Consider the following 57671-nt stretch of genomic DNA (forward strand, 5'->3'; position numbering starts at 1 on the left):
CCACCTGGTAAAAGAAGTGGATGCCTTGGGTGGTGTCATGGCAACCGCCATCGATAAAGGCGGGATCCAATTCCGGACCCTGAACTCTTCCAAAGGTCCGGCCGTACGCGCCACCCGTGCGCAGGCTGACCGCGCGCTGTATAAAGCCGCCGTCCGTGAAACGCTGGAGAATCAACCCAATCTGATGCTGTTTCAGCAGGCGGTCAACGATCTGATCGTCGAGCAGGATCGTGCTGTGGGTGTGATCACTGAAATGGGCCTGAAATTCCGTGCCCGTGCTGTAGTTCTGACGGTGGGGACTTTCCTGGGCGGCAAGATCCATATTGGCCTGGAAAATTACAACGGCGGTCGCGCCGGGGATCCACCATCGATCGCGCTGGCGGATCGTCTGCGTGCGCTGCCGTTTCGGGTGGATCGCCTGAAAACCGGTACGCCACCACGCATTGATGCCCGCACGGTTGATTTCAGTCAGCTCGAAGCGCAACACGGTGATAACCCGACGCCTGTATTTTCGTTTATGGGCAAACCATCGGATCATCCGCGTCAGATCCCTTGTTTTATCACCCATACCAATGAGCAGACCCATGATGTGATCCGCAATAATCTGGATCGCAGCCCAATGTACTCGGGTGTGATCGAAGGGATTGGCCCACGTTATTGTCCGTCGATTGAAGACAAGGTCATGCGCTTTGCGGATAAAAACAGCCATCAGATCTTCATTGAGCCGGAAGGCCTGACGACCCATGAGCTGTATCCGAACGGAATTTCCACCAGCTTGCCGTTTGATGTGCAGATGCAGATCGTCCATTCGATGAAAGGCTTTGAAAATGCCAGCATCATTCGTCCGGGTTACGCGATTGAATATGATTTCTTCGACCCGCGTGATCTGAAACCGACGCTGGAAACGAAATTTATTGCCGGTCTGTTCTTCGCCGGACAGATCAACGGCACCACAGGCTACGAAGAAGCGGCCGCTCAGGGACTGCTCGCCGGGATGAATGCCGCATTGCTGTCTCAGGACAAAGACGGCTGGAGCCCGCGTCGTGATCAGGCGTATCTGGGCGTGCTGATTGACGACCTGTCAACCATGGGCACCAAAGAACCATACCGCATGTTCACCTCACGTGCGGAATACCGTTTGCTGCTGCGGGAAGACAATGCAGACATCCGTCTGACAGAAATTGGTCGTCAGTTCGGTCTGGTGGATGATGCACGCTGGGCGCGTTTCAATACCAAGATGGAGCATATTGAGCAGGAACGTCAGCGTCTGAAGTCGATCTGGATCCACCCGACTTCCGAAGAAGCGGCATCGATCAATGACATGTTGAAAACCCCGCTGATGCGTGAAGCCAATGGTGAAGATCTGCTGCGCCGACCGGAAGTAACCTATACGCAACTGACGACACAGACATCGTTTGGTCCGGCCCATGAGGATGTGCAGGCCAGTGAGCAGGTCGAAATTCAGGTTAAATACCAGGGCTATATCGACCGCCAGAAAGAAGAGGTGGAAAAATCCCTGCGTCATGAGCAGAGTAAACTGCCGGCCGATCTGGATTACAGTCTGGTGAAAGGTTTGTCCAATGAAGTGGTGGCCAAGCTGACGGAAGCACGCCCGGCCACGATTGGCATGGCGTCCCGGATTTCCGGTGTAACACCGGCGGCGATTTCACTGTTGCTGGTTTACCTGAAAAAGCACGGGTTGCTGAAAAAAGGTGACCCGGAGGTGGCCGCGTGAAAGCACGTCTGACGCAGTTAATTGCAAAAACTGAACTCAAGGTCACAGAACAGCAACTTGAGCAACTGGTGGGCTACGTTAGTCTGCTGCACAAGTGGAACAAAGCGTATAATCTGACGTCTGTACGTGATCCCAATGAAATGCTGGTGAAGCATATTATGGATAGCCTGGCGGTGAGTCCGTATCTGGCATCAGGGACACGCTTTATTGATGTCGGGACCGGCCCTGGTCTGCCCGGCATCCCGCTGGCCATCATGCATCCGGACAAACAGTTCACATTGCTGGACAGTCTGGGGAAGCGGATCCGATTTATCCGCCAGGTGCTTCATGAACTCAACATCGACAATGTCACACCGGTCCAGAGCCGGGTGGAAGAATTTCAACCAGAACAGGGCTTTGATGCCGTTCTGAGCCGGGCATTTGCGTCGATGTCTGACATGGTGCACTGGTGCCGTCACCTGCCAACCCAAGAGGGCTATTTCATGGCGCTCAAAGGTCAGGTTGCGGAAGAGGAGCTTGCTGAGCTACCATCCTGGTGTTCTGTGAGTGAGGTCAAATCTTTGCATGTCCCCGAATTGGAGGGGGCGCGTCATTTAGTACTCTTGACGGCAAAGGAATGAATGAACGAGGGTGATTCGTGGGAAAAGTCATAGCTGTTGCCAACCAAAAAGGTGGCGTGGGTAAAACCACGACCTGTGTCAATTTGGCTGCCTCACTGGCCGCAACGCAGCGCAAGGTGCTGGTGATTGATCTGGATCCCCAGGGCAATGCCACGATGGCCAGCGGTGTGGACAAATATCAGGTTGATGCCACGGCCTATGAACTTCTGGTCGAAGAAACCCCATTCTCTGAGGTGGTGATCACTGAAAATGCCGGTGGTTATCATCTGGTGGCAGCGAACGGAGACGTGACCGCTGCCGAAATTAAACTCATGGAAGTGTTTGCCCGCGAAGTCCGGCTGCGCACGGCCCTGGCATCGGTCAGAGAATCCTATGATTTCATCTTTATCGATTGCCCACCGTCGCTGAACCTGCTGACGATCAACGCCATGACTGCCGCCGATTCTGTATTGGTGCCGATGCAGTGTGAATACTTTGCACTGGAAGGCCTGACGGCGCTGATGGATACCATCAGTAAACTGGCTGCAGTGGTGAATCCTGATCTGAGGATAGAAGGCTTGCTTCGCACCATGTATGATCCACGCAACCGACTGGCGAACGAAGTGTCCCAGCAGTTGAAGAAGCATTTTGGCGACAAGGTTTACCGCACCGTGATCCCACGTAATGTCCGTCTGGCTGAGGCGCCGAGTCACGGCTGTCCGGCGATGTACTATGATAAGACCTCCAGTGGTGCCAAGGCTTACCTGGCCCTGGCCGGAGAGATTATCCGTCGTGAGGAAACTGCGGGTGAATCTGCTCAGGTAGAGGCATAAGCAAACATGACCATGAATAAACGAGGCCTGGGAAAAGGCCTTGATGCACTGCTGGCCACCAGTTCGGTGGCTCGTGAACGACAACAGGCCGCAGAGGCCGTCAGCAAGGAAGAAACGGTACCGGCCGAAGGCGCATTGCGCGATTTGCCGGTCAGTCAGCTGCAACCGGGTCAGTACCAGCCTCGTCAGGATATGTCGGACGAAGCGCTGGCTGAATTAACTGACTCCATCCGTGCGCAGGGGGTGATCCAACCGATCGTGGTTCGCCAACTCGCACCGCAACAGTATGAAATCATTGCCGGCGAACGTCGCTGGCGGGCATCGCGTCAGGCAGGACTGCAAGTCGTTCCCTGTCTGGTGAAAAACGTGGACGACCGTGCCACCGTGGCGATTGCTCTGATTGAAAACATCCAGCGTGAAGACCTCAATGCCATTGAGGAAGCTCAGGCGCTGGAGCGATTGCAGAATGAATTCTCCCTCACCCATCAGCAAATTGCCGAAGCTGTCGGCAAGTCCCGTGCTGCGGTATCCAACCTGCTTCGTTTGAATCAGTTGGAACCTCAGGTCAAACGGTTGCTGGCCCAGCGTCAGCTGGAAATGGGTCACGCCCGTGCTTTGCTGTCTCTGGTTGCTGAACAGCAACTGGAAGCGGCCCACACCGTCGTGGCTAAATCTCTGACTGTCCGGGATACCGAGCGTTTGGTGAAAAAAATGCTTGCCCCGGCGCCAGAAGTGGCCCCTGCCCCTGTTGATCCCAAAGTTGAAGCGATTGAAAACCGTCTGAGTGAGCATTTCGGCACTCAGGTTGCGATAAATCAAAGCAAGAATGGTAAAGGCAAAATTATTATAAATTTTGACGAACCGCAGAAGTTAGAGCAACTACTGGCAATGTTCAGTTCGGAAGTGTGACGAGTTTCGTACTATTTTTGCCGTAAAAGTAACCACCGCGTGATCGGGATAATGTGTTATAAAATCTAACTGTTTTTTTGCTGTGATTAGATTGCATTCAATTTATTGACCCGTATAATTTTCGCAGTTTTCCCAGCACGACGTATGTGTAGTGGAACGGACTCGAGGAATGAATACATGGTTTCGGCGCTGGTCAGACCGGGACGCCAATTGGCGAAGCGGTTGTTGTTGTTACAATCTGGCGTCGTTTTGACAACGGCAATCATGGCAGTGTTTGCTGTCAATGTTGACTGGGGAATCTCTGCACTGATCGGTGGTGGCATCTTTGTAATTGCTAACGCCGCTTTTTCTGTGTGCGCTTTTCTTTATGGCGGGGCGAGTAAGGCCCGTCTGGTGATGGCGTCCATCTACAGTGGAGAAGTGCTGAAAATCCTCATTACAGTCATCTTGTTTTCCCTTGTCTACTTGTATGTCGAGGTGGAACTTGTTCCCCTCAAACTGACCTATTTGCTGGCTCTGGGTATTAATATCTGTGCGCCGGTTTTATTCATTAACAACAACAAATAGGATGAGTTATGGCTGCGCCAGGTGAAGCGCTTACTCCATCCAGTTACATCACTCACCACCTGACTAACTTATCAACCGATAAGCTGGGCCTGGTGGCGGAAGGAAGTTTCTGGGCGGTACACATCGACAGCCTGTTCTTCTCTGTGTTGACGGGGGCAATCTTTCTGGGATTGTTCCGTCTGGCAGCGAAGCAGGCAACCTCAGGGGTGCCGGGGAAGCTACAGTGTTTTGTGGAAATCATGGTGGAATTCGTTGACAACAGTGTCAAAGAAACCTTTCATGGCCGCAACCCGCTGATAGCTCCGCTAGCTCTGACGATCTTCTGTTGGATTTTCCTGATGAACGTCATGGACTTGGTTCCAATCGACTTTCTTCCGTATCCGGCAGAGCATTGGTTGGGTATTCCTTATCTGAAGGTCGTACCATCAGCTGATGTTAACATCACCATGGCAATGGCGCTGGGTGTCTTTGCATTGATGATCTATTACAGCATCAAGATCAAAGGCCTGGGCGGTTTTGCCAAAGAACTGGCATTACACCCGTTCAATCACCCGGTAATGATTCCGTTCAACCTGCTACTGGAAGTAGTTTCGCTGCTGGCGAAGCCTATTTCTCTGGGTATGCGTCTGTTCGGTAACATGTTCGCCGGTGAGGTGGTGTTTATCCTTATCGCGGCACTGATGCCGTGGTGGGCTCAATGGCTGGGCTCGGTTCCGTGGGCAATTTTCCACATCCTGGTCATTACGATTCAATCTTTCGTCTTTATGATGCTGACGATTGTGTACCTGTCTCAGGCACACGAAGACAATCATTAAGACGTAAACAATTTTTAAATTTTTCTTTACTGGCGTTTAGGCCGACAACAATAAACTGGAGATAGTGATGGAAACTTTACTAAGCTTTTCTGCAATTGCCGTGGGCATCATTGTAGGTCTTGCTGCCCTGGGTACTGCGATTGGTTTCGCCCTGCTGGGTGGTAAGTTCCTGGAAGGCGCAGCTCGTCAACCAGAAATGGCGCCAATGCTGCAAGTTAAGATGTTCATCATCGCAGGTCTGCTGGATGCGGTTCCAATGATCGGTATCGTTATCGCTCTGCTATTCACATTCGCAAACCCATTCGTTGGACAACTGGCTGGTTAATCAACGGACGTAAACGGACCCATAGCAACCCTGTTTAAGGAGATGCCGTTGTGAATATGAATGCAACATTGCTGGGTCAGGCTATCGCGTTTTTCCTGTTCGTGGTCTTCTGCATGAAATATGTGTGGCCACCGATCATGGCAGCGATTGAAGAACGTCAGAAGAAAATTGCTGACGGTTTGGCAGCAGCGGATCGCGCTGCCAAAGATCTGAACCTGGCGCAGGCAAATGCTTCTGATCAACTGAAAGAAGCAAAACGCACTGCAACTGATCTGATTGAGCAAGCCAATAAGCGCAAAGCTCAAATCATCGAAGAGGCCAAAGCGGAAGCGACGGCTGAGCGTGAAAAAATTCTGACTCAAGGTCGTGCTGAAATTGATGCAGAACGAAATCGCGCGCGCGATGAACTACGCAAACAAGTTGCAACTCTGGCTGTGATTGGTGCTGAGAAAATCATCGAGCGTTCTATTGATAAAGACGCTCATGCTGATCTTCTTAACAAAGTCACTGCAGATCTGTAATAGAAGGGGCAAGCAACATGTCTGAACTGACTACTATCGCACGCCCCTACGCTAAAGCAGCCTTTGATTATGCGGTTGAGAAAGGTGAGTTGACCCAGTGGTCTGAAATGCTCACCTTTGCTGCGGAAGTCGCAAACAACGACACCATTCAGGATATCCTGGATGGGGGTTATGCGGCCGACAAGCTGGTGGAAGTATTTATTTCCGTCTGCGGCGAGCAACTCAACGAAGCCGGCCAGAACCTGATCAAGGTGATGGCTGAAAACGGACGTCTGAAAGCACTTCCTGCTGTCTGTACTCAGTTCCTGTTCCTGAAAGACGAACTGGAAAAAACCATCGATGCCACTGTGACCTCTGCGGTTGCGTTGGACGAGGGTCAACTGAGTGCGATCAGCAAGAAGCTGGAAGAGCGTCTGGCGCGTAAGGTTAAGCTGAACTGCAGTGTAGACGAGACCCTGATTGCCGGGGTTGTAATTAGAGCCGGAGACTTAGTCATCGATCAATCAGTGCGCGGCAAACTAGCCCGTCTGAACGATACGTTGCAGTCTTGATTTGGGGAATTGGAGCATGCAACTTAATTCCACGGAAATTAGCGAACTGATCAAGCAGCGAATTGAGAAATTCAGCGTTGCAAGTGAAGCGCGTAACGAAGGTACGATCGTTTCTGTCAGCGATGGTATCATTCGTATCCACGGCCTTGCAGATGTCATGCAAGGTGAAATGATTGAACTACCAGGCGGCCGTTACGCACTGGCACTGAACCTTGAGCGTGACTCGGTTGGTGCGGTTGTGATGGGCCCATATGCTGACCTGCAGGAAGGCATGAAAGTGACCGCGACCGGTCGTATCCTGGAAGTTCCAGTCGGCCCTGCTCTGCTGGGTCGTGTTGTTAACACCCTGGGTGAGCCAATTGATGGTAAAGGCCCAATCGAGAGCGACATCACCTCACCTGTAGAAGTGATCGCACCGGGTGTAATCGACCGTAAATCTGTTGATCAGCCTGTTCAGACTGGTTACAAAGCGGTTGACTCGATGATTCCAATCGGCCGTGGCCAGCGTGAGCTGATCATCGGTGACCGTCAGATCGGTAAAACCGCACTGGCGATCGATGCCATCATCAACCAGAAGAACTCTGGTATCTACTCTATCTATGTCGCGATTGGTCAGAAAGCTTCAACCATTGCAAACGTGGTTCGTAAGCTGGAAGAGCACGGCGCACTGAAAAACACCATCGTTGTTGTGGCATCTGCTTCTGAAGCAGCGGCGCTGCAATACCTGGCACCTTATGCTGGTTGTGCCATGGGTGAATACTTCCGTGACCGCGGTGAAGATGCACTGATCGTATACGATGACCTGTCTAAGCAGGCTGTTGCTTACCGTCAGATCTCTCTGCTGCTGCGTCGTCCACCAGGTCGTGAAGCATTCCCAGGTGACGTTTTCTACCTCCACTCCCGTCTGCTGGAGCGTGCGGCTCGCGTAAGCGAAGAGTACGTAGAAAAGTTCACCAACGGTGAAGTGAAAGGCAAAACCGGTTCTCTGACCGCACTGCCAATCATCGAAACTCAGGCGGGCGACGTTTCTGCGTTCGTACCGACCAACGTGATTTCGATCACCGATGGCCAGATCTTCCTGCAAACTGAGCTGTTCAACGCCGGTATCCGTCCTGCGGTTGACCCAGGTATTTCGGTATCCCGTGTTGGTGGTGCTGCGCAGACCAAGATCATCAAGAAACTGTCTGGTGGTATCCGTACCGCACTGGCTCAGTATCGTGAACTGGCTGCATTCGCACAGTTCTCTTCTGACCTGGATGACGCCACCAAGCGTCAGCTGGACCACGGCCAGAAAGTAACCGAGCTGATGAAGCAGAAGCAGTACTCGCCAATGTCTGTATTTGAGCAGGCGCTGGTGATTTTCTCTGCTGAGAAAGGTTACCTGAAAGATGTTGAGCTGAATAAGCTGGCAGATTTCGAAGCTGCGTTACTGTCTTACGCCAAGAGTCAATTCGCTGAGCTGGTTGCTCAGATTGATGAAACGGGTGCGTGGAACAACGAAGTTGAAGCCCAGTTCGTGAAACTGGTTGAAGATTTCAAAGCGACCCAGACTTGGTAATTGGTTGGTGATCGCAAGCGATCACCAGCTCAAGGAGAGTAACGATGGCCGGCGCAAAAGAGATACGTAACAAGATCGGCAGTGTGAAGAACACTCAGAAGATCACCAAAGCGATGGAGATGGTTGCTGCGTCTAAAATGCGTAAATCGCAAGACGCGATGGAATCATCACGCCCATACGCACAAACAATGCGCAAAGTGATCGGTCATATCGCCCTTGGTAGCCTCGAGTATAAGCATCCTTATCTTGAGGAGTGTGAGGCCAAGCGCGTAGGTTACATCATTGTTTCAACTGACCGTGGTCTGTGTGGTGGCTTGAACGTCAACATGTTCAAACAAGCCATCAACGGCATGAAGTCCTGGTCAGATAAAGGCGCTGAGGTTGAGCTGGCCCTGATTGGGGCTAAAGCGACAGCTTTCTTTAACAACTACGGTGGCCGTGTTGCGGCTCAGGTGACAGGTCTGGGTGACAAGCCTTCTGTCGATGAGCTGATCGGTACTGTGGGTGTGATGCTGAAGAAATATGATGAAGGCCAACTGGATCGTCTGTACCTGGTGTACAACAAGTTTGTGAACACCATGGTACAAGCGCCAGTGATCGATCAATTGCTGCCTTTGCCTAAGTCAGAAGACGAAGAAATGAAACGCAACCACGCTTGGGACTACATTTATGAGCCTGAGCCAAAACCTCTGCTGGACACCCTGCTGGTTCGCTATGTCGAATCTCAGGTCTATCAGGGTGTGGTCGAGAACCTTGCCTGTGAGCAAGCGGCCCGGATGGTTGCGATGAAAGCAGCAACAGATAATGCAGGTAACTTGATTGACGAACTGCAACTTGTGTACAACAAAGCCCGTCAGGCTGCGATCACACAAGAGCTGTCGGAAATCGTTTCTGGTGCCTCCGCTGTTTAAGGCAAAGAATTAATAAGTTTAGAGGATTAACGATGGCTACAGGTAAGATCGTACAGATCATCGGTGCGGTAGTCGACGTAGAGTTTCCACAGGATTCTGTACCCCAGGTATATGATGCCCTGCACGTTGATGCCAAAGAAAAAGGTACCTTGGTACTGGAAGTTCAGCAGCAGCTGGGCGGTGGCGTAGTTCGTGGTATCGCTATGGGTAGTTCTGATGGCCTGCGTCGTGGTCTGACTGTTGAAAACACAGGTCGACCAATTGAAGTACCAGTCGGTACAGCGACTCTGGGACGTATCATGAACGTTCTGGGTCAGCCAATTGACGAGTGTGGTGAGATCGGTGAACAAGAGCGTTACTCAATTCACCGTGCAGCACCAAGCTACGAAGATCAGTCCAACGCAGTTGAACTGCTGGAAACCGGCGTAAAAGTGATTGACCTGGTTTGCCCATTCGCGAAGGGTGGTAAAATCGGTCTGTTCGGTGGTGCGGGTGTTGGTAAGACCGTCAACATGATGGAACTGATCAACAACATCGCCCTGAAACACTCTGGTCTGTCTGTTTTCGCCGGTGTTGGTGAGCGGACGCGTGAGGGTAACGACTTCTACTACGAGATGCAGGAAGCCGGGGTTGTAAACCTGGAAAAACCTGAAGAATCGAAAGTAGCAATGGTTTACGGTCAGATGAACGAGCCACCGGGTAACCGTCTGCGTGTTGCTCTGACTGGCCTGACGATGGCTGAGAAGTTCCGTGATGAAGGCCGTGACGTACTGCTGTTCATCGATAACATCTATCGTTACACCCTGGCTGGTACAGAAGTATCTGCACTGCTGGGTCGTATGCCTTCTGCAGTAGGTTATCAGCCGACACTGGCAGAAGAGATGGGTGTGCTTCAGGAGCGTATCACCTCGACGAAGACTGGTTCTATCACTTCCGTACAGGCCGTTTACGTTCCTGCGGATGACTTGACTGACCCATCTCCGGCGACCACGTTTGCCCACTTGGATGCGACTGTTGTACTGTCTCGTCAGATTGCTTCTCTGGGTCTGTACCCAGCGATCGACCCACTGGATTCTACATCTCGTATGCTGGATCCGCTGGTGGTTGGTCAGGAGCACTATGAAATCGCGCGTGGTGTTCAAAGCACCCTGCAGCGTTACAAAGAGCTGAAAGACATCATCGCTATCCTGGGTATGGACGAGCTGTCTGAAGATGACAAGCAAGCGGTTGCCCGTGCACGTAAGATTGAGCGTTTCCTGACTCAGCCTTACCACGTTGCACAGGTATTTACTGGCGACCCGGGTATCTATGTACCTCTGAAAGATACTCTGCGCAGCTTCAAAGGCCTGCTGGCCGGCGAATACGACGACATTCCAGAGCAGGCATTCATGTACTGCGGCGCGATCGAAGACGCACTGGAAAACGCGAAGAAGCTGTAAGCTGAACAGGAGGCGACATGGCAGCGATAACCTTCCATCTGGACGTAGTAAGCGCAGAGAAACGTTTGTTCTCTGGTCGTGCTGAAAATATCCAGGTGACCGGTAGCGAAGGTGAACTGGGTATTCACGCAGGTCACACCCCGCTGCTGACCGCTATCACGCCAGGAATGGTCCGGATCGTTAAACAAAACGGTGAGGAAGAAGTTATCTACCTCTCCGGCGGTATGCTGGAAGTTCAGCCTGGGGCAGTGACTGTCCTGGCGGATACAGCAATCCGTGGCGTTGATCTGGACGCAGCCAAGGCTGAAGAAGCGAAACGTCAGGCTGAGGAGCGTATCCATAATCAGCACGGCGACATCGACTTCGCGCAAGCGGCCAGTGATCTGGCTAAAGCAATCGCGCAGCTTCGAGTCATCGAGCTGACCAAGCGGAAGCGTTAATCAGGCATCTGAGCAAAAAGCGACCCATCGGGTCGCTTTTTTTATGGCTGCGATTTAGGGAAATCGAAGAAAGACCCGGATAAGCTCACAAAGCGCGCGCCTGCCTGTATGCATTGTGTCAATAATATGCGGCAAAGGCTTATATCCGTCGCAGTGAGCCGATACAATGCTCCAAACTTTTTCCGACATTCATTAGAAGGGACACTGATTCATGAGCTTCAGCGCTGTGATCCTGGCCGCGGGCAAAGGCACCCGCATGTATTCCGCCCTGCCGAAAGTACTCCATACACTGGCAGGCAAGCCAATGGTGAAGCATGTCATTGATACCTGCAGTGATGCAGGGGCGGCTAACCTCCATCTGGTCTATGGGCATGGCGGCGATGTCATGCAGGCTCGCCTGGCAGAAGAGCCTGTGAATTGGGTCCTTCAGGCCGAGCAACTGGGAACGGGACATGCTGTCAATCAGGCTGCCCCTCATTTTGCGGATGATGAGCAGGTGCTGGTGCTGTACGGGGATGTACCGCTGATCACCGGCGAAACGCTGGAAAACCTACTGGATGCACAGCCGGTTGGTGGTATCGGCCTGCTGACCGTGGTACTGGATGATCCGACGGGGTATGGCCGGATTGTGCGGGAAAACGATGCTGTTGTTGCGATTGTTGAGCAGAAAGATGCGACGGAAGCGCAGAAAGCGATTTGTGAAATTAATACCGGCGTGCTGGTCGCCAATGGTGGCGATCTGAAGCGCTGGCTTGGCCAACTAAAGAATGAGAACGCGCAGGGTGAATATTACCTGACTGATATCATTGCTATGGCACACAGTGAAGGCCGTCAGATCCAGGCAGTACATCCGGCGATGGCGGTAGAAGTCGAAGGCGTCAATAATCGTGTTCAGCTGGCGCGTCTGGAGCGGGCTTATCAGTTGATGCAGGCTGAGCGGCTGCTGGAGCAAGGCGTGATGTTGCGTGATCCGGCGCGCTTTGATCTGCGTGGGACGCTGCAGTGCGGTCAGGATGTTGAAATTGACGTTAATGTCGTGATCGAAGGCAATGTAACCCTGGGCAATCATGTCGTGATTGGTGCAGGTTCTGTACTGATTGACTGTGAAATTGACGACAACAGTCTGGTGCGTCCGTACAGCATTATCGAAGGCGCGACCGTCGGTGAAGATTGCTCTGTGGGGCCGTTTACCCGCCTGCGTCCGGGCGCGGAGCTGGTTGGCGATTCTCATGTCGGTAACTTTGTTGAGATGAAACAGGCCCGTCTGGGTCAGGGTTCTAAGGCTGGTCATCTGACGTATCTGGGCGATGCAGAAATTGGTGCTCGGGTGAATATTGGTGCGGGTACGATTACCTGTAACTACGACGGTGCCAATAAGTTCCGAACCGAAATCGAAGATGATGTATTTGTCGGATCGGATACACAACTGATTGCGCCTGTGAAAATCGGCAAGGGTGCAACCATTGGTGCCGGTGCCACGATAAACCGGGATGTCGGTGATGGCGAGTTAGTCATTACTCGCGTGCCAGCCCGCACAATTAAAGGCTGGAAACGGCCGGAAAAGAAAAAATAACGATTCTTGGAATCTGAAAAAGCAGCGCTGATGCGCTGCTTTTTTTATCACTGTATCCCGCTGCCCTGTCAGATCTCTGTGAAACTTTGCTGGTAATTTCTTGATCTCCATTCTTTTGTTTTGCTATATTTAGTTTCAGTTCGAAACTTAAATTGCAAAATAAACTTACATGTCGAAACGAAACACACAGCAGCGGCGCCACAGTATTGTTGCTCTGGTCAATGAACAGGGCGAAGTCAGTGTCGATGCACTGGCACAACAATTTACCACCTCTGAAGTCACCATCCGTAAAGACTTAGCCGCGCTTGAAAAAGCGGGGTTGCTGCTGCGCCGGTATGGCGGTGCGATTGCGATGCCGTCTGAAATTGTGGCGGCAGGCCACGAACCGGAAGTTTCGATTCGAAAGCTGGCGATTGCCCAGGCTGCTGCCGCCCGGATCCGTGACCATAACCGCATCATCATTGACAGCGGAAGCACGACGGCGGCGCTGATCAGCCTGCTGGGTGACAAGCAGGGTCTGATTGTGATGACGAATTCTCTCAATGTCGCCAATGCGCTCAACGAGCTTGAAAACGAGCCGACGCTGCTGATGACCGGCGGGACCTGGGACCCCCACTCCGAGGCTTTTCAGGGACAGGTCGCTGAGTCGGTCTTGCGTTCTTATGATTTTGACCAACTGTTTATCGGTGCGGATGGCATCGACATCAGTCGCGGAACCACCACTTTCAACGAACTGATTGGTCTGAGCCGGGTCATGGCTGAGGTGTCTCGTGAAGTGGTGGTGATGGTGGAATCCAGCAAGGTCGGTCGTCGGATCCCCAATCTGGAACTGCCGTGGCAGAGCATCAGTACCCTGATCACCGATGACGGTCTGGATCCGGCCGCAAAAGCAGAAATCGAACAACAAGGGGTGCAGGTGATCTGCGCTGCCGTCAACTGATAACAATCTTGAAGTTTGCAGGAGTAAGATATGTGTGGAATCGTTGGTGCTGTCGCGCAGCGTGATGTGGCAGGCATTCTGATTGAGGGCCTGCGCCGTCTGGAATACCGGGGATATGATTCAGCCGGTGTCGCGGTTGTGGATTCTGCGAATGCGCTGAGCCGGGTGCGTCGTCTGGGTAAAGTCCAGGAGTTGTCCGATGCTGTGGCTGCCAGTCCGATTGCTGGTGGGACTGGTATTGCCCACACCCGCTGGGCAACCCATGGTGAGCCGTCTGAAATCAATGCTCACCCGCACATGTCCGGCGACGACATCGCCATTGTGCACAATGGCATCATCGAGAACCACGAGCCGCTGCGTGCATTACTGACAGAGCGGGGCTACACCTTTGTGTCGCAAACCGATACCGAAGTGATCGCTCACCTGGTGGATTGGGAGTTGCGTCGCGCTGAAACGCTGCTGGAAGCGGTTCAGAAAACCGTGACACAACTGGAAGGTGCTTACGGGACTGTGGTCATGGACCGTCGTGATCCGAGCCGCATTGTCGTCGCCCGCTCTGGTAGCCCGCTGGTGATCGGCTATGGGGTCGATGAGCATTTTGTCGCCTCTGATCAACTGGCTCTGCTGCCAGTGACCCGTCGCTTTGCATTCCTTGAAGAAGGCGATGTGGCTGAGGTGACTCGTTTCGAAGTGACTATTTTCGACAAAAACGGCGAAGCCGTTGAACGCGAAATAAAAGAATCTGAAGTTTCCCATGACGCCGGTGACAAGGGCCAGTACCGCCATTACATGCTCAAAGAAATCTACGAGCAGCCGATTGCCCTGCAACGCACCATGGAAGGCCGTTTGCAGAACGGTAAAGTGCTGGCATCCGCCTTTGGTGAAGGTGCGGAAGCCCTGCTTCAGAAAGTGAAACATGTTCAGATCATTGCCTGCGGGACCAGCTACCATGCCGGTCTGGTGGCGCGTTACTGGCTGGAGCAGTGGGCGGGTGTGTCCTGTAATGTGGAAATCGCCTCTGAATTCCGCTATCGCAAGTCTCATGTGTTCGACAACAGCCTGCTGGTCACGCTGTCTCAGTCCGGCGAAACCGCGGATACGCTGGCGGCACTGCGTCTGGCGAAAGAAATGGGTTACATGGCCAGCCTGACGATCTGTAACGTGCCGGGCTCGTCGCTGGTGCGTGAATCCGATCTGGCTTACATGATGAAAGCCGGTGCAGAAATCGGTGTTGCTTCGACGAAAGCCTTTACTGTTCAATTGGCTGGCTTGCTGATGCTGGTGGGGGCAATTGGCCGTGGCAATCAGACAATGGATGCGGCTCAGGAAACTCAGCTGGTTTCGGCGCTGCAAAGTCTGCCATCTAAAATTGAGCAGACGCTGGCGATGGCCGATGACATTGAAGCCCTGGCGGAAGATTTTGCCGATAAGCATCATGCCCTGTTTCTGGGCCGGGGTGAGCAATCACCAATCGCTATGGAAGGTGCGCTGAAGCTGAAAGAAATCTCTTACATTCACGCGGAAGCTTATGCTGCGGGTGAACTCAAGCACGGTCCGCTGGCACTGATCGATGCGGATATGCCGGTCATCGTGGTTGCGCCGAATAACGAGCTGTTGGAGAAACTCAAGTCGAACGTGGAAGAAGTACGCGCCCGTGGCGGCCTGATGTATGTCTTTGCAGATGTGAATGCCCACTTCGCCAGTGACGACACCATGACTGTACTCAACGTACCGCACTGTGACGAATTCATCGCACCGATCCTCTACACCCTGCCGTTGCAACTGCTGTCTTATTATGTAGCTCTGATCAAAGGCACAGATGTTGACCAGCCGCGTAACCTGGCCAAGTCAGTGACTGTCGAGTAAGTGTATGAGCAGAATAAATTTTCATACTAAGTATTAAAGTATCATACTAAAAAGCAGCGTTCTCTAATCGGTACGCTGCCTTCTCTAAACTGCTTATGCCCCTTTAATCATAGGTATCTACACAGATTGAGCAAAAAATGAACTAGCCAACTCTTTCATCCTGTTGATTTCCTCTGTCGTGTAAGTGTTGAATACTGTCCACTTCCCCTTTAGCGAGACAATTCAAAGCTAGAGGTTTCCAGTTGCCTCCGGTATTCAGCCGGAGGAATATTGCCTAAGCTCTCGTGGGTGCGCTCTTCGTTGTAATCGCACATCCATACCCAAGCCATGCTCGAGTGACTCATTCAAGAACTCGCGGTGAAATGACCCATTAAAACGTTCTACAAAGCCATTTTGTGGCTGGATATAAACCATCTCAATGACACCAGTCAGTTAGCTGGGACGATAACAGCTCTGGCCCATTATCCATTCGAAGCTGTTTTGGCAGACCTCGCTCCTGTTTTAAATGCTCTAAGGCACGCACTACGCCTCCTGCAGGCAAACTCTTATCCACTGCTATCACCAGACATTCTCGGGTGGATTCATCAAGAATGTTCAGTGTCCAAAAACGCTTGCCGCAGTATAGGCTGTCATGCATAAAATCGAGTGCCCATTGATAGTTCGTTTTATTCACCACATCTAATGGCGTAGCGATGCGAGCCGGTAATACGCGTTTTTGTCGCATTCGCTTGAAGCATTTCCAGAATCCTGCATTGGGTGACTTCTCAAGTACTGCATTCAGGGCATCGATGACATCGCTGTCGGCAATGCGCCAATCCTTGGGACTTCTGTAGTAGTTGGCCCGTCCCAAAAGCGTGAGTCGACACGCACGGGTGACACTAAGACCTGCAGCCACCAACATACATGCACAATCGCGCCTGCTGCTGACTACCAACCCTTTTTTCGAACAGCTCCTTCATGGCCTGGTTTTCTTAACTGACGTCTGCGAACATCTTTTTGAGCTTGGCATTTTCTGCTTCAAGCTCTTTGATTCGCTTGAGCTCAGAGGCGTCCAACCCGCCATATTTGGCTTTCCAGTTATAGTAGGTGGCGCTGCTAATCCCGTGCTAACGGCAAATATCATCGACCTTCAGGCCAGCATCCGCTTCTTTGATAATTGCGACAATCTGAGACTCAGTGAACCGTGACTTCTTCATGGTGATCTCGTGCTGTTATGTGGCAGAAATCTCCAGTTTAGACTGTCTCAGCATAGGAGAAGCGGACAAAACCTCAATGGTCTTCAGCTAACGAAATCATTTCCAACTACAAGTCTGAAAATTTTGCCAATAGTATTAATCCAACATTTAGCCAATAGTCCGTCACCCCAGTCAAATTAACACTCTGTAACGGACTTAAATATTAAATTGCCTTATCCAGTAACCCTAAGTTTTCGCTCGGACAGTCGGAATAGATTGAGTCCTGCTCATACTGCTGTCTGTTGGAAAGTACAAGTGTAGTTAGACTCGTTTTCATATCATCAACATCACCATTAGTGAGAAAATCTCCACCCCTTATATGGATAATACTTTCAGTTTCCATTCCATAGTCAGATACTACATAGCCATAAACGTCGATATACTTACCGATCATGCCTACTAACTCCTCTATATCGAAGCATGAGCCTTCAACTAATGTCAGCACAATACCTTGTTTAATCATATTTGCAATCTGTTGTACCTTGTCAATAATTTCCGTTGACCTATAGTCACTACCAGAAAGATAGACGATATTTTTTTCACAAGAGTCCTTATAAAGTGATGCAAGTATTATTAACCCTACTGGGGTAGCAGAGAAAAAGGACACTTGATATAGGTTAGTATCAATACCAGCGTCCAAGTCGTATATTAAAGGCGAACCGTCACATAATACTACAGCACGTTTCTTGCTGTCATCATTTGAAAAATCCCTTAGAATATTACTTACACAGATAATATTTTCGTTGAAATCTTTTCCATTATATTTAAAGGTTTCAATATACTTGTTATCCAAGCCTATCTCGGATAAGAAACTAGCGAAGCGATCATAGGCAATTATAACATCAGACTTCACTATCTCACTATGTGCCTCTTGTGTAATACCAGATTTAGGTGTAATCCCAACAAAAGATAGTTTTTTTATCTTACCAAAGTGTGCATTGTCACGTTTAAGTCCTTTGTATGATTCTGATTGGTATCGAATGCTACTGTATGGTATCCATACTGTAATAGGCTCATGTAAAGGTAAACTGTCGAAATTAATTACGTAGTATTCTTTCATCTCATCACAATCTATATAATTGTATGATATAAAAGTTACTTCTCTAAATGTTCTTTGAATTAGCTTCATACTAAAATAATCATTTACGATAGCGAAGCCACAAAATATTGGAGATAAGTGCTTCCCATTATAATCTAGACCTAGCCGATAGTTTTCCTTGATTGAATCAAGTGTCTTGAAGATATTATTTAATTTGTTCATAACTTCTTTTTAACTTTTTTATGTAATATTCATTGTTTTTGTTTCAATGCAGACACTTAAGTCAACGAGTACGAATGTTTTCAGCCAATAAGGATGTCTGGGAAGCTTTTTATCGATTGGAAGTGATAGACATACTTTGTTAGATACTATATCGCTTTTCACAAAATGATTTCTCACTCCAAACCTACCAACATCAGATAATAAAACTACAACTAGACTATTTTCTTTTAAGTTAGATATATTTGCAGTTAACTCTTCTCTATTAACTGAAATATTTGTTGAAAAACTGGAGTGTTCATTTGAATTTTCATTCTGTAATGAACAATTCCCGCAATAAGAAAAAACTCTATTGTTTTCGTAAACCACTTTATTAACTGAGGATGAGCATTCATTACAAATGTCATCAAAGCTATGAGTCAATTTAAAAGAGTGAAACATATTCTCATTTATTGAAACAACACCTTTGGAAGACTTCTTAATTAATTTATCAACCATTTCGTTCTGAATTTTTCTCACACGTTTTTCAAACAAAGACTGTATATTAAATAATGTATAGTCGAGATCATCTCTTATACAGCTTAACGCTTGCTTCTTGAGGTTTTTTATCTCATCAATGTAGCGACTCATTTCGTATACATCATTTTTTATAGTGCTGATACTAATACCTGCCACTGATTTCGTTTCAACGAGAGTTTGTAGTCCTCTAGATACTCTCTCTTCAAGTTTTCCAAGCTTTATCAGAATATCCTCATTCTTGTTTAAGTGCTCGACCAACTTTGGTGGATTAGAAATTCGAGTAAGAGGATCACCTACTATAAGCATTGACCTTTGCTCATGAGAACGGAGAGAAAACTCAGTATCATCCAGTGCTTTGTAAATCGGGTTTCCATTAATAAAACTGTTTACGAAAATTAGAGTTTGATATTCTGTACTATTATGGACTACTGGTGAGCCTATAAATGCCCTACATTTGGTATTACGCGAAAAATCTATTGCAGTATTAAAACCTGTCCCATGAGAATTTATAGAGTTACATGTATTTAAAAATAGCACCTCACTATTAATACTAGAACTATTTAATACAGTTCGAGGTGCGTAATAACACTGGCTAGAATTTTCGCAACTTAATGTAAGTTCTTCATTAGAGTCAAAACACGATGATTTAGAACATAAAACAACATTAGGAAGATATGTAGCATCAACTCTTCCATGTGATGTAATAGCTATGAGGTTATAGTTTCTTTTAAATAGTTCTAATGTTTCTATCTCCGATAACTTTTTCTCTTCGGAAACATACTTAAAATTTTCTGAAGTAACTTTTCGGTTTGAAAGCCTATCTATAACAAGGTTATCCTCATTAGCAGAATAACTTGGATCTGATATAATAAACTTAGAACAACTTTCTATAAACTTATATCCAATTGACTTATCGAGTTTTCTACTTAATTGTAAAATATCATATGCAGTGCACTGTCCTTCTTCTGCGATTATATACAGAGTATCAAATATCAGATCTATAGACTCTAACTCTTTAATTGATTTATAATAGACAATTGTTCTATCAGTCATATCCTCTACGACTGTACTGCTGGTCAGATTTACCACTAAACAGTTTAAAGTGCTATGACAATTCATTGAAACACCCAATAGCATTTTCTAGTTTACTTCTATAAAGAGTACTGTTCTGTGAACAAATACTTTTATAAAACAATGTTAGCATCAAATAAACATCTATAAGATATATATATATTCTACCTAATTCGTTTTTATTAGGTTTCCTGGTTAGATACTTATCTATTATTGATAGGTTTTCCTCAAAAGATATCAATCGAGCGATATCCATAAGTGGGTCTCCGACCAACGAATTACACCAGTCTATTACACCAACAATCCTAGAATTCTTACATAAAATATTTTCGTTTCTAAAATCGAGATGAAGTAAACTATCATCTTCACATCTAGAATTTAGGCAAGACAAAAGCTCTTGATAAATTGTAGCTATAGGATCTAAAGATGGACTATAGAGTTTGGATGCTCTGTCCATAAGTCGGTTTATAATATATTCATTAAATGTTGCTGTTGACCCTCTCGAGATCGATGCTACAACGCCACTAACCGGCAGAGCGTGTAACTTTATTAAATAGCTAATTTTTTCATCTATACTGCACGTCGAACCATCGCTCTCTATGTATTCCATTTCCAACATGAGTTTTCCTAGATTAGTTACTAATCTAGGTTGACTCGGCGAGAGTAAGCCTTTGCCCTCAAGAAAGTTCAAAATGTCATACTCTTGATTGTAGAGGTCTATATCCGTTACAAAGTCATCATTGCCATCCTTAACTTGTGCTGTTTTATGAACCTTGATAATCGTATGTTTCTCTTCGGAGAAGAATACATCAGCTTCGTAACCAGAAGACAAATACTTATAATCTTCATAAATTAATTCCATCATACCGTAACCTCACTATTAATTAGATGAGATACATCACCAACTTTCTTAATTGTAAAAAACACATCACCGAATTCATCATCATCGTGTGTATTGTGGATGATCATTTCCGTTATGGAAGCATTTGGTATCTCAGTAACACAGTTCACATTACAGCAACTACTTTTCCCATTAATAAAGTTAAGTAGCATGTTAATCCAAGAAAAATGACCAAAAATAGCGATCGTTTTACCATAGTTACTGTAGTCACTTGATATATGTTTTAAGAACGCTTCACACCTTCCCTGAACATCTTTTGGTGACTCTCCTTTTTCGGGTCTCTCTTCTGCTTTAATAATTCTACGTAATATATTTTTTTCTAATGTATCTTTAGTAAGTATCCGCCAATCCTTAAAGGTATGAGCTTCATTTAATAGACAGTCAATTTTCACTTTTAGACCAAGGTTTTTTAATAATAGTAAGGCCGTATTTTGAGTCCGAGATAGCTCCGAACAAAACACATCATCTACCTCATAGTGTTTTATGATATGCTGACATACTTCTATAGACTGATTCTCTCCAATATCTGTAAGTGAGGAATCAGCTGCAATCTCTTTGCCATAGTGTTCAGCATTTCCATGCCTAACAAAAACAAGTCTAATCGAAGATTTTGGTAGTTTATTGTGACCAATAACTAAGTCAGTCCTCATAGACAGGATCTTTAGCTCTAACCCCATATTTTAGATAGAAAAAAGGCTTCACTTATGATCTGATAATCGTCGCCAAACAAATAACCAGAATCAACCGTGAAGCCGATGACGATTATCTCTTTAAAAAAGCAACTGGTGCAATTCTTCGATGCCAGTTTTCTCGAAAAAACTGCAAGAAAGTGTGGTTTTACTCAGCGGGCCAGAGCAATTCAGCCTCAACAATTGGTACTCAGCCTTCTCGCGGCTTTGAGCAAGGGCAATTGCCACGCCATTGCCGACCTTCATCGCCAGTTCAACGGGATGTGTCTGAGTGAAAAGCAAAATGTGGCTTATAAGCCTTTTCATAACCAGTTGCGAAAAGATAGTTTTGCCGACTTTATGAAAGAGCTGGTCAAATTTGCAATAGTTCAGCTGTTCCAGAAGAGTTCGCGTTCAATGCCAGCAAATTTATCTCATTTCGACGATGTTATTCTGCAGGATGGCAGTTCTTTTCGAGTTCACGACGGACTTCGTGAGGTTTTTCCAAGCCGCTTCAAAAACTATCCTGCTGCGATTGAATGTCATATGACCATGTCGCTGTTTGACCAGTCACCAAAAACGATGACAGTAACGGCAGATACAGCATCTGAGCGGACGTACTTGCCCACACCTGGCAACCTAGAGAAAAAATTGCTTTTAGCCGATGCTGGCTATGTGGATTTTAGCTATTTCGAGCAACTTTCTCGTCATAACGGCCATTTTATCGTCCGTGGCGGTAAATCACTGAACCCAACAATTGTTAGTGCCCACAATGGCAATGGTCGGCGTTTACCAAGATTAATAGATATGAAACTCAAGGATATTAGCCGAAAAACTAACCGCTCCGAAGTTCTTGACCTGAGATGCAAGCGAGGAAAGTACGAGTTCCGGGTGGTGCGTCGATGGTTCGCTGAAGAAAAGCGTTTTTGTCTGTGGTTGACAAACTTGCCGACATCACAATTTTCAGCAGACGATATCATGGCGCTCTATCGGTGCCGATGGCAAATTGAGTTGCTATTCAAGGAGTTAAAGTCGCATACGAATTGGCGTCGTTTTGTAACGGCACAAAAAGCCATTGCTGAGGGGCTGATTTGGGCCAGTTTGCTAGCGCTGATTGTTCGGCGAAGTATTGCCATAACCAGCCTGCCGTCAGTATCTGTATTAAAAGCGGCAAAAAATGTTGATGTTTGGCTACTTCCAATATTGGAAAGCTTGATGCACCAAGCAAGGTCTGAAATATCAGGGCGACTGGAATGGGCTATGGTATATATATCAATGAATGCTCGCAAAGCAGCTCAGAGAAAATCCAAGAAAGACAGAACCTTAGATGGAATTTATGAAAAGCTTAATGCTTAAGGTCCTGTCTATGAGTCAGTCCTAGCCATTATTATAATCCCTTTATTTTTTGTCTGTTTATAATGTATTGTTTTAACTGAGTGTTTATTTCACTGCTAGCAGTTGAAAAGTCTAAGTTTACGGCATATGACTTGAAACCAAATTTTTTTTTGAATTGGCTTATTCCTCGCCCGAAATCTAGTACACCAACTTTTCTTGAAACTGATTCTTTGATTAGATGATCGTATAGCACATACGATGTCTTGTTCGTTCTCAATGTGTCCTGTTCAAAAGCTGCAAGCCATAAACAAATATAGTTATCATTTTCTAGAGTAATGCCTATACCAACTAAATCGCCTTCATGATCTGTACAGCATACCTTTTTAAATTTTTTACTCGATAAGATGTACCTCAATAGATTATCTGGAAGCATTTGTTCAGGCATACCTTTGCTACTCAAGTTTTGTTTAAGAAGCTGAACTATTTTTTGATCATATGCTGTTTCATAAGGCGATATGCGTACATAACTTTCCTTTACTGATTTTTTTATGTCATATCTTTGTTTTTTTTGACGAAAGAGTAGTTAGCGTCAGGGTTGATCAATATTGCTGTTTCATAAAAAGGAAGACCTCTTTCAGGCTCCAATGTTAAGTTTACAAAGATACGATCACTGTTACGTTCATCAGTCAGTTTTAATGTGGGTCCTGACCATAATAGAAATGGTGTGTTAACCAATAGTTTGTCAGCAAACTCAAAACCTTTAAATGCATACTCCGTATAGGGGCATCCATTTATCTTATAAAAACCACAATTTTGTTTTTCGCTCATTCTGTAGAAAGACATTATGTCCGACACAACATTCTCATCCATAAACGGATGATTCTTCGGTAACCTCACCACTTTCTTCCTTATAATTTTTAAAAAATATGATGCCAACTACCATTTCAAAAATGAAAAGCAGGGTATAAATATCAAAAGTATCGAACGTGGTGTATTTGAGTATCATTCCACTAAATACCGCACCGGATGAGAAAGCGATGGTCTCATACATTCTGAATTTGGCATTGAGAACATTAAGGTCCTCAATTTTGCAGAGATTTTGCTTTATATAGGATTCATTTACCATCCATCTCACAAAACCTATCCCCGCCAGTAACTGTGCGAACCCCAGCATTACATACAGTTCTGAGACTGACGTTATCAAAGTGCCCACAAATATCAGACATATTGAAATGAACATATCAAGCTTGGGAGTAAAAGTTAGATACTTAGAAAGAACAAAGTGATTTAGAATTACACCCATGGAGAAGAAGACCATTAAGAAGCCAAAGTCGATTTTGCTGAAGTTTAAACCACTTAATATATGTATCACATAAACTGAGGTGAACGCCCCGGTAAACATACTAATAGTGCAGCAGTACGTGAGGAGTGACTTGGCCTTAGAAGGTATCTTAAATCTTTCTGTTGTTTCATTGTTGGTTAGAGAACTTTTTTTCGGTGTTTCTATTGAATCCAAGGTTCTTCTAACTGGTGAGGAGAATAGAAATGAAACAACTACTAAGGCAAGAATAAGACCACTTAAGGTATTATCACTTGTGATTGTTAATATTAAAGCGGCTAAAGGTGGTCCGATGAAATCATTGCTAAGCGTCGTGGATACTTGAAGTTTCGAGTATCCTTGCTTTATTTCATCTTCGGACTTACACACTATCTTTGGTAGTGTACTAAATGTCGAATCGTAAATCAGTTCCATAAAGCTAAATAGAAAAACGATAGCACCGAAGACAAAGACGTTTACCATATCCATGAGAGATAAGAATAGCAAAACAAATAACACGAGAATTCTACAAATAGAGCTAATATATAAGCTATCGCTTAAGTTCTTTGTTAGATGTTCAATTTTGTATCCACATATTATAATCGATACCGGCCTCACTATTGATAAAAGTGTTATAATTAAGGGATCACTTGTGATCATATAAGAAATTAAAGGAATGGCGCCCATGAAAAGGCCATCGCCTAAATTGCTCAGCACAACTGGCGTTAATAATTTATTATTCATTTTTATTTCTTCATATAAATAGAAAAGTAAGTTTACTATTCACACTATCTACACGCAATTAAACATACTAGTTTAAAGTACTGTTTTTAAAGCAAATTTCTCTAATTTATAAAATTACTCACTAAGGTTGCTTATAAGATAATCAATCTGGTATTTGTTCGTATTAGCCATTGGTTTTGTCCGCTTCTCCTATGCTGAGACAGTCTAAACTGGAGATTTCTGCCACATAACAGCACGAGATCACCATGAAGAAGTCACGGTTCACTGAGTCTCAGATTGTCGCAATTATCAAAGAAGCGGATGCTGGCCTGAAGGTCGATGATATTTGCCGTTAGCACGGGATTAGCAGCGCCACCTACTATAACTGGAAAGCCAAATATGGCGGGTTGGACGCCTCTGAGCTCAAGCGAATCAAAGAGCTTGAAGCAGAAAATGCCAAGCTCAAAAAGATGTTCGCAGACGTCAGTTAAGAAAACCAGGCCATGAAGGAGCTGTTCGAAAAAAAGGGTTGGTAGTCAGCAGCAGGCGCGATTGTGCATGTATGTTGGTGGCTGCAGGTCTTAGTGTCACCCGTGCGTGTCAACTCACGCTTTTGGGACGGGCCAACTACTACAGAAGTCCCAAGGATTGGCGCATTGCCGACAGCGATGTCATCGATGCCCTGAATGCAGTACTTGAGAAGTCACCCAATGCAGGATTCTGGAAATGCTTCAAGCGAATGCGACAAAAACGCGTATTACCGGCTCGCATCGCTACGCCATTAGATGTGGTGAATAAAACGAACTATCAATGGGCACTCGATTTTATGCATGACAGCCTATACTGCGGCAAGCGTTTTTGGACACTGAACATTCTTGATGAATCCACCCGAGAATGTCTGGTGATAGCAGTGGATAAGAGTTTGCCTGCAGGAGGCGTAGTGCGTGCCTTAGAGCATTTAAAACAGGAGCGAGGTCTGCCAAAACAGCTTCGAATGGATAATGGGCCAGAGCTGTTATCGTCCCAGCTAACTGACTGGTGTCATTGAGATGGTTTATATCCAGCCACAAAATGGCTTTGTAGAACGTTTTAATGGGTCATTTCGCCGCGAGTTCTTGAATGAGTCACTCGAGCATGGCTTGGGTATGGATGTGCGATTACAACGAAGAGCGCACCCACGAGAGCTTAGGCAATATTCCTCCGGCTGAATACCGGAGGCAACTGGAAACCTCTTACAAAATGAGGCTCTACAAGAGTGTTAGTATGAAACTTTAGTACTCTCTCACAGTAAGACGGACACCCTTGTCTTAGCCCTAAGAATCAGGCGTCATTTATGGCGCCTGGATTCGTTTTCCGCTCCGCCCCGATCCCCAACGTCTATGATTGACTACAGAAGTGACGTTTTTATTTGCGAAATCAGACGTTTCGCTGCGCCCCTTCCGGTTTTGCATTGCACTTTGCAAAGCAAGATCCAGCGTTGCTGTTAAAGCGCTGAAAATCAGATAAAAAATAAAAACGCCAGAGTTGGCTGAAATTATGCTGGCCTAGAGTCAGTTTTGATTGCAGTTCTATTTGCAGTTCTGTTGCAGTGGTGGTGGAGGTATTGATGACAGATCCGAAATCGAAAATTGCCTCGCGGATTAAGGAAGCGCGGGAGTGGAAGGGACTGACACAGGTTCATATGGCCCAGCAGCTGGGGGTGGCACGACAAACCTATCTGGATTTGGAAACGGGAAAAACTGAACCCAAAGTGCGTTTGCTCTCAGCGATTTCAGAAATTACAGAGCGGCCGCTCACCTGGTTTGTTTACGGGGATGAGGGGCTGGAGATCCTGGAAAGCGAATACAAAGAAGAAATCGACCGGTTATTGCAGTATTTCAGTCGCCTGCCACATTCGGCCCGCAACGTGATTTTGCAGCAGAGTATTAATCTGGCCGGATTCATGGCGGAGTATACCCGGGCTTTGACGCAGAAGGATAAGCATTAGCACAAGTGAGTGCCTTGATGATATCGCGCATCAGCATGAGCCTTGAAGGTACTCTTGTTTAACTTTTGTTTATTAATTGTTTTGTTATCGTTTGGAATTGATTAAGATGTTTCTTGCTGTGCAATTTGTATCGTATGGAGGAAACATGAAATCAATTAAGTTGAAAATTTACAATTCATCTGAGCGTAAGAAGAATGTTGTGAACAAATTAGCTGGCACTGCAGGCCGTTGTTGCTGTGCTTGTATCATGCCACAGGGTTAAGCTGAGGCTATGGTTCATTCAATACCTGGATAAATGCATGTTTATTCAGGTATTTTTTATTTAACAAACAGATGAATGACATTTGACGTATGTATACAGACAGTTATTTTCTATCCCCCTCAGTTGTCATTACAAAAGTATCAGACAATAAAGTACAAATTGCTGATCATATCAATGAGTTTACGATTGAAGATCAAAATGCAGCATTTGATGAACTGATTCATCTGATACGCACAACAGGGTTTACGCTGACTGATTTGGAACAATCAGCACAACATGAAGTGATTCATGAAATTTTTTCATTCATGCTGTCATTTGGGTTCATTCAGCAGGGAAAAATCTTGAGTAAAGAAGCGCTGCATGCGGATATAAAGACGATACAGCTGATGAATACTCCAGATGACTTAAAATTAACTGCTTTGAATAAAAAATCTGTCAATCTATATGGCTCAGGTTATCTGTTTGAACGGGTTTATGATGAGTTGAATCGTATGGCGTATTCTATTCAGGATAATCCGAGTTCGGATAGATTGGAATCGTCTTTAATTGTCGTTTGCTCTGACAGTGATAATGTTTCATATTTTTCTGAATTAAATCAGCTTTCATTTGAAAAGGCGCTACCCGTATTATTCGCATCAATAGATAAATCTGATGTTAGGATTGGGCCTTTAGTCATTCCTGAACAATCAAGTTGTTATCAATGTCTTTTGAATAGAATGCTACCAAATATAAAGTATAAGCAAGAGTTTGATGGGAAGTTTAGCCAGAAAAATGTCATGTTGAAAAGGCAGGCGGAACCACAAATGTATGCTATGTATGCCGCTTTTCATGTGATCTCTCAAATCGTTAAATTCAATCATGGTGTGTTTGATTTGTGTTTATTGAATGAAGTTTTGGATGTAAATCTGATTGATTATGATTTGGATGTCAGACCTGTTCTTAGAGATCCTAAGTGTCAATGTTGTTACCAAAAACAACATCAATCTCCCAAAAAGGCCGCACGCGCATTAATTTAGTGATGATATTCATACATTATCCAGGGTATTAATCATAATATGAATTATCAACTTTCAAATCAGATCAAGCATGTCCTGAATCGCTTGGTTGATCAGAAAACCGGAGTCATCACGACATTAATTGAAGTTCCTTTACAGGCAACTGAGTCAGGAATATTTATTTTTTCTGCTCAGTGTACAGATATTAATGTGGTGAACGGCCATGAAAACTGGGTTGCACAGGAAACAATTTTAGCTTCTGGTGCCTCATTTGATCGGGAGCAGGCATTGTGGTCAACACTTGGTGAAGCTTGTGAACGGTATATGGGTTTTCAGTTTGATTTGACTGCACTGACTTGGGCCAACCAGGAACAACTTGGCAGGGATGCAGTGCCGCTGAACCATTTTGTTGGCTTTAGTGATTTACAGTATGCGCGTGATGACTTTCATTTTCGAAGCCCGGAAGAAAAAAAACATTTATTTTGGGTGAAGGGTCAATCACTGACGAACCCAGAGGAAAAATATTTACCTGCACAAAAAGTCTATCTTGGTTTTCCCAGTCATCAATACCATGAAGTGTTTTTTCCTCAAGTCAGTACGGGTCTTGCGGCTGGGAAAGAGATGACACATGCTGTTTTGGGGGGAGTGAAAGAAGTGATTGAGCGAGATGCTTTTAGCTGTCATTGGTTATTGCGCCGCTCACCCGAGCAAATTCCGTTGCAGCGAGTCTTTCAGAAAATCCCTGCGATTGAGCGTCTTATCGCTCATCGGGATTGTGATATCTTTTTACTCTCGATGTCCACTGAGATTTCTATCCCCTGTGTATTATGCGCAATCGTTCTTCCAGGAAAATCGGGCTTAGCTTTGGGTATGGCATGCAATGTAAACGGATTCGCTGCGATCGAAAAGGCGGTCGTTGAAGCATGTCACACGCTGAACTGGGTATTAGAGATGAAGCGAGATGGTTTAACAAGCGATGATCGGGAATCCGTGACGAATTTTGAGCAGCATGTGCGGTTTTATTTTGAACCAAAACACCATGAGAATCTCAGTTTTTTATTTTCTGGACCTGAGGTTTCCCCAGGCTGGTTTGAGGAACACGATCGTTCTTTTTCCGGTGAACGTGCAGAGCTGAATTACATTACTGACAAGCTCATATCCAATCAGGTGGATGCTTATTATGTTGATATAACGCAACCTGATTTTGCAGCATTAAATATACATACAGTTCGTGTCATTGCACCACAACTACAGCCTTTGCATGTTGGGTTCGGTATGGAATATTTGGATGAGAAAAGGCTGAGGCAATTTGCTGAATTTCACCGAATGGACTTTCCAAACGATATCAACTGTGAGCCTCATCCATTTCCTTAAGGAATGTTATGTCCCAGCTTAAGAGAAAATCAAAAATAATATTTCATGAATCGCACTGGGCTGATTCCTATGCGGCTTATTTTCACGAAAATACAAAATATACGCCAGCAGTACTCGCTAAAACACGGGCTCGTGTGAGTGAATATTTATCAGAACCTAGGTTTTTATTGGAAACAACGAGAAATCATAAGGAATATCTGAAAGAACGGGCGATTCAACTGCAGAGTTCAGAACCAAAACATCTGGATTTAAAGGCATTGATGGCGACTCGTCGATCGACTCGTACCTTTTCCGGCCAGTCAATATTATTGGATGAGGTTGTGAATCTGTTGGGGTGGTCTGCTGGCAGCTCTGGGATTCAATCTTTTCAAGGCATGGATCAACAAGACGTTGTTCATTTACGAAGTTATCCATCCGGAGGCGGTCTTTATCCCTGTGAAATTTATTTCATTGCCCTGAATGTTCAGGGGCTGGCGAAGGGTATTTATCATTATCAGACACAGACTCATGTACTTAATCCGGTGGCACATTTACCTGCTCCGACTGTATTGTCGGATGCATTTATGGCGCAAGATATGATTGATCAGATAGCAGGGATTGTCGTCATCACTTCTATTTTTGAGCGATGTTGTACCAAATATGGAGAGCGGGGGTACAGGCTGGCTTTGCTTGAGGCGGGACACATCATGCAGAATATCTTGCTGTCCGCAGAGGCACAGGATCTTGGCGCTCTAAGTTGGGGCGGCTTTATAGATAATGCTGTCAGTGAAATGCTTCATGTATCGGCCTTGGAAGAGCCACCTATTCATTGTGCTTTTCTGGGAGGTAAAGCCGTTGAAATTTAGTGGTATCACTCCCCAGCACATGTCACAAGCGTGGCTGGGGAGTGTTGTTATTGCGCCAGGAAAAACTTGTAGGCCGGATTTTCGGTTTCGTCTTTCCACTGGTAGCCCAGCTCACGCAGATGGCTGGTGAAGGACAGCAAATCGTGTTCTTCCAGTTCAAAGCCACATAACACGCGGCCATAATCAGCGCCATGGTTGCGGTAATTGAACAGGCTGATGTTCCAGTGCGTGCCCAGCGTGGTCAGGAATTTCAGCAGTGCCCCCGGATATTCCGGAAACTCGAAGCTGTACAGGCGTTCCTGAAGTGGCTTGGAAGGCCGTCCGCCGATCATGTAACGCACATGGACTTTCGCCATTTCATCATCAGACAGATCGACCACTGGATAGCCGCCCTTACGCAGATCCGTAATGATATTGTCCAGCTCTTCCTGACCTTGCAGTAACCGGACCCCGACAAACACATTGGCCAGCGTATCGTCGTTATAACGATAGTTGAACTCCGTGACGGCCCGTCCGCCCAGCAGGTGACAGAAATCGAGGAAAGCCCCCGGCCGCTCAGGTACAGTGACCGCCAGCAGCCCTTCCCGCTTCTCACCCAGCTCGCAACGCTCCGACACATAACGCAGGCCATGAAAGTTCAGGTTGGCACCAGACAGAATCGAGGCCAGTTGCTTGTCTTTGAGGCGGTACTGCTCGCTGTATTTTTTCAGGCCAGCCAGCGACAGCGCGCCGGACGGTTCGGCAATGGCTCGGGTATCTTCAAAGATATCTTTCACCGCTGCGCAAATCTCATCACTGCTGACGGTGATCACATCATCCAGATACTGCTGGCACAGCCGGAAGGTTTCATCCCCGATCCGCTTCACGGCGACACCATCGGCAAACTGCCCGACCTGATCCAGCGTTACCGGCTCGCCGGCATCCAGCGCCGCCCGCAGACAGGCGGAATCTTCGGCTTCCACGCCAATGATTTTAATTTCCGGCATCAGTTGTTTCAGGAGGACGGAAACGCCTGCCGCCAGACCGCCGCCACCGACCGGCACGAAGACATAGTCGAGATGGCCGTTTTGCTGCACCAGTTCAATGCCGATGGTGCCCTGCCCGGCAATGACGGCCGGGTGGTCAAACGGCGGAATGAAGGTATAGCCGTGCTGCTCAGCGAGCGCAATGGCGTGGCCTTTGGCTTCGTCAAAGTTACTGCCATGCAGAACGACCTGGCCGCCAAAACTTCTGACGGCATCGACCTTGATATCCGGCGTGGTTCGCGGCATCACGATAATGGCCTGGACGCCCAGTTGCTGGCCTGACAGCGCCAGCCCCTGTGCATGGTTGCCAGCCGAAGCGGCAATCACCCCGGCCTGACGCTGGGCTGCAGTCAGCTGGGCCATCATGTTGTAGGCCCCGCGCAGTTTGAATGAGTGCACCGGCTGACGGTCTTCGCGTTTGATCTGGATTCGGTTGCCAAATCGTTTGGAGAGCCGTTCCATGTCCTGTAACGGGGTGACCTGCGCCACCTCGTAAACCGGCGCACGCAGCGTCTCCCTCAGATAGTCAGCGCCGCTGAGAAAGGCCGCGGCACTGCCCTGTGTCACCTCACTCATCATCTTATCCTTCCAGTTTGGATTTATCCCGGACTGCACCTTTGTCTGCGCTGGTGGCCAGATTGGCATAAGCACGCAGGGCAAATGACACAGTACGCTGGCGATCCACGGGCTTCCAGCCGCGTGCATCGGCCGCTTCACGGCGCTTGGCCAGTGTGGCCTCATCGACTTTCAGGTCGATACTGCGATTCGGAATGTCGATGGCCACGCGGTCCCCGTCTTCAATCAGACCAATGGTGCCGCCGTTGGCTGCTTCCGGAGAGACGTGACCAATCGACAGGCCGCTGGTGCCGCCCGAGAAACGACCATCGGTGATCAGGGCGCAGTCCTTGCCCAGTCCCATCGACTTGAGATAGGTGGTTGGATACAGCATTTCCTGCATGCCCGGACCGCCTTTCGGACCTTCGTAGCGGATAATGACCACATCGCCCGCTTTGACTTTGCCGCCCAGAATGCCTTCTACGGCAGTTTCCTGGCTTTCAAACACCACAGCCGGACCTTCGAAAGTCAGGCAGCTTTCATCCACACCGGCGGTTTTGACGATACAGCCATCCAGCGCCATATTGCCGGACAGCACTGCCAGACCACCATCCTGACTGAAGGCGTGTTCTTGATTGCGGATACAGCCGTTGTCGCGGTCGTCATCCAGGGTGTCCCAGCGACAGTCCTGTGAGAAGGCCTGCGTGGTACGGATCCCGGCGGGACCGGCGCGGAAAAAGGAGCGTACAGCATCGGAATCGGTCTGTTTGATATCGTATTGTGTCAGCGCCTGAGCCAGCGTCATGCCCAGCACGTTCGGGACATCATTGTGCAGCAGTCCGGCCCGATCCAGTTCACCCAGAATGCCGTACACACCGCCTGCGCGGTGAACGTCTTCCATGTGATATTTCTGGGTTGAGGGGGCGACTTTACACAGGTGGGGCACCTTGCGTGACATCCGGTCGATATCATCCATGGTGAAATCAATCTCACCTTCCTGCGCGGCTGCCAGCAGGTGCAGTACCGTATTGGTTGAGCCGCCCATGGCGATATCCAGTGCCATTGCATTCTCAAAGGCTTTTTTGCTGGCGATATTTCGCGGCAGGACACTGGCATCGTCCTGTTCATAGTAGCGCTTGGTCAGACCGACAATGCGCTGACCTGCGGTAATAAACAGCTCTTTTCGATCGGCATGGGTGGCCAGACAAGAACCGTTCCCCGGCTGACTCAGGCCCAGCGCTTCTGTCAGGCAGTTCATGGAGTTGGCGGTGAACATCCCGGAACAGGATCCGCAGGTCGGACAGGCCGAGCGTTCGATCTGCTCGCTTTGCTCGTCTGACACTTTGGGATCTGCGCCCTGGATCATGGCATCGACCAGATCCAGTTTGAGGATCTGATCCGACAGTTTGGTCTTGCCGGCTTCCATCGGGCCGCCGGACACAAAGATCACCGGAATATTGAGGCGCATGGAGGCCATCAGCATCCCCGGCGTGATTTTGTCACAGTTGGAGATACATACCATGGCATCAGCACAGTGTGCGTTGACCATGTATTCCACGGAATCGGCGATCAGTTCACGGGACGGCAGGGAATAAAGCATGCCGCCATGGCCCATGGCGATGCCGTCATCCACGGCAATGGTGTTGAATTCTTTGGCAATCCCACCGGACTTTTCAATTTCGGCTGCCACCAGCTGACCAAGATCTTTCAGGTGGACGTGGCCCGGTACAAACTGGGTGAAGGAGTTCACAACGGCGATGATGGGTTTGCCAAAATCTTCATCTTTGACTCCGGTGGCACGCCACAGGGCGCGGGCACCGGCCATGTTGCGGCCGTGGGTGGTGGTGGCGGAACGATACTTAGGCATAACGTGAAATTCCTTTTTGAGCCGCCGGTTGCTGTTGGAGAAACCGGCGGGACATTGCTGTGTTTGCGTTCTTATAGTGTGGCTTATTTTTCGGCTGGGTAGACTGGATCCAGCCAGCCCCATTTGTCTTCGGTCTGGCCGTTGAACAGTCCGAAGAATGCAGCCTGAACTTTTTCGGTAATTGGGCCGCGTTTGCCCTCACCCACGGTGATCTGATCCACGCTGCGTACCGGCACGATTTCTGCGGCTGTGCCGGTCATGAAGATTTCATCAGCCAGATACAGCGCTTCACGGGCGATGTTTTCTTCGCGGATTGTATAGCCCATTTCGGTCGCCAGCGTCACGATCGCATCGCGGGTGATGCCCGGCAGAATGGCGCTGGTGGCGGGTGGTGTGGAAATCACGCCATTGCGGATCACAAAGATGTTTTCACCGGCCCCTTCGGAGAGGTAACCCCGTACATCGAGGGCGATGCCTTCGGCGTAACCGTGACGGCGGGCTTCACCGCCCACCAGCAGCGAAGACAGGTAATTTCCGCCTGCTTTGGCCGCGGTCGGAATCGTGTTCGGTGCAGCGCGGTTCCAGCTGGAAACCATGGCATCCACACCGCTGGCCAGTGCTTCCTCACCCAGATAAGCGCCCCAGGAGAAGGCCGCAATGATGAGATCCATTTCCGTTCCGTTTGGCGGACAAACCCCCAGACCGACGTTCGGGACATAACCCAGCGGACGGATATAAGCCGAGCTTAACTTGTTGGCGCGCAGGGTTTCGCGGCAGGCTTCCATCAGTTCGTCTACGGTGTATGGGATCGGGAAGCGATAGATTTTGGCGGAATCTTTCAGGCGCTCCATGTGCTCGCGGTGGCGGAAAACCACAGGGCCATTCGGTGTATCGTAGCAGCGGATCCCTTCAAAAACAGAAGTACCATAATGCAGAGCGTGGGTCAGGACGTGGACTTTCGCGTCCTGCCAGGGAACCATTTCACCGTTGAACCAAATGTAGTCTGCTGTGTTAGCCATTGTGTAATCCTTTCGTTATGCGCTGATTTGTTGTTTTTGTTGCTGCTCTAAAATGGTGACGCCAGTGACATCCCACAGCTTGTCCAACTGATTGTAGAGGGCAAGAATCGGACGCTCACTGTCGACCGTGACTTCAATGTCGACGGACGTACAGTCTTCACTATGCGCCATAGAAAACTGTTTTACCATGAAACCGCGATGGCGTGTGATCCGCAGAACACGTTCCAGCAGTTCAGGTCGGCTGGCGGCTTGGATCGTCAAAGTGTGCTGGGTCATACAGGTTCCTCCATCATGTCGTGGTTGGCACCACCGGGTGGAACCAGTGGCCAGACGTTATCAGCTTCAGAAATGGCAACGTGCAGCAGGTAGGCTGTGTCGCTTGCCAGCAGGGTGTCCAGCGCGGGACCAACTTCTTCCTTGCGCGTAATGGTTTGACCCGGAATGCCGAAGGCACTGGCCAGAGTCACAAAATCGGGGTTATCGGTCAGCGTGGTTTCGCTGTAGCGGCCGTCGAAAAAGAGTTCCTGCCACTGGCGAACCATGCCCAGCCGCTGATTGTCCAGCAGCACGATTTTCACCGGCAGGCCCAGACGGCGGATGGTGCCCAGTTCCTGCACGTTCATCATGAAAGAGCCATCACCGGAAACCAGAACCACCTGATCGTCCGGGCGGGACAGCTTGGCACCGATGGCTGCCGGGAGGCCGAAGCCCATGGTGCCCAGGCCAGCTGAAGTCAGCAGATTGTGTGGCTGACGATGCTGCATGTGCTGCGCCACCCACATCTGGTGCTGACCGACATCGGTGCTGATGACGGTTTGATCGTCCATTTTTTCGGACAGCTGTTTCAGCAGCAGCGGCGCATAAATCCGCTCGCCCGGATGATCGTAACGCCAGCCGTTCCCGGCGATCAGATCGGTGATGTGCTGTTGCCAGGGGCCAGCGACATCGGGCGGGCCAGTTGTGGCAGTACTGTTTTCAGATCGCAACGCAAGGCTGCATGAGCGCGGCGCAGTTTACCCAGCTCGGCCGGATCGATATCCAGATGAATGACTTTGGCATGCGGGGCGAATGTATCCAGTTTCCCGGTGACCCGGTCATCAAAGCGGGCGCCGACGGCGATCAGCAAATCGGATTCCTGGACGGCCAGATTGGCTGCTTTGGTGCCGTGCATCCCCAGCATCCCCAGATGATACGGATAGGCCGGATCGACAGCACCCAGTCCTTTCAGGGTGGAGACGGCAGGCATTTGGGTGGTCTGCAGGAAGTCTCTGACGCTGCTGACTGCATCTGCCAGCTGGACACCACCACCGACATAAAGGATTGGGCGCTGGCTGTCGGCAAGTAACTGCTGTGCCAGCGCAAAGTGTTCAGGATCGGTTGCGGGTAAATCGGGTGCGGCGTGCAGCGGGGCCAGCGGATGGTCGATGGTTGCGATCTGAACATCCTTGGCGATATCTACCAGAACCGGGCCCGGTCGGCCGCTCTGGGCGATTTCAAAGGCTTCGGCCAGCACGCCGGGTAATTCGTTCGGGTCCGTGACCAGAAAACTGTGCTTGGTGCAGGACAGTGACATCCCCAGAACATCGACCTCCTGAAAGGCATCGGTGCCGATCATCGGGCTGGCGACCTGGCCGGTCACCGCCACCAGCGGGACGGAGTCGAGCATGGCATCGGCCAGACCGGTGATCAGGTTGGTCGCTCCCGGTCCGGACGTTGCCAGACAAACGCCCACGGTATTGCTGGCTCTGGCAAAACCGATCGCAGCGATGGCTGCGCCCTGTTCATGGCGGCACAGCACGTGCCGGAGACCGCCGTCGTACAAGGCATCATAGATGGGCATGATTGCGCCGCCCGGATACCCGAAGACGGTGTTCACCCCTTGTTGCTTCAAGGCTTCTACTACTAACTCTGCGCCTGTCATCATGGCTCCCTGTTTTTGATGACCTTGGCCGGTTGCTGCGATTTTTGGTTTTGTGCAGTCTTTTCCCGGCTCAGGTATGAAAAAAGCCCCCGGACCTTTCGGTGCGGGGGCTTTTTCTGCGTGTGTTTGCGTTTTTGCTATTTTACGCCTGCCAGCCCCCGTCGCGGTGAAATAATCACCACGATGACGTTGATAATGAGGACCAGTAGGTTGACGTTTAATAGCATTGACTTGTCTGTCCGAAATTCTTGTATAGTTGTTGTGCGCCTTTAGTCTTATCACAGACTTTCGTCGCATGACAAGAAATTTGTTGTGGTTATTTTCGATTCGCTTTGGATATCTTGCAAACATTATGCTGCCTAAGTGCGGCTACCTAGTGATAACACACACAATTTAGATATTCAGGGGAAGAAAATGACACTGGCGATCGTTCATAGCAGGGCTTGTGTCGGTGTTGATGCACCGGCTGTTACCGTTGAAGTTCACCTCAGTAACGGCCTGCCAGCCGTCAATCTGGTCGGATTACCGGAGACCACCGTCAAGGAAGCAAGAGACCGGGTCAGAAGCGCGATTGTGAATGCCAATTTCGAATTTCCGGCCCGGCGGATCACGGTCAATCTGGCTCCGGCGGATCTGCCGAAAGAAGGGGGGCGGTTTGATCTGCCGATTGCTTTGGGGATTCTCGCAGCTTCCGGGCAAATTCCAGACAGTAAGCTGCACAATCATGAATTTTTAGGGGAACTGGCTTTGTCGGGCGAATTGCGTCCTGTCAAAGGTGCCCTGCCCGCTGCGCTGGCAGCCAAAGAGGCCAACCGCTGTCTGGTGCTGCCGGACGCCAATGGCGATCAGGCGGCGCTGGTGGGCCGCGACAAACACAAATCAGCCGCCAGTTTGCTGGCTGTCTGCGGGTACCTGTGTGGTCAGGAAGCATTGTCACTGCATTGCCGGGAACCGGGCCACCGAGAGGCGGTGAATCACGGACGGGACATGCAGGACATTATCGGTCAGCAGCAAGGGAAACGGGCGCTGGAGATTGCTGCCGCTGGGGGGCACAATCTGTTGTTTGTCGGGCCGCCCGGTACCGGCAAGACGATGCTGGCCTCACGCCTGCGCGATCTGCTGCCTGAAATGGCCGTGGAGGAAGCACTGGAAACTGCGGCAATCACTTCGCTGACGGCTCAGTCACTTCACGCGGGCAACTGGCGCAATCGCCCGTTTCGCGCTCCCCATCATTCCAGTTCCATGGCAGCGCTGGTCGGCGGCGGCTCCATTCCCCGCCCTGGTGAAATCTCACTGGCCCACAACGGTATTCTGTTTCTGGACGAAATGCCGGAGTTTGAGCGCAAAGTGCTGGATTCGTTACGGGAACCGCTGGAATCTGGCGAGATCGTGATTTCCCGAGCGACCAGCAAAACCACCTTTCCGGCCCGATTTCAGCTCATTGGAGCCCTCAATCCCAGCCCGACCGGCTACTACGAAGGCAGCCAGACCCGCACCAACCCACAGGCGATTTTACGCTATCTGGGGCGGCTCTCCGGCCCGTTGCTCGACCGCTTCGACATGTCGATTGAAATTCCGGCGCTGCCCCGTGGCACTTTGTCCCAAGGCGGCGATCGTGGTGAAACCACCGCGGTGATCACGGAACGCGTGGCTGACGCCAGAAACCGGATGCGACATCGCAGCGGTAAAATCAATGCCCTGCTGGGCACCCGCGAACTGGACGAGCACTGCGCGCTGGCCAAACCCGACGCAGAATTTCTCGAAGCCGCCCTGCACCAGCTCGGCCTGTCGATCCGTGCTTATCACCGGATTATCAAAGTGGCTCGCACCATCGCCGATCTGGCCGGAAAACCTGAGATTGAACGCGCCCATCTGGCCGAAGCCCTCGGCTACCGCGCCATGGATCGCCTGCTGAAGCAGCTCACGAGTCAGGTGGTGTGATTGTTGTGATTGGTCATGTTGGCAGTTGAAGTGCTGTGAGCGTTCAGCAAACTCTAGACAAAAAAAGAAGAGAGCTGATCGCTCTCTTCTTTGTCTTTTCAACAGACTTTATCTTAGTAGCAGGAGGGGGCCGCCATTATCGCCACCACAGGTCTGGAAGTTTCTTGATTTGTAACGGTGCTTAAAGCGGACTTCGATATCATCTAAAGCATCGATATCAATGATATCTCCAGTTCTGTCAGCGACTTTTACCGAGAGTCGCCATCCACTCGCAGCAACACTGCGTTCTTTAAATGAGAAAGTCGGATTTCGCATTTCATGCGTGTCAGGGCTATCTGTCTGTGTGATGTTCGCACTCATCTGTTGTCTGAAGCTGTCTGTAAATGTTAACTGGCCATTGGCATGATCCCAGAATCGAGTTGAGTAAGTGATGATTTCATCATCAATGCCAAACTCATCCATGGAAATTGAGCCAGTTTCTTTACTGCGCAGATAACTATTCCCGCCATAGGTCAGAAATGCCTGCGTTTTATCTTCATTTGAGACGACATAAGCGGTCGGAAGGTTAATTGAAATGGATTCAATTTTATCCAGATAGGTTCCCGCATCTGCCAGGCACAGAACATCCTTGTTTGAGGCAACAATCGGGCCTTGGAAGAAATTACTTCGCGGTAATTCCTTCATGGTACTGAATTCGACCGTCAGCCAGCTATCTGAACCGAAGCGCCGTGTCAGGCTGCGTAACTTCGTTTTGAAGGCCTCTTCGGCTGTCAGCATTTCACCTGTTCCGGCCGGCGATGGATACCATTGTGTGGTGCCCCGGATCGTATCAACGTAGCCAAAGGCATGTTCTTTCAGGGAGAAAGTATCAATGGCCTGTTGTGTACTGAGTATGCTGCGTTGGTTGTCAAAATCGATCAGACTCTGGTAAAAGCGGGTTAAGTCGTCGATCGTGTAGAGATGAAACAACGATGCTTTATTGAAACCATGGCTACGATCAATAAAGGGTTCCTGCCATTTATACTCAAGTGCGCCGACGGCATAGAACAGCCATTCCTGTAGTTTTGAAAAAGCTTTCTCTGCTTGCTCTGCTTCTGCGGTGAGGCGCGTGTAGTGGAGTGGATCAGCATAGTAGCGATCGAGCTGTTCGGCTTGATGCGCATTGAGCTGGGCTTTGACATGTTTTGCCTGATTCAGCAGGCCTGTCAGTCGGTCTGTCTCTTGCTGTAGTGCTGTCATCGAACGGGCAATATCCAGCTCGGCCGTTTTTTTCTCAAGCAAGAAACTTTTGATGCGAGCGTTTGAAGTGTTATCGAGCAGTGCTGCTTCCTGACTCATTAACGTCGCCCGTTCCAGGCCAGCGAGCGCAGATGCATAATTCTTCGCATCTTGTGTTTTCATTGATTTAATTTTGGATTCAAAATTTTCAGATGCTGCTAAGACATCATCCAGTTTGACGAAGCCATTGCCATCGATGAAATCAGACAGTATTTTGAGTTGCGCTTCCAGATCTTTACCCGTGGGATCTGGAGAATCTTTTTTATTCAGTAACAACTGCCGCAGTTTGAGTTGTTGTTGGCCAAATTGAACCACAATTTTTTCGAGTGCCTGAGTAATCCCCTTCTCTGTTGCCAATCGCTCTTCCTCAATGGCAACTGCAGCGTCGATATTTTGTAATTGTTGTTGTGCCCGGGCAATGTTCTGCTTTGCGCCTGTGATCAATAAGTATTGCTGGGCAATCTGGCTGCCAGCACGCTGGTTGTTGTTCAGCGTGCAGTGATCTACAGTTTTAGGATCGTAGGTGCAGCCGAGGAGCTGGAAGAGCTGATCATTGAGCTGGCGCTGTGTGACCTGATAGTTGGTTTTGAACTGGTCGCGATTGTGATTGTAAGTTGTATATTGGTTTGCCGCTGTGAGGCGTGCTTCTTTGGCCCGGGTCAGTGCACCTGAAGTCGGGTCTGCAATCATGGCTTTCAGCGCGTCAAAAGAGTCAAACACCGTATTGCCGTCAATCCCATACCCTTGCACCAGCAAAATGCTGTCCTCAGGAAGTCCAAGCAGGTTGGTTTCGCCGGTTAACCAGCTTGCTGCTGAGCCTAACGCACTGAGGTGGGTTTCCAGTGTCGCGATGGACTCTGGCAGACCAGAGGTCGTGGTGGCATTCTTGAGTACCTGCTCGCCAAACAATGTCTTCAGGGTCTGATCTTTTGCTTCGAGGGATTGGGTAAATGACTCCAGCTCTGCCTGAAGATCCGTAATGACAGTGGGATTGGTTTCGCCACTTTGTAGCGTCAGTTTGGCGACTGCCAGCTTTTGCTCTGCCAGCGTATTCATCAGGGTATACAGCATGGCGGTGTCTTTATAGCCTGTAAACAGTAACTCATTGCTGGCCACGGGGACGAACTGGCCACTACTGTCTACATAGCGCGGGCTGTTTAAACCACGTTGCGGCGTGAATTGCTTGAGAACCTCAGGATGGGTTTCAACCAGTTGCCAGTAATCATTGAGGGCGGTTTCCAGACGTTGTACGGCTGCCTTGCGGTATGTGAGATGATTGTCAGCCGAGGCATGATCATCTCTGACCCACTCAATTCGAGCCTGCTCGATATCCTGTCTGGCAAGAATGGCTTCCGCGACGGCACGATCATAATACACATCAAGCAGTAACAGCTTGAGACCGTCTAAATCATTGCGTTGTACAATTTTTTCGTTGAGGGTATGAATCGCTTCTTGAACGCGGTTCTGTTCGCTGCTTCCCCAAAAGAAATCGAACTGATTGTTTTTGAGGCGGTCGCTGACCGTGTTTTGGGTGTACATCAGATCCAGATAGCGAAAAGCGGCATCTTGCTGTTTTGCTTGATTGTAATAGAGCGATTCCACTACCTCTCCGATGGGATCAATGAATGTTGCGGGAAACTTATGTCCGGAAGGCTCCTTAGCAACTTTTCTAAAGCATGGCGGTAAGTGACGACTTATCATGTTACCAATGTCACAGATAGGTTTGGCTGGGATGCCAGTGTGTCTTATCACTTCATAATAAGTGCCATCATTTACTTGTAGCTTTTCTTTACCTTTTGTGTACTTGAACTCCCCCTTAAATCCACTGTTAAAAACCAGCCTTTCATTATAAACGGTATCATTATCCCATTTTATTGTTGGTGTGCGTGGTTGTTTGTGTTTAACAAAATAAAATGTATTGCTTATATCGTATTTTGTTGTTTTGTTTTTTGGATTATAACAATACCCTATATTGCCGTAGGTATATCCGCTTGGGCAAGAAAGATAGCCTGGTATCGTTATCTCTTTAGCGCATGTACCTATGGGGTATGCAGCACGCTCTTCAGTCTCTAGTTTAAATGAGTTTCCTGAATAAGAGTAGTCCGTTGGACTTTCACAACAATTGGTTTCTTTGTTCAGAGTATAGTTTTTGGGGCAAGAATGAGTCATGAACTCATTTCTTAAGTTCTCAATGTTTATTCCAAATTTTTGAGATTGAAATACGGTCTGCGCTTGAGCGTCCATCATGAATATCCCGGGTAAGGATATGATGGCAATTTTGAAGGTTAATTTCAGTGTTTTATTCATAAAGTTGACAGCCAGTGAAGATAAGGGGCGATGAAATAAAAAATAGGGGCAATTTTTTGCTTTATTTCTTTTTGTTGTCAATCTGGATATTGGATATTTCTTGATGTTTCATAACATATGCGATCGGGAACAATGTTATTGATTTTTATTTTTTATTATCAACTCCTTGGTGATAGTGTTGTCACCAGTTTTTTCTGACGAATTTTTGACGCATGAACCCTGCTCGCTTTTTGGCCATCTTTGCGCTGCTCACATGGGCGCCCCCTCTTTTTCTGGAGAAATCAGTGCTGTATCGCCCACTGTCATCAACTTGCCTTCCGGTCCCGGAACTATTCAGGGGTTAGGTGAAGGGTTTTCGACGGAATTAAATACCGGTACCAGCCAGGATCAAATCGTTCTGTCTTTTCCGAAAGGCCGAAATGATTTTACGCCAACGGTGGCGGTTGATTATGACAGTGGGTATGGCAATGGCGTCGTTGGTATTGGTCGTCGGATCAGCTTACCTTCAATTAAGCGCCAGACGGTAAAGGGATTACCTCAGTATAATGAAGTATCCCCCGATATTTTTGTGAATGAGTCTGGTAAAGAACTGGTTCATGTTGGGAATCAATTATACAGAGCGGAAGTTGAAGGCCAGTTTATTCAGTATCAACGATTAAAAAATGGCTGGACGGTACAGTTACCGAATGGAACAACATGGACATTAGGGACTAAATTATCGTCAGTGATTACGAGCCCTGGTGGTGAGAAAGTCTATCAGTGGAACATTGATTCAGCACAGGATAGTCAAGGCAACGTGATTCAATATCACTATACCCAACTGGATCAAACGCAAGCGGTTTACCTGTCTGATATTAAATATAACGACGATCAATCACTCATTCATTTTGAATATGAGCACAGGGCGGATCCGATAGTTAATTATCGACCCGGTTTCGAACTGACTCAGTTATCCCGACTCAAAAAGATCGCTGTACGTAATCAGGGGAAACCGGTTTACGCCTATGAATTCGGGTATGAAGCTATTCATGATTGGCAAATGTTATCGCGTTTGTCGTCTGTCGAGAAAGTCGCCTCGAATGGTGTGGATCGTTCGCCGAAGACATCCTATCAGTACACTGAATTTTCGGCGGCTGATTTCACAACGCACTACATACCCAGTGGCCAGTATTTACCGGTGGCCAGCAAAGATGCCGACTTTGTCGATATCAATGCGGATGGCTTGCCAGACTTTATCAATACTGGTTTTTCCCCAAATCAATATTGGATTAACCAAGGGAAGGACGATCAGGGCACCGTCAAATTTTCTGATCAGCAGAAAATGACCACCCACTCACTCAGTAAATTATCCGCTTCGGGCGTGAAGTGGGCTGATGTGAATGGCGATGGCAAAATCAACATCGTGAATGCGACATCTCAGAAAACCAATGTTTTTTCGCTCGACAGCAATCATGACTGGCAGTTTGATAACGATTACGGCCGCCCTCAGCTTAGGTTGCAAAACAGCAATGCGCGCCTGATTGATATGAATCATGACCGGCTGGCAGATATCTTGATGACCGTCACTAATTCTAGCGGGGGTGTGATTTCACATTCAGTCGCGCTCAATCATGGTGCTGGCTGGGATGATGCGATCAGCTTACCTGTCCCTCATCTTGCTGAGCGTACGGTGCTGGGAACGCCAAATACTTTGATGGCAGATATGAATGGAGACGGGCTGCCTGATTTAGTATCGCTGGGTAAATCCCGCCTGATGTTTTTCCCGAATCGTGGTCTTGAAGGGTTCGGGGATGCGGTTGATTTTAGGAACTTCGGTACTATTGGCCGTGAACTGTTCTCAATCAAGAATGTCCGTTTTGCAGATGTGAATCATGACGGACTGTCTGATCTGATTTATCTCAACGGGATTCGGGTGGTGATATGGCCGAACAAAGGATTATCCGGTGAACAGGGGCAATTTTCTTTTGGTAAACCCCTGCGGCTGACGCATCCGGATCGGATTGCGGCATCGAAAGTGTCGATGGCGGATGTCGATGGCAATGGTGTCACGGACATTGTTTGGTTTCGCGCAGGCAAGCGTGATAAGTCGATGTCTTATATGACACTGGTTCCCGGAGATTTACCGAATCAGCTGAAAAGCGTCAGTAACGGGATCGGGAAAACATCACAGATTCGATATGGCACCATCGCTGAAGAAATGCAGCGGGATACCGAACAAGGTCGGCACTGGCCGCATACTGTGCCTTTGGCAATGCAAATCGTGAAGGAAGTGATTCATCGTGATGCGAGTCGTCCTGCGGTTTCCGACATCAAGCAATATCACTACCACAATGGGTACTATTCCGCGAAGGAACGCCAGTTTGTTGGGTTTGAGCATGCTGAAGAAATCGAACCCCCGAGTGAAGCGGCTCCGGGCGTGAGTACATTTTTCTCATTTCTGCTGGGACTCGATGATAAATCGTTACGTGGCAAGATAGCGTCTGTCATTAAGAAAGATCAGTTGGGCAAAACTTACTGGGCAGAAACGTCGACCTGGCACAGCCGAAAGTTGTTTGACAGTGTTGATGATCAACGCCAGGTGACTTTTGCCACTGTGATTAAGAAGCAGCGCGATGTCATTGAGCTGGGGCAAGGTGTGCCTGTCACGCTGACCTGGGAGTATGATTTTGACGACTTCGGGAATATGACGCGTTTACTGGAAAAAGGCAGTCAGAGTGGGCAATGGCAGGAACAGCGTGAAACCCTGTGGCGATATAGTGCTGAGAACCAGACTTCATTGGATCATGGGCTGTTAAACAAGCCGATAGAAAAAATTGTCAAAGACGGCACAGGCAGAATTGCGACGAAAGAACAGTGGTATTACGACGATGAGAGCTTTGGGTTGGGTCAGTTTGGTGAGGTAACTCAGGGAAATCTCACCGCTCACCGACGTTGGGTGAATCCTGATATTTCATCGGCCACGGTTCTGGCCAAGCGCTTTCGTTATGATCAATATGGGAATGTGATCGCGATTTATGGTCCGTTGCATGGTCAACAGCCCGGTCACTGGACAACCATTGCCTATGAAAATGGCTTGTACCCTGTTGCTGAAAACACACATTTAGGCGGGGCAACGCTGAATGCAGCTGCGCGATATGATCAGCATCTGGGCTTGATGGTGTCTTTCACGGATTATAATGCCAGCGAAACATCTTTTGCTTATGACGGCCTTGGCCGGGTCAAATCCATCGTGAAGCCCGGTGATAGCCTGAGTGCTCCTACACAAACCTTTGAATACCACTATCAGCAAGATTTTGGCGGAAGTTCGGTGAATTGGGTAGGGATCCACCAGCGCTTGGAGTCTGGTGGTCGGGCAATCGCGTCGCGCCAGTATTTTGATGGGTCTGGGCGAAGGTTAATGACAACTGCTGAAAGTGAGCAAGGGGTTGTTGTGCGTCAACAACATCGATATGACGCAAGAGGCCATCAGCATAAAGTATACCTGCCGTATTTCGCATCGACGCTGGGCTATCAGTCTGCGCCGACGTCAGTATACACGAGCAGTGAATACGATGGGCTAGGCCGGCTGGTTCGCAAACAGATTCCTTCAACATCAAGCCACGGTGCAACCTACACCGAGGCTATATATCACCCTCAGCAAGTCTGGATACAGGATTCAGAACAAACATTGGCAGGCGGGCGCCACGCTGGTGCTGGGAAATGGCTTGTTTACGACGGCTTTGGCCAGCTCAGAGAAGTACGAGAAAATGTCGGCGTAGGCCGTGATGGTGAGCAGGGATCATTACAGGAATGGGTGACCCGGTACGATTTTGATGTGGTCGGTAACTTTACCCGCCTGACTGATGCTTTTGGAAATCAGCGCGTAATGGCTTACGACGGCCTTGGACGAAATACGTTTATCAATGATCCGAACCGGGGACTGCGCTGGCATCAGTATGATGCTGCCAATAACCGGACCGCTTCTGTCAACGGGCGTGGTGTCGTTGAGGTGTATTCGTACGATGGCATGAACCGACTGGTTGAGGAAAGCAGTTATCTGGACAAAAGTTTAGTGAGCCCAATGAATCGTGCTTTTCCCCAGATTGTCAGAACCAATGCAAAACGCCGGGTCCATTACCGCTACGATGGCAGTGGCGATGCGGCACTGAAATATCTGAAAGGCCGACTGAGTGAAGTGACGGATGAGTCTGGCCATCATTGGTATGGCTATGATGCCAACGGTCGCCGGGTGCTGGAGAAACGGCAAATGATTGCATTGGGTGAGCGGACACCGATTTTTACCACCCAACGTGAATACAACAGTGCCGGTAAGCTGACTCAGCAGGTTTATCCGGATAATACATCGGTGCATTATGAATACGGAGCGGGCGGCGAGTTAACATCAATTCCCGGTGTGATTGATGCAGTGTCATTCAGCGCTGCTGGCCGTTTCAGTCAGGTGGGTTTATCGAATGGCGTGACCAGTACATACGAGTACGATGCTTTAACACGGCTGCGCAATGTCCAGACAACGCGTGCGAATGACCATCTTTCGTTGCAATCATTGCAGTATGAATATGATGCGGTTTCAAATTTGCTCGCTATTGAAGATGGCCGTTCTGTGGCGGATAAACAGACGATAGCGACGGAGCTGGGCCAGTCTGAGAAAGCGTATGATCTGGATCAGTCACGGGCATACACCTATGACGACTGGTACCGGCTGGCAACAGAGCAAAATAAGCTGACCCTGACAGAGTACCGGTTTGACCCGATTGGCAACTTGATCACTAAAAATTCGTCAAACCCACTTCAGTCGGGGAACACCTTGTCGTTGCGTTATGGCGGTAGCCATGATGCATCAAATACACAGCGTTTTGGTCATGTGGGACAAAGAGATTCAGCGCTGCCGGGACCAAATGCGGTCACATTGGGGCAGGCTGCAATCACATATGATGAGGTCGGAAACCGGATCCGCGAGGGGGCGCAGTCTTATTCCTGGGATCACCAAAATCGTTTGGCCAGTGTGAAAAACACTACGCATCAGGCAACTTACGCATACGACTACAATAACCAACGTCGTGTGAAACAAGTTAAAGCGACACAAGGGAAAACGAGTACAGTCTTTTACATCAGTCAGGATGTAGAAATTCGTGATGGCCAGATGGTTAAGTTTGTGCGCTTAGGGAACCACCGGATCGCCAAATCAGATCAGACTGGTGGCCCGTTCCGCCCCGGCTTATTTTATGTCAAGCAGCACCTGGGTTCGACAGAGCTCTCGCTTGACGATAATGCAAAGGTTATTAATGCCTTCAATTATGAGCCGTTTGGCGAGCTTGAGGAAAAACTGGGTCAAACAGAGAAAACGCATTACCGCTTTACGGACAAAGAACAAGACCGTGAATCCGGATTAGGTTATTTTTCACAACGTTATATGGATCATGGGCTGGGTCAGTTCATCACGCCAGATCCCGTGTTTGCAACCAATGAACGTTTCATCGATCCGCAACAGTGGTCACCGTATGCATATGGGCGGGGAAATCCTTTAAAGTATTCGGACCCAGAAGGTGAGTCGATTTACACGGATTTTGATTCTTATTATAGCTATGGCGCGACTGCGGAAATTAATCATAAAATTAAAACTATGTCAGATAGGATACGTAAAGATACCATTCAAAAACTGAAAAATATAACTAGTGATTGTGCAAATACTTTCGGAGGGGTTGCAGTAACTGCTGGAACAGTAACAGCATTTGCTCCCAACCCCGGGACTGCTGCTACTGCTACAGGATCTGGTTTCATTTCTGCTGGGTGTGGGATCACGAATGTCGCAATTGATGCACTTGATGGAGATAGTTTTGATACAGTTGGAGCTGTACTTACTGCTACAGGGGTTGCACAAGTTGGGGCAGTTGGTACGATGGCTAAAGCTTTGCCATCAAAGCTGAAACCTGCATTGGATGTTGTGGATACACTTTCAGGTGCAGCAATAACAGGTGCTTCTATTCAAAATAGTACTTCGGGAAATACAGCCTCTGATAGCGGAAAAATTAGTAAAAGTAAATCTGGTAATAAAAACGATGGCCCCGGAAAATCGAATGATTCATCTGTTGATGGAAGCTCTAAAACAGATCAGGAAAATAATCATGAAAGTTCATCTGATACTAATGGAACTTCGGAAGATAATTGATATTTTTCTTTGGGAATGATTGTAACTATATGGTAGGTAGTACTATGAAGCTAATGTTTTATTTTTCTATGAGAGTCTGTGATTGGATTTGCAGGCTATTGCGTATTTAGATTTCAGTATGTTGTGATCGACAGGAAAAACAATTGGTCGATTAGGTAATGACGAATGGTGTGTGGGTGTTTGATATGATGAAAAAATTAATTTTAATTATTGTGACTGTTTTTTCTTTTTCAGTATTAGCGGATGCTCACACTGAATCTGCTGAAAATCTCCTTGAAGCTTTGAAGATAGATGAATCTCTAGAGGTCACGGTTGAAGGTTTTAGGCCTGCTATGTTAAGTCAATATGCACAGTTTGTTGATCCCAACAATGGCGATGAAGCAACACTTGCCGTGAGCTATAGCTATATCCAAAGAAAAATACTGATTGATTTTTATCAGTCAGAAAAAGTGAGAGGTGCGATCATTTCAGTCTATATGGATTCATTTACTCAAGAAGAACTCGATAATTTGGTTCGGTTCTATCAGACACCGCTCGGGCAAAAAATGGTGAAAGAATCAACGGTGATACAGCAGAAAATGCAACCTATCATGATGAATGAAGCGAAAAGCATACAACCTTTGGTTCAGGAACTCATCTCTGACTTCAAAAAAGAGATACAAAGAATGCGAGACAGTAACCGTTAATAGAGTGATAACCCTGACGGCGTTCGAAAAGGATATTCTCGGGGATGATTGAAAGAGGCAACGGCCGACAATGAAAGATCACCCATTTTCCATCGCAGAAGGCCGTACTAAATTCCATCGTTTTCTTCGAACAATGTTGGTTATTATTGTATTATCGTTCGATGTGTCTTTGGCTACGATTTATATCAATATGGTCCCTATTCAATTTGGGGTTGATATCAATCAGCCTGCTCCGGAAATGGAAAATAAATGGCTAATCATTACTTCTACTTTTCTGGAAGGTGTGGCCTTTGTTATTTTTATGTATTACTCATTAAGAATCTGTGACTGGATTTGCAAGCTATTGCGTATTTAGATTTCAGTATGTTGTGATCGACAGGAAAAATAATTGGTCGATTAGGTGATGACGAATGGTGTGTGGGTGCTTGATATGATGAAAAAATTAATTTTAATTATTGTGACCGTTTTTTCTTTTTCAGTATTAGCGGATGCTCATACTGAATCTGCTGAAAACCTCATTGAGGCTTTGAAGATAGATGAATCTCTAGAGGTCACGGCTAAAGGTTTTAGGCCTGCTATGTTAAGTCAATATGCACAGTTTATTGATCCCAACAATGGCGATGAAGCAACACTTGCCGTGAGCTATAGCTATATCCAAAGAAAAATACTGATTGATTTTTATCAGTCAGAAAAAGTGAGAGGTGCGATCATTTCACTCTATATGGATTCATTTACTCAAGAAGAACTCGATAATTTGGTTCGGTTCTATCAGACACCGCTCGGGCAAAAAATGGTGAAAGAATCAACGGTGATACAGCAGAAAATTCAACCTATCTTGATGAATGAAGCGAAAAGCATTCAACCTTTAGTTCAGGAACTCATCTCTGACTTCAAAAAAGAGATACAAAGAATGCGAGACAGTAACCGTTAATCGAGTGATAACCCTGACGGCGTTCGAAAAGGATATTGTCGGGGATGATTGAAAGAGGCAACGGCCGACAATGAAAGATCACCCATTTTCAATCGCAGCGGGTCGGACGAAATTTCATCGTTTACTGCGTATTATTGTTGTGAATATAGTAATTGCCATTGATGTTGCTTTGATTACGTTAATGAAACATATCATCCCAAATTTGTTAGGCGTAGATATTCATGAACCGATAAGGGCTATGGATAATCAATGGTTGCCATTGAGTCTGATTGCTTTGATTGGTGTGATATTTATATTGTTGTTTTATTTTTCTATGAGAGCCTGCGACTGGCTCTGCAAACAACTCAGGATCTAGGGAGCACTCGCCTGATGATGCATTCAGACACAAAAAAGGGCCTTTCGGCCCTTTTTACAATGAAAACAAACTTACTGCTTGAGCAGGAAGTTGATGAGCTCGAAGTATTCTTCGGCGGATTTCACTTTGTCGGTTTTCACCAGGTATTTGTTGTTTACTACAACCGCTGGCACGCCGGTCAGGCCACTTTCACGGAAGCCTTTGTTGTAACGGTTCACCATGGAGTTAACCGCGAAGCTGTTGAAAGCGCCGTCAAAGTCTTCGGCTGAAACACCCTGATCGATGAAGATCTGGCGCAGGGCTTCGTCGTTGCGTGGTGGCTTGTTCAGCTGGTGAATCTGCTGAAACAGAACCGGGATCATTTTATCTTCAACTCCCAGCACCACAGAAGTCGCGAACGCTTTGCTCATCGAAGTGCCCATGTTGCCGCCCATAAAGGACACATGGTTTTTCTGCAGCTTGGCGTTGTCCGGGATTTCAGTCTTCAGTTGCTGGATCAGCGGCTCGAAGTTGTAGCAGTGCGGGCAGTAGAATGAAAAATACTCGGTAACGACCGGTGCGGACGATTTTGGCAGTTCCAGTTCCTGATAATAATCACCTTCGCTGAAGGTGGCTGCTTGCGCAGACATAGACAGCAACGCAGCCGTTGCCAGGGCAAAAAGTTTTTTCAACATGTGTCGGGTCTCCCTGAGAAATCAATGCAATACCTTTTATCAGGCACTGCCCTGTGGTTCAAGTCAGTCTGATTACCATTGTGGCATCAGCTGTAAAGGCGGCTCTTCAAGGGCTGCCAGTTGTTCTTTAATGGCCAGCACCTGCCCTTCCCAGTATTTTGCATCTGCAAACCAGGGAAATGCACGCGGAAACGCCGGATCTTGCCAGCGTTTTGCTAACCATGCCATGTAATGCACCATCCTAAGACCACGTAATGGTTCAATAAGTTGCAATTCACGGGCATCAAAATCGGAAAACTCGCTGTAGGCTTCCAGCAGGATATCCAGCTGCGCCAATTGATCGGCACGGCTGCCGTTGAGCAGCATCCACAAATCCTGCACGGCCGGGCCATTGCGGGCATCATCTAAATCGACAAACAGCGGGCCGTCGCGCCATAAAATATTGCCCGGATGGCAGTCGCCGTGAATGCGTTGCGTGTGCCAGTCGTTGTGCCAGCGTTCGCTCAGGGCTTTAATCAGACGATCTAAATCCTGAAAGAAAGCATTTTCCAGATGTGTCGGAATGAAAGTTGACTGTTCCAGCAGTGCTCTGGGCTGATGCAGGTATTCATCCAACCCTAAGGTTGGCCGGTGTGCGAAGGCCTTGTGTTGACCGACTTTGTGGATCCGGCCCAGAAAGCGACCGACCTGCTCCAGCTGATCAAAGTTATCGACTTCGAATTCCCTGCCGCCGACGCTGGGAAACAGCGCAAACCGGTGTTGCTCGAAGTGGTGCAGTGTATGGCCCCCGATTGCGATGGGCGCGGCCAGCGGGATATCCTGCCCGGCCAGCTCGGCGGCAAAGTCATGCTCTTCCTGAATCTGCGTATCTGTCCAGCGCTGCGGACGATAAAACTTGGTGACGAACCGTTGTCCTTCGTCGCTGGTAAACTGATAAACGCGGTTTTCGTAGCTGTTGAGTGGCAACAGCCCGGAAGCGGCGTAGATACCGATACTTTCCAGTGCATTGAGCAGCTGATCCGGCGTCAGATCAGCAAAGCTGAAATCATCGTGTGCTGTCATGGTGTTACAGCCATCTTGAAAAAGGTTGCATCAGTATACAGCATAATGAAAAAGGGCCGTAACCGGCCCTTAATTTACTGAACTTTGCACCCAAACCTGGGTTATCGCAGTTCCCCGATAAAACGGCTGTCTGTGATCAGACGCTCTGTCTCTTCGTCTTGCTGGAGTTCCATAACGAACTGGATATCCACAATCGGCTTGTCCAGTTCATACGGGTCAACGCCCAGACTGATCGGCAGGTTATAGATCTCACCGGCGTTGACTTCCACCTGTTTCGGACCATACCACTGCACGTCTTCCAGCCCGGTTACACTCAGCTGATAGGTTGCACTTTGCTGCGTTTTGTTGAGAATTTTCAGGGTGTAGGTGTTCTCGACCAGTCCTTCTGTATTGATGCGGAACAGCTGGTTTCGATCCCGGATCACATCCAGCCCCATCGGTTGAACGTTGGCGATCAGGAAGGCCATCAGACCAAACATGGCCAGCATCACGGCGCCATAACCAATGAGTTTGGGTCGCAGCACCCGGGTTTTCTTGCCTTCCAGTTTGTGCTCTGTGGTGTAAGTGATCAGATCGCGCGGGTAGCCCATTTTGTCCATGGTCTGGTTACAGGCATCGACACAGGCACCACAGTTGATGCACTCATATTGCAGACCATCCCGGATATCAATCCCGGTCGGACAGACCTGAACACAGAGATTACAGTCGATACAGTCACCCAGTCCCAGTTCTTTCGGATCTTTCTTCCGTGAACGTGGGCCACGTTTCTCACCCCGTTCAGCATCATAGCCGACGATATAGGTATCTTTGTCGAACATCGCGGACTGGAAGCGTGAATACGGACACATGTGAATACACACGATGGAGCGCATCCAGCCTGCATTGCCGTAGGTACAGAAGGTGAAAAACAGGACCCAGAACGCGGCCAGCATACTGGTGTTCAAGGTAAAGAAACCGGTCACCAGCTCACGGATAGGCAGGAAATAACCGACAAAGGTCAGGCCGCTGATCAGCGCGACGGCCAGCCAGGCGACGTGTTTGAGGGTCTTGCGGAGCGCGAGCTCACGGGTGATTGCTTTGCTGTCCTGTGTCCGGCGTTTGTTCGCCGGGCCTTCGAGTTTCTCCTCAAACCAGATGTAGATGAAGGTCCAGACGGTTTGCGGACACATATAACCGCACCAGACACGGCCCAGGAAAGTGGTGACAAAAAATAGGGCAAAGGCCGCGACCATTAACAGCGAGGCAAGCAGGGTCAGATCCTGTGGCCAGAAGGTGGTGCCAAAAATCGTAAACTGCTGACGGCCAATATCGAGCAGGATGGCCTGACGGTCGTTGTAAGTGATCCAGGGCAGAATCAGAAACAGTCCCATCATGACCCAGCCCATTCGCTGGCGCAGCTGTTGGTAAACCCCTTTCATCGCCCGCACGTAAATGCGGTTGCTGGGGTTGAAGCGGTCATCGCCGCCTTTGTGGGTTTTCGGATTGAACTCCTGTGGAGTCACATCCTTGATTTTGATTCTCTCTTGGCTCATGACATTGCTTCCTTGGGCATTGCCGTTCATTTCGGCGACTGTTGCCCGGGTGCATGGCCTGGGCAATCATGATATCGGTTGTAATAAATCCGGATTATATCTTATCTAACTGGTTGAATATTCTACCTCGCTCAAAAACCCACGAATAAAAGCTTATTAACGATGTGGTTTATTTGAGGACGCCGCGCGCCTTCAGCAAGGCTGTTTTAAAATCCGGTTCGCAGTCTTTCGCCAGTCCTGGGATCATGGCTGATTTTTCCGTCTGCCCCATCTTGAGCTGGTAAATCAGCATGTCGTCACTCAGCGCTTCCAGACTGCCATGAAAGCCGGCTTCCTGTGCCAGTTGGGCCAGGACGGTCGTCAGGTTTAACTCTGGATGCTGCTGCCAGTAAGGAGCCAGCAGGGTCAGCAATTCTGAAATACGGTGTTCGGCCATCTTTGCTTCCTGATTAAACTTATACTTTGTGTGGATGATACCAGAGGTCAATCTCTGCCCAAAATCAGAGCATGAGCTGCGGCTTGATGAACCCGGATCGGGCAGATAAACTGGTTTCATAAATGAACACACCCGAAGCACACTGACAAGGAGTCGAGATGTCACTTTTTCATAAAACGCTGGCCAGTCTGGGGTTGGGTGGCGCCCGTGTTGACACGGTTCTGGAGACTGAAGTGCTGCTGCCTGGTCAGACATTACCGATACAAATCCATGTCAAAGGCGGCAAGGTTGACCAGTCGGTTCATCATGTCCATCTGTACCTCTGTTGCCGGTATGAGGACGAAGTGCCGGTCAGTCGTGGAGACAGCGAGCGGCGGCTGGAAAAGGTGCACAAAACGTTTACGCTGGCGCAATGGCATCTGCCGGAAGCTTTTACAATCGGTGCAGGTGAGCAGCGTCAGTTTGAATGCCGTTTTGAATTGCCGAGCAATACGCCCATCACGATCGGCGATTCGGGTGTTTGGCTGGAAACTCATCTGGATGTGCCGCTGGTTCTGGATCCCAAAGATAAAGATCCGCTGACCATTCGGCCTGACCCGTTACTGGATGGGGTGTTCACCGCACTGGAGCAGAGCGGCTTCCGGATTTTACAGGTGGAGTGCGAGGCAGCAGCCGGGTTTGCCCTGCCATTTGTTCAGGTGTTTGAGTTTGTGCCGGTGGACGGGCCGTTTCACGGTCGCTGGCGGGAGCTGGAGCTGATCACTCAGATTGAGGGGGATGAACTGAAACTCTGGTTCTCGATTGACCGCCGTCAACGAGGGGTGAGCGGCATGCTGGCCAGCCTGATCGGCAGTCATGAGCTGAAACGGGAGCTGACCATACCACTGACGCTCCCACCATCTGAAGCCGGGGAACGTGTTGTGGCATATCTGGCGCAAGTCGATGATCCGTCGGACTGAGTTGGTATCCTTGTCACAGCCTTGTCATGAAATTCAGCTTACACGTGTAAGCTAAACTGTGCCATACTGCTGGCAATTGACGTGACAATGGATAATTTACATGGCCAGACAGCAAAACGCTCCCTATACCGTTGCCGAAGAAGTGGCAAACAGCCTCAGTCATGGCGCGGGCATGATTTTCGGTATCGTGGCTCTGGTCATGCTGCTGATGCGGGCAGTCGAGGTGAATGCCGACGCGCTGAGTATTGCCAGCCTGAGTATTTACGGGGCCAGTATGATCCTGCTTTATCTGGCCTCAACGCTCTATCACGCGATTCCTTTTGATGGCGCCAAGCGGGTTCTGAAGACGTTGGATCACTGTGCGATTTATCTGTTGATTGCCGGAACGTACACGCCTTTCCTGCTGATAACTTTACGGACGCCATTGGCGGTCACTCTGATGGCAGTGATCTGGACCGTTGCTCTGCTGGGGATTATTTTCAAAGTCGCGTTTGTCTATCGCTTCAAACGTTTGTCGCTGGTGATCTATCTGGCGATGGGCTGGTTGTCTCTGGTGGCGGTTTATCCGCTGGCGATGGCGATGTCGACGGCCGGTCTGGTGCTGCTGGCTGCGGGCGGTGTGGTGTATTCGCTGGGCGTGGTGTTTTATGTCAATCAGCAGATCCCGTACAACCACGCAATCTGGCACCTGTTCGTGCTGGGCGGCACCGTCTGCCATTTCCTGGCCATTTACCTGTACGTCGCGCCGACAGCCGGATTGTTCGGCTGAGCCCGGTGTACTGACCGGGCTGTATCAGTTTTTCCAGAACGCCGGAAATGCCAGCACAAGCACGGTCAGAATTTCCAGCCGGCCCATCAGCATACCCAGACTCAGGATCCATTTGGCAGCGTCCGGCAGCGGTGCAAAGTTGCCGGTCGGGCCAATCACCTCACCCATCCCCGGTCCGACATTCGCAACTGCGGTCACGGAACCACTGATACTGGTGACCGGATCCAGCCCCAGCATCGCCAGCAAGGCAGCAATGATGATAATGGTCATGATAAACGTCAGTGCAAAGGCAACCACGGAACGCACGATGCCGTCTGTCACCGGGCGCTGGTTATAGCGCTGAATGAATACCCCGGACGGATGAATGAGCTGCATCAGCTGCTTCCGAAGTAATGCGATGGCAATCTGAAAGCGGAAGACCTTAAATCCCCCGGCGGTCGAACCGGAACAGCCGCCCACCAGCATCATGAAGGCAAAAACCACGGTCGGGAATGCGCCCCAGGCGGTGAAGTCTTCCAGCCCGAAGCCTGTGGTCGTGACGACGGAAATAATATTGAACAGGGAGACCCGAAGGGCGTCGGTGAAGGCATAGCCGTCTTTCCAGCACAGCCACATGGTCACCATCAGACTGACGATCAGCACGGTCATCGTGTAGCCACGGACCTGCGCGTCGCGGAGCAGCGATCCCGGCTGGCGTTTTCGCAGCGCCTGGACGAACAGTAAAAATGGCAGTCCCCCGGCAAACATGAAGATGATGGCCACCCAGTGCGCTGCATTGGAAAAATGATTCATCGAGCCGTCTGAGGTGGAATACCCCCCGGTCGACAAGGTGGTAAAGGCGTGGTTGATGGCATCGAAGGTGTTCATGCCTGCCACCATGTAGCCCAGCACACACATCATGGTCAGACTGAGATAAACCGTGACGATATTCTTGGCGACGTTTTTGGTCCGGGGCGAGCTTTTCTCCGACCAGTCAGACGATTCCGTCTGGAACAGGCGCATCCCCCCGACATTCAGCATCGGCAGAATGGCAACCCCCATCACAATAAAGCCAATCCCGCCCAGCCATTGCAGGGTGGAACGCCACAGCAAAATACTGGGGGCCATGTCATCCAGCCCGCTTAACACCGTTGAGCCTGTGGTTGTAATGCCGGACATGGTCTCGAAATAGGCGTCAGTGAAACTGATGTGGTTGATCAGCATGAAAGGCAGCGCGGCAAAGGCGCTGGCCACCGTCCAGACCAGTGTCGTCAGCAGGAACATATCCCGCACCCCGAGTTTGAATTCCCGGACCTTGCCGAATGTCAGGCAGGCAAACGCGACGATATGGGTGATAATGACGGCTGTGGCAAAATCGATAAAGCCCCCTGTCCCGGTCAGAAAGGCCAGAATGGTGGGCAGATACATGAACAGGGCGATCTTGGATAAGACTAGCCCGATCACAAAGAGAATGGGTCGTAAGTTAACCATAGCGGCTCAGAGGAAGAACGGGCTAGGCTGGAACAGACGCTCCACATCAGGGATATATTTCTTATCGACCAGGAACATCACCACGTGGTCATCCTGCTCGATCACAGTGCGGTCATGGGCAATCAGCACTTCTTCTCCCCGAACGATGGCACCTATCGTGGTGCCCGGTGGCAGTTTGATGTCGCCGATCGCTTTGCCCACCACTTTGGAGGTGGTGGAATCACCGTGCGCAATGGCTTCAATCGCTTCGGCTGCACCCCGTCGCAGGGAGGACACGTTGACGATATCGGCTTTGCGGACATGGGTCAGCAACGCAGAAATGGTGGCTTGCTGCGGCGAAATCGCAATATCAATGGTGCCGCCCTGCACCAGATCGACGTAAGCACCGCGCTGGATCAGCACCATGACTTTTTTGGCGCCCATCCGTTTGGCCAGCATCGCCGACATGATGTTGGCTTCATCATCGTTGGTGACGGCAATGAAGACGTCAATCTGCTCGATATGTTCTTCGCTCAGCAGCTCCTGATCGGAGGCATCACCACAGAAAACAATGGTGTTGGTCAGCATTTCCGACAGGCTTTCCGCCCGCTGTGGGTTGCGCTCAATCAGTTTCACGCTGTAGCTGTTTTCAAGCCGCTTGGCCAG

General features: G+C 48.7%; 46 protein-coding genes and 3 pseudogenes (2 of these 49 cut by a window edge). 29 read left to right on the forward strand and 20 right to left on the reverse strand.

All coding sequences use genetic code 11. The features are described from left to right. The 16 genes from mnmG to glmS all read left to right on the forward strand — a co-directional run. Positions 1-1735: the 3' portion of a tRNA uridine-5-carboxymethylaminomethyl(34) synthesis enzyme MnmG gene (gene mnmG / locus KDD30_RS15870; protein ID WP_211646690.1), read on the forward strand. Its footprint begins 170 nt before the window's first position; only the last 1735 of its 1905 coding nucleotides appear in the window; its start codon lies off the left edge, out of view; it ends in the stop codon at positions 1733-1735. Further along, positions 1732-2355, forward strand: a complete 624-nt coding sequence (gene rsmG / locus KDD30_RS15875) for a 16S rRNA (guanine(527)-N(7))-methyltransferase RsmG (RefSeq protein ID WP_211646691.1) — start codon at positions 1732-1734, stop codon at positions 2353-2355. The genes mnmG and rsmG overlap by 4 nt, the downstream gene beginning before the upstream one ends. A gap of 17 nt (positions 2356-2372) precedes the next feature. Continuing rightward, positions 2373-3167: a ParA family protein gene (locus KDD30_RS15880; RefSeq protein ID WP_211646692.1), complete on the forward strand. Its 795-nt coding sequence runs from the start codon at positions 2373-2375 to the stop codon at positions 3165-3167. 6 nt (positions 3168-3173) lie between these two features. Beyond that, on the forward strand, positions 3174-4076 hold the full coding sequence (locus tag KDD30_RS15885) for a ParB/RepB/Spo0J family partition protein (protein ID WP_211646693.1): 903 nt from the start codon (positions 3174-3176) through the stop codon (positions 4074-4076). 177 nt (positions 4077-4253) lie between these two features. Continuing rightward, positions 4254-4643 (forward strand): F0F1 ATP synthase subunit I, encoded by a 390-nt coding sequence (locus KDD30_RS15890; RefSeq protein WP_211646694.1) that lies wholly within the window; start codon positions 4254-4256, stop codon positions 4641-4643. Between the two features lie 8 nt (positions 4644-4651). Beyond that, entirely contained in the window at positions 4652-5458 is an 807-nt protein-coding gene (gene atpB, locus KDD30_RS15895) for a F0F1 ATP synthase subunit A (RefSeq protein WP_211646695.1), read from the forward strand. A gap of 67 nt (positions 5459-5525) precedes the next feature. After that, positions 5526-5783, forward strand: coding sequence for a F0F1 ATP synthase subunit C (gene atpE, locus KDD30_RS15900; protein ID WP_005302247.1), 258 nt, complete (start codon positions 5526-5528; stop codon positions 5781-5783). A 50-nt stretch (positions 5784-5833) separates the two neighbouring features. Further along, positions 5834-6304, forward strand: coding sequence for a F0F1 ATP synthase subunit B (gene atpF, locus KDD30_RS15905; protein ID WP_211646696.1), 471 nt, complete (start codon positions 5834-5836; stop codon positions 6302-6304). Between the two features lie 17 nt (positions 6305-6321). Next, on the forward strand, positions 6322-6855 hold the full coding sequence (atpH, locus tag KDD30_RS15910) for a F0F1 ATP synthase subunit delta (RefSeq protein ID WP_211646697.1): 534 nt from the start codon (positions 6322-6324) through the stop codon (positions 6853-6855). 16 nt (positions 6856-6871) lie between these two features. Beyond that, positions 6872-8413, forward strand: coding sequence for a F0F1 ATP synthase subunit alpha (gene atpA / locus KDD30_RS15915; protein ID WP_211646698.1), 1542 nt, complete (start codon positions 6872-6874; stop codon positions 8411-8413). A gap of 44 nt (positions 8414-8457) precedes the next feature. After that, complete coding sequence (atpG, locus tag KDD30_RS15920; protein ID WP_211646699.1) at positions 8458-9324, forward strand: F0F1 ATP synthase subunit gamma; 867 nt, start codon at positions 8458-8460, stop codon at positions 9322-9324. A gap of 32 nt (positions 9325-9356) precedes the next feature. Beyond that, positions 9357-10763 carry a F0F1 ATP synthase subunit beta gene (gene atpD, locus KDD30_RS15925; RefSeq protein ID WP_211646700.1) on the forward strand — a complete coding sequence of 469 codons (1407 nt, stop codon included), beginning with the start codon at positions 9357-9359 and terminating at the stop codon, positions 10761-10763. Positions 10764-10780: 17 nt separating this feature from the next. Then, complete coding sequence (locus KDD30_RS15930) at positions 10781-11203, forward strand: F0F1 ATP synthase subunit epsilon (protein WP_211646701.1); 423 nt, start codon at positions 10781-10783, stop codon at positions 11201-11203. Between the two features lie 211 nt (positions 11204-11414). Next, on the forward strand, positions 11415-12776 hold the full coding sequence (gene glmU, locus KDD30_RS15935; protein WP_211646702.1) for a bifunctional UDP-N-acetylglucosamine diphosphorylase/glucosamine-1-phosphate N-acetyltransferase GlmU: 1362 nt from the start codon (positions 11415-11417) through the stop codon (positions 12774-12776). Between the two features lie 169 nt (positions 12777-12945). Next, positions 12946-13716 carry a DeoR/GlpR family DNA-binding transcription regulator gene (locus tag KDD30_RS15940; protein WP_211646703.1) on the forward strand — a complete coding sequence of 257 codons (771 nt, stop codon included), beginning with the start codon at positions 12946-12948 and terminating at the stop codon, positions 13714-13716. A 30-nt stretch (positions 13717-13746) separates the two neighbouring features. Continuing rightward, positions 13747-15582 carry a glutamine--fructose-6-phosphate transaminase (isomerizing) gene (glmS, locus tag KDD30_RS15945; RefSeq protein WP_211646704.1) on the forward strand — a complete coding sequence of 612 codons (1836 nt, stop codon included), beginning with the start codon at positions 13747-13749 and terminating at the stop codon, positions 15580-15582. Positions 15583-15791: 209 nt separating this feature from the next. On the opposite strand, the pseudogene KDD30_RS15950 reads toward glmS, so the two are convergent. The 5 genes and pseudogenes from KDD30_RS15950 to KDD30_RS15970 form a co-directional block, all read right to left on the reverse strand. Continuing rightward, a pseudogene (locus KDD30_RS15950) lies at positions 15792-16778 on the reverse strand (transposase). A 202-nt stretch (positions 16779-16980) separates the two neighbouring features. Continuing rightward, complete coding sequence (locus KDD30_RS15955) at positions 16981-18078, reverse strand: hypothetical protein (RefSeq protein ID WP_211646705.1); 1098 nt, start codon at positions 18076-18078, stop codon at positions 16981-16983. Between the two features lie 18 nt (positions 18079-18096). Continuing rightward, a complete protein-coding gene (locus KDD30_RS15960; RefSeq protein ID WP_211646706.1) occupies positions 18097-19647 on the reverse strand; it encodes a hypothetical protein in 1551 nt (516 codons plus the stop codon). Between the two features lie 52 nt (positions 19648-19699). Beyond that, a complete protein-coding gene (locus tag KDD30_RS15965) occupies positions 19700-20530 on the reverse strand; it encodes an aminoglycoside phosphotransferase family protein (RefSeq protein WP_211646707.1) in 831 nt (276 codons plus the stop codon). Continuing rightward, entirely contained in the window at positions 20527-21216 is a 690-nt protein-coding gene (locus KDD30_RS15970) for a histidine phosphatase family protein (RefSeq protein ID WP_211646708.1), read from the reverse strand. Before KDD30_RS15970 ends, KDD30_RS15965 begins: the two co-directional genes overlap by 4 nt. 105 nt (positions 21217-21321) lie before the next feature. On the opposite strand from KDD30_RS15970, the gene KDD30_RS15975 reads away from it, so the two are divergent. Then, positions 21322-22590, forward strand: coding sequence for an IS4 family transposase (locus KDD30_RS15975; RefSeq protein ID WP_211646538.1), 1269 nt, complete (start codon positions 21322-21324; stop codon positions 22588-22590). Between the two features lie 31 nt (positions 22591-22621). On the opposite strand, the gene KDD30_RS15980 is transcribed toward KDD30_RS15975, so the two are convergent. The 3 genes from KDD30_RS15980 to KDD30_RS15990 form a co-directional block, all read right to left on the reverse strand. Next, complete coding sequence (locus KDD30_RS15980; protein ID WP_211646709.1) at positions 22622-23014, reverse strand: GNAT family N-acetyltransferase; 393 nt, start codon at positions 23012-23014, stop codon at positions 22622-22624. A 101-nt stretch (positions 23015-23115) separates the two neighbouring features. After that, positions 23116-23439, reverse strand: a complete 324-nt coding sequence (locus KDD30_RS15985) for a hypothetical protein (protein WP_211646710.1) — start codon at positions 23437-23439, stop codon at positions 23116-23118. Further along, a complete protein-coding gene (locus KDD30_RS15990) occupies positions 23432-24631 on the reverse strand; it encodes a hypothetical protein (protein ID WP_211646711.1) in 1200 nt (399 codons plus the stop codon). Before KDD30_RS15990 ends, KDD30_RS15985 begins: the two co-directional genes overlap by 8 nt. Before the next feature lie 245 nt (positions 24632-24876). Here KDD30_RS15990 and KDD30_RS15995 point away from each other — a divergent pair. The 5 genes and pseudogenes from KDD30_RS15995 to KDD30_RS16015 all read left to right on the forward strand — a co-directional run bounded on the left by KDD30_RS15995 (position 24877) and on the right by KDD30_RS16015 (position 30073). Then, positions 24877-25885: pseudogene (locus tag KDD30_RS15995) on the forward strand (transposase). Positions 25886-26216: 331 nt separating this feature from the next. Then, entirely contained in the window at positions 26217-26597 is a 381-nt protein-coding gene (locus KDD30_RS16000; protein WP_211646712.1) for a helix-turn-helix transcriptional regulator, read from the forward strand. 351 nt (positions 26598-26948) lie between these two features. After that, positions 26949-27875 (forward strand): TOMM precursor leader peptide-binding protein, encoded by a 927-nt coding sequence (locus KDD30_RS16005; RefSeq protein ID WP_211646713.1) that lies wholly within the window; start codon positions 26949-26951, stop codon positions 27873-27875. Between the two features lie 39 nt (positions 27876-27914). Beyond that, entirely contained in the window at positions 27915-29228 is a 1314-nt protein-coding gene (locus tag KDD30_RS16010; RefSeq protein WP_211646714.1) for a YcaO-like family protein, read from the forward strand. Between the two features lie 8 nt (positions 29229-29236). Beyond that, the gene (locus tag KDD30_RS16015; protein ID WP_211646715.1) at positions 29237-30073 is read left to right on the forward strand and encodes a SagB/ThcOx family dehydrogenase; all 837 of its coding nucleotides are present in this window, start codon (positions 29237-29239) and stop codon (positions 30071-30073) included. A 47-nt stretch (positions 30074-30120) separates the two neighbouring features. Here the strand turns inward: KDD30_RS16015 and ilvA are convergent, their stop codons facing one another. From ilvA to ilvG, 5 genes and pseudogenes are all read right to left on the reverse strand, one after another. Next, the gene (gene ilvA, locus KDD30_RS16020; RefSeq protein WP_211646716.1) at positions 30121-31674 is read right to left on the reverse strand and encodes a threonine ammonia-lyase, biosynthetic; all 1554 of its coding nucleotides are present in this window, start codon (positions 31672-31674) and stop codon (positions 30121-30123) included. 4 nt (positions 31675-31678) lie between these two features. Then, the gene (gene ilvD / locus KDD30_RS16025) at positions 31679-33520 is read right to left on the reverse strand and encodes a dihydroxy-acid dehydratase (RefSeq protein WP_211646717.1); all 1842 of its coding nucleotides are present in this window, start codon (positions 33518-33520) and stop codon (positions 31679-31681) included. 83 nt (positions 33521-33603) lie between these two features. After that, on the reverse strand, positions 33604-34539 hold the full coding sequence (locus KDD30_RS16030) for a branched-chain amino acid transaminase (RefSeq protein WP_211646718.1): 936 nt from the start codon (positions 34537-34539) through the stop codon (positions 33604-33606). Between the two features lie 15 nt (positions 34540-34554). Continuing rightward, positions 34555-34815: an acetolactate synthase 2 small subunit gene (ilvM, locus tag KDD30_RS16035; RefSeq protein ID WP_211646719.1), complete on the reverse strand. Its 261-nt coding sequence runs from the start codon at positions 34813-34815 to the stop codon at positions 34555-34557. Beyond that, positions 34812-36460, reverse strand: a pseudogene (gene ilvG, locus KDD30_RS16040) (acetolactate synthase 2 catalytic subunit). Before ilvG ends, ilvM begins: the two are co-directional and overlap by 4 nt. Positions 36461-36874: 414 nt before the next feature. Between ilvG and KDD30_RS16045 the strand changes: the two are divergent. Then, on the forward strand, positions 36875-38401 hold the full coding sequence (locus KDD30_RS16045) for a YifB family Mg chelatase-like AAA ATPase (protein WP_211646720.1): 1527 nt from the start codon (positions 36875-36877) through the stop codon (positions 38399-38401). 108 nt (positions 38402-38509) lie between these two features. On the opposite strand, the gene KDD30_RS16050 is transcribed toward KDD30_RS16045, so the two are convergent. Then, the gene (locus tag KDD30_RS16050; RefSeq protein ID WP_211646721.1) at positions 38510-41281 is read right to left on the reverse strand and encodes a hypothetical protein; all 2772 of its coding nucleotides are present in this window, start codon (positions 41279-41281) and stop codon (positions 38510-38512) included. Between the two features lie 958 nt (positions 41282-42239). Between KDD30_RS16050 and KDD30_RS16055 the strand changes: the two genes are divergently transcribed. From KDD30_RS16055 to KDD30_RS16070, 4 genes are all read left to right on the forward strand, one after another. Beyond that, positions 42240-48152, forward strand: coding sequence for a toxin TcdB middle/N-terminal domain-containing protein (locus tag KDD30_RS16055; protein WP_211646722.1), 5913 nt, complete (start codon positions 42240-42242; stop codon positions 48150-48152). 185 nt (positions 48153-48337) lie between these two features. Beyond that, positions 48338-48838 (forward strand): DUF2059 domain-containing protein, encoded by a 501-nt coding sequence (locus KDD30_RS16060; RefSeq protein WP_211646723.1) that lies wholly within the window; start codon positions 48338-48340, stop codon positions 48836-48838. Between the two features lie 430 nt (positions 48839-49268). After that, a complete protein-coding gene (locus tag KDD30_RS16065) occupies positions 49269-49769 on the forward strand; it encodes a DUF2059 domain-containing protein (RefSeq protein WP_211646724.1) in 501 nt (166 codons plus the stop codon). Between the two features lie 70 nt (positions 49770-49839). After that, complete coding sequence (locus KDD30_RS16070; protein WP_211646725.1) at positions 49840-50124, forward strand: hypothetical protein; 285 nt, start codon at positions 49840-49842, stop codon at positions 50122-50124. A gap of 71 nt (positions 50125-50195) precedes the next feature. On the opposite strand, the gene KDD30_RS16075 is transcribed toward KDD30_RS16070, so the two are convergent. The 4 genes from KDD30_RS16075 to KDD30_RS16090 all read right to left on the reverse strand — a co-directional run bounded on the left by KDD30_RS16075 (position 50196) and on the right by KDD30_RS16090 (position 53828). Further along, positions 50196-50798: a thiol:disulfide interchange protein DsbA/DsbL gene (locus KDD30_RS16075; protein WP_211646726.1), complete on the reverse strand. Its 603-nt coding sequence runs from the start codon at positions 50796-50798 to the stop codon at positions 50196-50198. A gap of 72 nt (positions 50799-50870) precedes the next feature. After that, complete coding sequence (locus tag KDD30_RS16080; RefSeq protein ID WP_211646727.1) at positions 50871-51860, reverse strand: serine/threonine protein kinase; 990 nt, start codon at positions 51858-51860, stop codon at positions 50871-50873. A gap of 101 nt (positions 51861-51961) precedes the next feature. Beyond that, entirely contained in the window at positions 51962-53392 is a 1431-nt protein-coding gene (gene ccoG / locus KDD30_RS16085; RefSeq protein WP_211646728.1) for a cytochrome c oxidase accessory protein CcoG, read from the reverse strand. A 169-nt stretch (positions 53393-53561) separates the two neighbouring features. Continuing rightward, positions 53562-53828, reverse strand: coding sequence for a YihD family protein (locus KDD30_RS16090; RefSeq protein WP_211646729.1), 267 nt, complete (start codon positions 53826-53828; stop codon positions 53562-53564). Positions 53829-53986: 158 nt separating this feature from the next. Here KDD30_RS16090 and KDD30_RS16095 point away from each other — a divergent pair, with 158 nt between their 5' ends. Beyond that, positions 53987-54787 carry a sporulation protein gene (locus tag KDD30_RS16095; RefSeq protein ID WP_211646730.1) on the forward strand — a complete coding sequence of 267 codons (801 nt, stop codon included), beginning with the start codon at positions 53987-53989 and terminating at the stop codon, positions 54785-54787. A gap of 100 nt (positions 54788-54887) precedes the next feature. Further along, positions 54888-55556 carry a hemolysin III family protein gene (locus KDD30_RS16100; protein WP_211646731.1) on the forward strand — a complete coding sequence of 223 codons (669 nt, stop codon included), beginning with the start codon at positions 54888-54890 and terminating at the stop codon, positions 55554-55556. 24 nt (positions 55557-55580) lie between these two features. Here the strand turns inward: KDD30_RS16100 and KDD30_RS16105 are convergent, their stop codons facing one another. Both KDD30_RS16105 and trkA read right to left on the reverse strand, forming a co-directional pair. After that, positions 55581-57026: a TrkH family potassium uptake protein gene (locus KDD30_RS16105; protein WP_211646732.1), complete on the reverse strand. Its 1446-nt coding sequence runs from the start codon at positions 57024-57026 to the stop codon at positions 55581-55583. Positions 57027-57032: 6 nt separating this feature from the next. Next, positions 57033-57671, reverse strand: partial view of a Trk system potassium transporter TrkA gene (trkA, locus tag KDD30_RS16110; RefSeq protein WP_211646733.1) — the end only. It continues 738 nt past the right edge of the window; the window shows 639 of its 1377 coding nt (coding positions 739-1377); its start codon lies off the right edge, out of view — the gene reads right to left on this strand; the stop codon is at positions 57033-57035.

Source organism: Photobacterium sp. GJ3 (assembly GCF_018199995.1).
Lineage (GTDB): Bacteria > Pseudomonadota > Gammaproteobacteria > Enterobacterales > Vibrionaceae > Photobacterium.

Bases quoted from the DNA above. Each gene is read 5' to 3' on its own strand.
- KDD30_RS15885 (WP_211646693.1), top strand. From the start codon at position 3,174: ATGACCATGAATAAACGAGGCCTGGGAAAAGGCCTTGATGCACTGCTG.
- KDD30_RS15890 (WP_211646694.1), top strand. From the start codon at position 4,254: ATGGTTTCGGCGCTGGTCAGACCGGGACGCCAATTGGCGAAGCGGTTG.
- atpB (WP_211646695.1), top strand. From the start codon at position 4,652: ATGGCTGCGCCAGGTGAAGCGCTTACTCCATCCAGTTACATCACTCAC.
- atpE (WP_005302247.1), top strand. From the start codon at position 5,526: ATGGAAACTTTACTAAGCTTTTCTGCAATTGCCGTGGGCATCATTGTA.
- atpH (WP_211646697.1), top strand. From the start codon at position 6,322: ATGTCTGAACTGACTACTATCGCACGCCCCTACGCTAAAGCAGCCTTT.
- atpA (WP_211646698.1), top strand. From the start codon at position 6,872: ATGCAACTTAATTCCACGGAAATTAGCGAACTGATCAAGCAGCGAATT.
- atpG (WP_211646699.1), top strand. From the start codon at position 8,458: ATGGCCGGCGCAAAAGAGATACGTAACAAGATCGGCAGTGTGAAGAAC.
- atpD (WP_211646700.1), top strand. From the start codon at position 9,357: ATGGCTACAGGTAAGATCGTACAGATCATCGGTGCGGTAGTCGACGTA.
- KDD30_RS15930 (WP_211646701.1), top strand. From the start codon at position 10,781: ATGGCAGCGATAACCTTCCATCTGGACGTAGTAAGCGCAGAGAAACGT.
- glmU (WP_211646702.1), top strand. From the start codon at position 11,415: ATGAGCTTCAGCGCTGTGATCCTGGCCGCGGGCAAAGGCACCCGCATG.
- KDD30_RS15940 (WP_211646703.1), top strand. From the start codon at position 12,946: ATGTCGAAACGAAACACACAGCAGCGGCGCCACAGTATTGTTGCTCTG.
- glmS (WP_211646704.1), top strand. From the start codon at position 13,747: ATGTGTGGAATCGTTGGTGCTGTCGCGCAGCGTGATGTGGCAGGCATT.
- KDD30_RS15955 (WP_211646705.1), bottom strand. From the start codon at position 18,078: ATGAACAAATTAAATAATATCTTCAAGACACTTGATTCAATCAAGGAA.
- KDD30_RS15960 (WP_211646706.1), bottom strand. From the start codon at position 19,647: ATGACTGATAGAACAATTGTCTATTATAAATCAATTAAAGAGTTAGAG.
- KDD30_RS15965 (WP_211646707.1), bottom strand. From the start codon at position 20,530: ATGATGGAATTAATTTATGAAGATTATAAGTATTTGTCTTCTGGTTAC.
- KDD30_RS15970 (WP_211646708.1), bottom strand. From the start codon at position 21,216: ATGAGGACTGACTTAGTTATTGGTCACAATAAACTACCAAAATCTTCG.
- KDD30_RS15975 (WP_211646538.1), top strand. From the start codon at position 21,322: ATGACGATTATCTCTTTAAAAAAGCAACTGGTGCAATTCTTCGATGCC.
- KDD30_RS15980 (WP_211646709.1), bottom strand. From the start codon at position 23,014: ATGCCTGAACAAATGCTTCCAGATAATCTATTGAGGTACATCTTATCG.
- KDD30_RS15985 (WP_211646710.1), bottom strand. From the start codon at position 23,439: ATGGATGAGAATGTTGTGTCGGACATAATGTCTTTCTACAGAATGAGC.
- KDD30_RS15990 (WP_211646711.1), bottom strand. From the start codon at position 24,631: ATGAATAATAAATTATTAACGCCAGTTGTGCTGAGCAATTTAGGCGAT.
- KDD30_RS16000 (WP_211646712.1), top strand. From the start codon at position 26,217: ATGACAGATCCGAAATCGAAAATTGCCTCGCGGATTAAGGAAGCGCGG.
- KDD30_RS16005 (WP_211646713.1), top strand. From the start codon at position 26,949: ATGTATACAGACAGTTATTTTCTATCCCCCTCAGTTGTCATTACAAAA.
- KDD30_RS16010 (WP_211646714.1), top strand. From the start codon at position 27,915: ATGAATTATCAACTTTCAAATCAGATCAAGCATGTCCTGAATCGCTTG.
- KDD30_RS16015 (WP_211646715.1), top strand. From the start codon at position 29,237: ATGTCCCAGCTTAAGAGAAAATCAAAAATAATATTTCATGAATCGCAC.
- ilvA (WP_211646716.1), bottom strand. From the start codon at position 31,674: ATGAGTGAGGTGACACAGGGCAGTGCCGCGGCCTTTCTCAGCGGCGCT.
- ilvD (WP_211646717.1), bottom strand. From the start codon at position 33,520: ATGCCTAAGTATCGTTCCGCCACCACCACCCACGGCCGCAACATGGCC.
- KDD30_RS16030 (WP_211646718.1), bottom strand. From the start codon at position 34,539: ATGGCTAACACAGCAGACTACATTTGGTTCAACGGTGAAATGGTTCCC.
- ilvM (WP_211646719.1), bottom strand. From the start codon at position 34,815: ATGACCCAGCACACTTTGACGATCCAAGCCGCCAGCCGACCTGAACTG.
- KDD30_RS16045 (WP_211646720.1), top strand. From the start codon at position 36,875: ATGACACTGGCGATCGTTCATAGCAGGGCTTGTGTCGGTGTTGATGCA.
- KDD30_RS16055 (WP_211646722.1), top strand. From the start codon at position 42,240: ATGGGCGCCCCCTCTTTTTCTGGAGAAATCAGTGCTGTATCGCCCACT.
- KDD30_RS16060 (WP_211646723.1), top strand. From the start codon at position 48,338: ATGATGAAAAAATTAATTTTAATTATTGTGACTGTTTTTTCTTTTTCA.
- KDD30_RS16065 (WP_211646724.1), top strand. From the start codon at position 49,269: ATGATGAAAAAATTAATTTTAATTATTGTGACCGTTTTTTCTTTTTCA.
- KDD30_RS16070 (WP_211646725.1), top strand. From the start codon at position 49,840: ATGAAAGATCACCCATTTTCAATCGCAGCGGGTCGGACGAAATTTCAT.
- KDD30_RS16075 (WP_211646726.1), bottom strand. From the start codon at position 50,798: ATGTTGAAAAAACTTTTTGCCCTGGCAACGGCTGCGTTGCTGTCTATG.
- KDD30_RS16080 (WP_211646727.1), bottom strand. From the start codon at position 51,860: ATGACAGCACACGATGATTTCAGCTTTGCTGATCTGACGCCGGATCAG.
- ccoG (WP_211646728.1), bottom strand. From the start codon at position 53,392: ATGAGCCAAGAGAGAATCAAAATCAAGGATGTGACTCCACAGGAGTTC.
- KDD30_RS16090 (WP_211646729.1), bottom strand. From the start codon at position 53,828: ATGGCCGAACACCGTATTTCAGAATTGCTGACCCTGCTGGCTCCTTAC.
- KDD30_RS16095 (WP_211646730.1), top strand. From the start codon at position 53,987: ATGTCACTTTTTCATAAAACGCTGGCCAGTCTGGGGTTGGGTGGCGCC.
- KDD30_RS16100 (WP_211646731.1), top strand. From the start codon at position 54,888: ATGGCCAGACAGCAAAACGCTCCCTATACCGTTGCCGAAGAAGTGGCA.
- KDD30_RS16105 (WP_211646732.1), bottom strand. From the start codon at position 57,026: ATGGTTAACTTACGACCCATTCTCTTTGTGATCGGGCTAGTCTTATCC.